Source organism: Flavobacterium pasteuri (assembly GCF_048286615.1).
Taxonomy (GTDB): Bacteria; Bacteroidota; Bacteroidia; order Flavobacteriales; family Flavobacteriaceae; genus Flavobacterium.
This window is the reverse complement of record NZ_JBLVPN010000003.1, coordinates 1-57,671: the sequence shown is the minus strand read 5'-3', so window position 1 is coordinate 57,671 and position 57,671 is coordinate 1. Positions and strand designations below refer to the sequence as shown.

The following is a 57,671-nucleotide window of genomic DNA, read 5'->3' as shown; positions in this document are numbered from 1 at the left end:
TTTTGCTCTACTCCTCCAGTTACAAACTGATTTGCCTGAACATCAAAATAAGCTAGATTTGATATAATTACAGGTTCTAACTTTATATCATTTACTTGATTGTAATCTAAATCACTTGCGCATGAAGACGAAAATAAAATTAGAATTAGTACACTTAAGATTCTATGGATAGTTCGTTGTTGCATCATATTAGTCTATTAAAAGTAAATTGGGGAACTGTATAACTAACGTATCATTCATAAACTTATTATTTTCAAGATTAGAGTTCAAGTACAATTATCATTTTTCAATTTTAATGAAACTCCCCAAATAGCTTAGAGGCCTCATTGTAAGCACTTTCAAAACTCATAGGACTCATGTCTGTTTTTTCTTTTTGCGAAGTAAAATAAGATAATAACTTCTCAGTAGGCATATTACCCGTTAAATCATCTGTTGCCATTGGGCATCCGCCAAAACCTTGAATAGCACCATCAAAACGACGGCAACCCGCTTTATAAGCCGCATCAATTTTCTCAAACCACTTATCAGGTGTGGTATGAAGATGCGCACCAAATTCTATTTTGGGATATTTTGGGATTAGATTCGAAAACAAATACGAAATCACATCTGGTGTTGAACTTCCTACCGTATCCGAAAGGGATAAGATTTTAACTCCCATTAATGCTAATTTCTCTGTCCATTCGCCCACAATTTCAACACTCCAAGGATCGCCGTAAGGATTACCAAATCCCATAGAAAGATAGGCCACAACTTCCTTATTAGTCCTATCGGCAATTTCAAGGATTTCTTGTAATGTAATTAACGATTCAGCAATCGTTTTATGGGTATTCCGCATTTGAAAATTTTCAGAAATCGAAAAAGGGAATCCTAAATACTGTATTTCAGGATGATTTGAGGCTAAAGTTGCTCCTTGGGTATTTGCAATAATTGCCAATAATTTGCTTTTAGTTTGAGATAAATCAAGTTGCGCCAGAACGGCAGCGGTATCCTGCATTTGCGGAATCGCTTTTGGCGAAACAAAGCTTCCAAAATCTATAGTATCAAAACCTACACGTAACAAAGACTGGATATAAGTCACTTTTCTTGCCGTAGGAATAAATGGCTTTATACCTTGCATGGCATCGCGTGGACATTCTATAATTTTTATTGGCTCCATAGAGTCAAAGATAGAAAAACAATTAAGAATTTTAAATTATGATTTTTAAATTTTATAAAATTGACATTATTACCTATTTTGGTAATAAATTAAAATATTACGTAATTTGGTAATAACAAATATTATTACGTAATTTGGTAATAATTTGGTTTCAAAATTAAACTTGATTTTTTAATTATATTTGAATTATGATAAGTATAATCACAGGAGACATTATTAACTCGAGAAAACTACCTTCTACAATATGGATTGACGGTTTGAAAGAACTATTGAATACCAAAGGTAAAAACCCGAGTAAATGGGAAATTTATCGAGGAGACGAATTTCAGATGGAAATTATAAATCCCGAAGAAGCCCTGCTCACAGCTTTGCAAATTAAGGCTTATCTAAAAACATTAAAACTCGACGCAAGAATGAGTATTGGTTTTGGAGATAAAACCTATTCTGCAGCAACAATTTCTGAAAGTAATGGAACTGCGTTCGTTCGTTCGGGAGAGCTTTTTGAAACTTTAAAAAAACTAAAAATGACCTTAGCTATTAATTCCGGTAATAGCGATTTAGATACTGAAATGAATCTAATCCTTCGTTTAGGGCTGACCATTATGGATAATTGGCTAGTACAATCGGCTGAATTTGTTTTGGTATCAATAGCAAACAAATCGCTTTCTCAAGAAGAAATAGGTGTGAAACTTGGTATAAATCAAGCCGCAGTAAGTCGCAGACGAAAACGAGCGCAATTTGATTTGGTATTGGAATTAGATAATCATTTCAGAAAAAAAATTAAAACTCTCATTGTATGATTATTTTTGTAAAACTATTATTGGCACATTTACTTGGTGATTTTTTGTTACAGCCTACATCTTGGGTTTTAGACAAAGAAAACAAGAAACACAAAAGCATTTATCTTTATATACATACACTTCTTCATTTTATTCTAGCTTGGATTTTAGTTGGCGGAACCGATTTTATTTGGTTTGCAGTTGTGCTGGCGGTAACGCATGGAGGAATTGATTTTTTTAAATTACATTTTCAAAAAAATAAAACAAAACGCAACTGGTTTGTAATTGACCAACTATTGCATCTTATTGTAATCATGGGAATTACACTGTTTTACAATAACGAAAGCATTAATTTTAAAGCATTAGACAACCCATTTTGGATCTTTGCAACTGGAATACTTTTATTGACAAAACCTACATCGATACTTATAAAGAATATCATTTCGATTTGGACTCCTGAAAACAAAAAAAGTGACGATTCCTTATCGAATGCTGGAAATTACATTGGAATATTAGAACGTTTATTTGTTTTTTATTTTGTCGTAAGTGTCAATTTTGAAGCCATTGGTTTTTTATTGGCTGCAAAATCTATTTTCCGATTTGGAGATTTAAAAGAAGCCAAAGACCGAAAACTTACTGAATATGTTCTTATTGGAACCTTATTGAGCTTTGGCATGGCTTTATTGACAGGGATTTTAGTGAAATATGGAGTATTACAATCTTTTTAAAATCTTTTTGTTTATGGCTTTCACCAAAGCTGGACCTTCATAAATAAAACCAGTGTACAACTGAACTAAACTTGCTCCTGCATCTAATTTCTCTATAGCATCTTCTGCAGAATGAATTCCTCCTACTCCAATAATTGGAAAGGCTTTATTACTTTTTTCAGATAAAAATCGAATCACTTCAGTAGAACGATGCGTTAATGGTTTACCAGACAAACCGCCCATTTCAGTTTTATTCTCGGATTGTAATCCTTCACGAGAAATCGTGGTGTTAGTAGCGATAACACCCGCAATTTTAGTTTCCTTGATAATTTCAATAATATCAAGTAACTGTTCATCCGTCAAATCTGGAGCGATTTTTAAGAGAATTGGTTTTTGCTTTGGCTTAGCCAAATTTTTATTTTGTAAGGTTTGCAGTAATTGTGTCAATGGTTCCTTGTCTTGTAACGCTCGAAGATTTGGCGTGTTTGGGGAACTTACATTCACCACAAAATAGTCAACATAATCATATAAAGCATCAAAACAGATTTCATAATCCAAAGTGGCTTCTTCGTTTGGTGTCAACTTATTTTTACCAATATTCCCACCTATTAAAACGCCTTTATTTTGTTTCAAACGTTCTACAGCTTCTTGAACACCGCCGTTATTAAACCCCATTCTATTAATGATTGCGCTATCTTCTTTCAGACGAAACAATCTTTTTTTAGGATTTCCTTCCTGTCCTTTTGGAGTTAGTGTTCCTATTTCTATAAAACCAAAACCAAAATTGGACAATTCTTTATACAGCTTGGCATCTTTATCAAACCCAGCAGCTAGTCCAACTGGATTTCTAAATTTTAAACCAAAAACTTCAGTCTCTAATCTTGAATCTTTTACTTCGTAAAGCAATCTAAAAAGGCTAGTAAAACCTGGGATTTTAGACAAAAATCGAATCAATGAAAAAGTAAAATAATGAACTTTTTCCGGATCAAACAAAAATAGAAATGGACGAATGAGTAATTTATACATGGTTGTAGTGTTGTTGGTGCAAAAATAGAACTATCTAATCGATAATTAAATATTTCGAAAAAAAATTATACAGCACATTTGATTTGGCTCAAGCCAAAGAATAAATAGTATAAATAAACAGTAGTTAAATAAAGCACAAAAAATTTACACCAATAAAAAACAAACAACTGACTACTAGTGATTTAAAATTAAAAAATATTGACTCAACATCCTCAACAAAAAACAAAGAATGATTTTTTCAAAGATTTTTCTTATCTTGTAATATAAATTAATGTTGAATATCAATTTTAATCAACATAAAACACACAGCCATGAAAATAAAATTATTTTTTATTGTAGTATTTCTTTCTAGTTTTCAACTTTTCTTTGCTCAAGAAACTAAATCAGACACGATAAAATTAGCCACAAAAACTACAATTACTACCGTTACTACAATTAAAGACACCATAAAAGTTGCTCCAGAAGTAGCAGCAAAATTAGCAACCACTGCCGAAAAAGAAGCATTAAAAAAAGAAGCAAAAGTACTCAAGGACAAAATGAAATTGGAGAAAAAAGCGCTAAGGGAGGCTAAAAAAATTGAAAAAGAACAGAAAGATTTTGAAAAAAAACAAAAAGCTTTTAAAAAACAACAAGACAAAATTTTTTCGAGTGAAAAATCGATTAGTAAGATAAAAACAAAAATTTCAAATGAGGAGAGAAATTTAATCAAACTCAAAGAAAAATTTGAACAGAGAAAATCAAAAGGAAAGCTTAGTTCTACTGAAATTGAAAAAGAAAATATCAAAATCAGTAAGCGACAAATAAAAATAAATAAGCTGGAAGGCGATCTAGATAAAGCAGAAGAAAAACTTCATAAAATGAGAGATTAATTTGAACCACCTTCGGGTGGTTTTTTTATGTAAAAAAGTTTATTTTGACCCAAAAAAAGTATTTTTTATTGAGGTTCAAACAATGCAATTATTATTTTTAATTAGCAAGGTTTAGTTGCTGCTTAACTTCAAAAATGCTCCTAAAAAAATGTTTATATTTGCATTAAAAAAAATTTAAAATGCAACATATAATTGACCGTTTCATCAGTTACGTAACTATTGATACTGAATCTGACCACAAATCAGAAAGTACACCAAGTACAGCAAAACAATGGGATTTAGCCAATAAACTGGCTGAAGAACTTAAAGCAATTGGATTGCAGGACGTGACAATTGATGAGAAAGCATACATCATGGCTACATTGCCAAGTAATGTAACACATGAAGTACCAGTAATTGGATTTATTTCTCACTTTGACACTTCCCCTGATTTTACCGGAGCCAACGTAAAACCTCAAATTATATCCAACTATGATGGTAAAGACATTGTCTTAAATGCAGATAAAAATATTGTGTTATCACCCAGTTATTTCAAAGATTTATTGCTTTACAAAGGACAAACTTTAATAACTACTGACGGAACAACACTGCTAGGTGCCGATGACAAAGCCGGAATCACTGAGATTGTGACTGCAATGGAATTCCTTATCAACAATCCTGAAATCAAACACGGAAAAATCAGAATTGGTTTTACACCAGACGAAGAAATTGGTCGTGGTGCACACCATTTTGATGTAGAGAAATTTGGAGCGGATTGGGCGTATACAATGGATGGCAGTCAAATAGGCGAATTAGAATATGAAAATTTTAATGCGGCTGGCGCCAAAATCACTTTCAAAGGAAAAAGCGTACATCCTGGCTATGCCAAAGGAAAAATGATCAATTCTATGTTGATTGCCAATGCTTTTATTAATGAACTTCCAGCAGGAGAAACTCCTGAGGAAACGAAAGGATATGAAGGTTTCTTTCACGTACATCATCTGAATGGAAGTATTGAAGAAACCGTATTGGAATTAATCATTCGCGACCACAACAAGAAAAAGTTCGAAAAACGCAAAGAATTAATCGAGAAAATCGCTCGAAAAATCAATAAGAAATTTGCAAAACAATTTGGTGAAGACATCGTTATCACGGAGATAAAAGATCAATATTACAATATGAAAGAAAAGGTTTTACCTGTGAAACATATTGTGGATATTGCTGAAAAAGCAATGAAAGAAATAGGAATTAAACCGCTTATAAAACCCATTCGTGGTGGAACTGACGGTTCTCAATTATCCTATAAAGGATTGCCTTGCCCCAATATTTTTGCCGGCGGACACAATTTTCATGGAAAATACGAATATGTTCCAGTAGAAAGCATGCAAAAAGCAGTTGAAGTAATTGTAAAAATTGCTGAATTGACAGCTACAGAAGATTCTTCTAAAAAATAATCTATTTGGAACCTTCAAAAACGACTCATATCTGGGATATAAACAACAGCTGGTCAGAAGAATTAGAACTTCTAAAATCAGTTATTGTCAAAACAGAACTTGTGGAAACAACCAAATGGGGCGGTATTGTTTATGTGTTGAATGGTAAAAACGTACTCGGAATTGGAGGATTCAAAAATTACTTTGCGATTTGGTTTTTCAATGGTGTTTTATTGCATGATAAAAAAAAGGCGTTAGTCAATGCACAGGAAGGCGTTACCAAATCATTGCGACAATGGCGTTTTTCGTCAAAAGAAGAAGTCAATGAAGCTGCAGTTTTAGAGTATATCAATGAAGCGATTGCCAATGAGAAACAAGGAAAGAATAGTAAGCCACAGAAAAAAGAACCTATCGTTTCTGAACTTTTTCAAAAGGAATTAGATACAGATGCCAATTTAGCAGAAGCTTTTCTAAAATTCTCTCCTTACAAACAATATGAATTCTTAGAGTATATTGAAACTGCTAAACGGATAGAAACCAAACTTTCCCGGATTGAAAAAATTAAACCAATGATTATAGAAAGTATTGGTTTAAATGATAAATACCGATAAAATGAAGTTCCAATTCTGAAACTCAGAGTTGAAACTTTTTTTTGTTGAAAATCATATTAGAATATCTCATTATTCTTTCATAATCTTTATATAATGTCTTTCATTAAAAAATACTACTTTACGTAGTCTTTGTTATAAATCAGATTATATTACCTAAATCGTTCTGAAAAACTTAACATTGACCAATCTAATAAATCACTATATTTACTTACAACCACGTAACAATTTAGTAACATCAGAATAACTATACCTTTAATTGCATAAAAACTAATACAATAAATTATGATACCAAAGAAAGAAGCGGAAACTGATCCAGTATCTCCGGCAAAACCTGAAATCGATAAGCCAGTTAGAGCCCGAAAAACAAAAGTTGTGGAACCAGAAGTGGAACCCGCTGAAATTATAGCTCCTGTAATTGAAGAAATCATAACAGAAACTATAGAAATTTCGAGTATTGATCTAGAAGACAATGATGATAGTGACGTTTCAAATCAGAAAAAAAGTAAAAACAAGATTAAAACCAAAGTAAAAATGAAAGATAAAGACAAGAAAAAGGCTAAAAAAGCTGACGCAAAAGAGAAAGCGAAGCAAAAAGCGAAAGCAAAAGCCAAAAAGGCAAAAAAAGCCAAAAAGGATAAAGCTAAGAAAGCAAAAGTCAAATCAAAGATAAAAGCAAAAAAAGCTAAAGCGAAATCAAAAAAAGCAAAGAAAAATAAAAAGAATAAAAAATAAGTATACTTTATCCAAAAAAAAGTCCCAATCCGAATAATCGGTTGGGACTTTTTTAATTCATTAAAATGAGAATTATTTTTTGTTCAATACTGCACTCATTTCCATAGAAATAGCAGAACGCTCCATTTTCAATTTTCCTGACATCGTTTCAACAACAACAGTTGTATCCGCTAACTCAGAAACTTTTCCGTGAAGACCACTTTTTGTGATGATTTTATCACCTACTTTCAAGCTGCTTTCAAATTCTTTTTCATTTTTCGCTCTTTTCTGTTGTGGTCTGATCATGAAGAAATAGATTACCACAAACATTAATAAAAACGGTGCAAATTGAGTTAATTGTTCCATAATTTAAATTCTTTTTTTTATTGATTACTATTACATTAAACCACGACCAGCTTTAATAATTCTTTTGCTGGACTCCAGTTCTTTTACTAAATTGTCTAAAATACCGTTGATAAAAATACTACTTTTTGGTGTAGAATATTCTTTGGCAACTTCTAAATATTCGTTAAGAGTTACTTTTACAGGAATCGATGGGAATTTCAAAAATTCACAGATTGCCATTTTAAGAATAATGGTGTCAATTTCGGCAATTCTTTCCGTGTCCCAGTTTGGTGTTTTATCAAGATATTCTTTGGCTAATTCCGTTTCGTTTAAGACCGTTTTTCTGAACAAATCTTTAACAAAATCCTTATCCTCATTGTCTTTATACAATTTTGGAACTCTGAAATTATCATCTTCACCAGACTTAATGGCTTTCAATTGCTTGATAATATGCGTATTCACTAATGGAATATCATCAACCCAAGTTAACTTATCATCCTCTAAATATTCGTATAATTTTTCATTTGGAACAATTACATCCATGAATAAATCAACGATAAATTGTCTGTCTTCTTCAAATGTACTCACTGAATTACTCATGTAATCCGCATACAATTTACTTGCTTTTACGTCATTCAAAAGCAGTAAAATATAATCATCGTTTAAAGACCAATTATTGATTTTACGGTTTTCCAGCGCAATACTTAATGAATTGTTTTCGGCAAGGATTTGAAAGATTCTGTTTTTGATGAACTTTTCGTTGGGTTTACGTTCCTCAGGAGTTGCAAGATGTTTCAAACTAGATTTATGTAAAAAGACAGTCTCTGTTTTACAAATTTCAATCAGGGAAGAAAGCATTATAAGGTATAAATCTTGAATATTGTCGATACTGTAAAAAAGGAATTTTTCTTCTTTTTCCAGATTATCTGAACCGCTTTGATGCATCGCATAAATGGATTGCATTACTTTAACGCGAATGTGTCTTCTATTTACCACCTTGTAAGAACTTTTATTAATTAGTCTGCAAAAATAAGTATTTCATTTTTTAAAATAAAATATATAATCGCTTATTTTAAAGTTTTCAATCAGCAGCATTCAGTGAACGGCAATAAATTGCTCACTAAATACTGATAACTGAGTACTATTTTTTACTTTTTACTTTTTACTGTTTTCTATTTTTCTTTGATTGATGCGATTTTGAGCAATAGTCAAAGCTGCATGATGCGTTGTCATCTTGTTAGCAATGGCAAAATCAAATATTTCTAATGTAGTGTTATAGATATTTTCTGTTTTACGCATAATCTCCGCTTTGTCATAATGCGCTAATTCAGCATACACATTGATGATTCCACCTGCATTAATCAAGAAATCAGGAGCATAAAGAATGCCTCTTTCCTGTAGAATTGCACCATGAACATTCTCATCAGCCAATTGATTATTAGCAGCACCAGCAATTACTTTTGCTTTGATTTTATAAACTGTATTGTCATTTAATGTTGCTCCCATCGCACAAGGCGCATAAATATCAACATCAGCACTGTACAAATCTTCTCCTCTGAAAATTTCTGCATTGTACTTCGCTCCCACTTCATACAATCTATCTTCGTTGATATCCGAAATGGTTACTATCGCTCCCTCTTTTGTCAAATAATCAACTAAAGTTTCGCCAACGTGACCAATCCCTTGAACCAAAACTTTCTTGCCACTCAAAACATCAGAACCAAATTGTTGTTTTGCAGCCGCTTTCATTCCTAAATACACTCCGTAAGCCGTAACAGGTGATGGATTTCCAGCACCACCTCTTGACTCAGAAATTCCGGTAACATAAGGCGTTACATCTCTAACGATATCCATATCTGCGGTTTCCATTCCTACATCTTCAGCAGTTATGTATCTTCCGCTTAAAGAATGTACAAATTCACCAAACTTACGCATCAACTCAGGCGTTTTTTGCGTTTTAGCATCTCCAATAATAACTGCTTTTCCTCCTCCAATATTCAATCCTGTGATAGCAGCTTTATAAGTCATACCGCGAGAAAGGCGCAATACATCGTTTAATGCTTCCCATTCGTTTGCATAATTAAACATTCGAGTACCACCCAAAGCAGGGCCCATAACCGAATTATGAATACCAATAATTGCTTTTAAACCTGTATCTTTGTCGTTGCAAAATACAATTTGTTCGTGATCATCAAATGATAATTGACCAAAAACGGGATCCATTTTTTGAAGTTCCTTTCCAGTTGTGAAAGCTGCATTCATAGTGTAAGTTTTTATAGTGATAAATTACGAATTCGTCAAAAAGACAATCCAAATTTAAACAAAAAACAAATATGTATTAATTTTTTGTTTTAAAATTATCAAATCAATAATTTAGCTCGGTAAACAACTTATTCCTAAAATTATTAAAAAGTAAAATTATTTTAAAAAATAAAATCATTTCAACATAGAATATCATAAAAAAATGAAAGAATTACGTTATTTAAATAAATATTTCGTCAAATACAAATACAGTTTCTTGCTAGGAATTATTTTTACCATCATTGCACAAATATTCATGCTTTTCACTCCTAAGTTGATTAGCAAATCATTCAAGGTCATTGAGGCTTTCGCCAAAGATAAAACCGTAGCCAAATCAGTTATTCACGAAGAATTAATTTCGAATATCTTATTGATTATTGCCACTACAATTATTGCCGGGTTTCTTACTTTCTTGATGAGACAAACCTTAATTGTGATGTCGCGCCACATAGAATTTGATTTGAAAAACGAAGTGTTCCGTCAATATGAGAATCTTTCACAAAACTTCTACAAGCAAAATCGTACTGGAGATTTAATGAACCGAATCAGTGAGGACGTTTCAAAAGTAAGAATGTATGTGGGACCAGCGGTGATGTATACCATAAACACCGTCATTCGTTTTGCTATAGTAATTGTCTATATGTATAATGTATCGCCAATCCTAACTTTATACACATTGCTTCCTTTACCAATTTTATCATACGCTATTTTTAAGCTCAGTTCCGAAATCAATGTAAGAAGTACTATTTTTCAACAATATTTATCTAAAGTATCCAGTTTTTCGCAAGAAATATTTTCGGGAATCCGAGTGATAAAAGCCTATTCATTAGAAAACCAACATCAAAATAATATGGTGAATTTAGCTAACGAAAGCAAAAGTAAAAGCTTGAATTTGGCCAAAGTGCAATCCTTATTTGGGCCGTTAATGTTAGCGCTGATAGGAATTAGTAACTTAGTTGTAATTTATTTTGGTGGTTTAATGTACATCAACGGATCCATAAAGAGCATTGGAACAATTGCTGAATTTATCATGTATGTGAATATGCTGACTTGGCCTGTAGCATCTTTAGGTTGGGTTTCTTCTATGGTTCAAGAGGCCGAAGCTTCTCAAAAAAGGTTGAATGAATTCCTTAAAATCGAACCGGAGATAAAAAATAAAAATCTGAATAAATCAGTGATTGAAGGTTTTATTTCTTTCGAAAACGTTAGTTATACTTACGAAGACACTAATATCAAAGCGTTACAAAATATTTCGTTCACGGTAAAAAAAGGAGAAACATTAGCTATACTAGGGAAAACTGGATCAGGAAAATCTACCATTTTATCCTTAATCTCCAGAATGTATGATGTAACCGATGGAAAAATAACCATTGATGGAAGCGAAATAAGTAACGTCAATCTTTTTGATTTGCGAAACAGCATTGGTATCGTTCCGCAAGATGCGTTCTTATTTTCAGACAGCATAAAGAATAACATCATGTTTGGCAAAGAGAATGCGACCATGCAAGAAGTGGAAGCTGCGGCTAAAAGCGCAGTTGTCCATGACAATATTATGGGCTTTAACAAGCAATACGAAACCATTCTTGGCGAAAGAGGAATTACACTTTCCGGAGGTCAAAAACAAAGGGTATCTATAGCAAGAGCAATTATTAAGAATCCTCCTATTTTACTTTTTGACGATTGTTTATCTGCAGTAGATACCGAAACCGAAGAAACTATATTAAACAACTTATATGAAATTTGCAAAGACAAAACAACTATAATTGTAAGCCATCGTGTCTCATCTGCTAAAAATGCAGATAGAATTATAATCATAGAAAAGGGGGAAATCATACAACAAGGCTCTCATAATCAATTGATAAATCAAGAAGGCTATTACGCCGCTTTGTACATGAAACAACTTTCAGAAAAAGAAATGCTATAATTGTTGGATAATACATATATTTTTTAGATTTTTGGATACTACTTAACAACCATAAATTGATAGAAAGGATTATGAGAGAACATGACATGTTAGAAAAAGAAGAGATATTTTCTAAAGTTTTAAGAGCTGGAAGAAGAACTTATTTCTTTGATGTGAGAGCGACAAAAGCAGATGATTATTACATTACCATTACCGAAAGCAAAAAATTTACTGAAGAAGATGGATCATTTCATTTCAAAAAACATAAAATTTATTTATACAAAGAAGATTTTGCTGCTTTTGCAGAGATTCTTGGCGAAATGACTTCTTATGTTTTGAATCACAAAGGTGAGGAAGTAATCTCAGAAAGACACCAAAAAGATTTCAAAAAAGAATATACATCTGATAAATCAGATGACGAAATTATACCTCAAACATCAACTTTTACTGATATAGAATTTGATGATATTTAATTTTTAATTCCCTACTTACCAAAGTAAAAAGTCCAAAATTCATCTGATTTTTGGACTTTTTTTGTACATTTAAAAAAAATTATTGCCAAATGAAAAACATTTTTATTCTCGTATTGCTATTTTTTTTTGGCGCTACAATTTCAGCACAAAAATTAGAATATGCAACACAAACCAATCTTCCCTACTACACAGAAGTCATCATTAAATCCGATTCATACATAAAAGAAAGGTGTGTATTAGATGTATATTACCCAAAAAATAGTTCTGGATTTGCAACCGTCATTTGGTTTCATGGTGGTGGATTAACTGGCGGAAACAAAGAACTTCCTGAAGCACTAAAAAACCAAGGAGTTGCAGTTATTTCAGTTAATTATCGTTTGGGTCCAAAAGTCATTTCTCCAAAATATATTGAGGATGCAGCAGCCGCTGTAGCTTGGGTTTTTAAAAACATCCCTGCATTTGGTGGAGATGAATCTTTGATTTTTGTGTCCGGTCATTCCGCAGGCGGATACCTGGCAAGTATGGTGGGTTTAGATAAGAAATGGCTCAACACTCAAGGAATCGATGCCAATAAAATAGCAGGTCTTATTCCTTTTAGCGGACAGGCGATTACCCATTTTTTAGTTCGAAAAGAACGTGGCATCCCAGATACGCAGCCTGTAATAGATGAGTTAGCACCACTTTTTCACGTTCGTGCAGATGCTCCTCCTTTATTACTAATAACAGGAGATCGTGAATTAGAAATGTTAGGACGTTATGAAGAAAATGCTTATTTGATGCGCATGATGAAAATTGCTGGACACAAAAACACTAAACTATATGAATTAGACGGATTTGGTCACAACATGACAGCACCTGCTTTTCCTTTATTGCTCAATGAAGTTCGCAGAATTATTAAGGAAAAGAAACACTAAAACAATGACTGAACCAATAGTAAGTGTCGCATGGCTTCGAGCAAATCTTAAAGATCCAAGCTTAATAATCCTCGATGCCAGTTTAAAAGAGAATCAATCCAATTTAAAGGCGGATTTAGAAAATATCCAAATTAAAGGTGCTCGATATTTTGATATAAAGCACACCTTCAGCGATACTGTTAATCCTCTACCTAACACACTTCCGAGTCCCAAACAATTCGAAATCGAAGCTAGAAAACTAGGGATTAACAAGAACAGTACAATTGTAGTTTATGACAACTTGGGTATTTATTCGAGTCCAAGAGCTTGGTGGCTATTTAAAATAATGGGACATCAAAATGTTGCTGTTTTAGATGGCGGGTTACCCGAATGGGTAAAAGAAGGCTATGCTATTGAAGAAATACCGAAAAATCCAATCTATGCCCTTGGAGATTTTGAAGCCAAATTTATCCCAGAATTAGTAAAAAGTAAAGAACAAATTCTAGAAAACATACAAACCAAAGATGCTATCTTGATTGATGCCCGTGCAGAAAATCGATTCAATGGAATTGGCGATGAGCCTAGACCCGGATTACGAAGCGGTCATATTCCTGGTTCTATAAATATTCCGTACACACAACTTCTGCAAAACGGAAAAATTTTACCAAAAGAAGAATTAGCCACTATCTTAAAAATCACCGACAAACCTCTAATATTCACCTGCGGTTCTGGAGTTACAGCCTGTATTGATTTAATCGCTTATGAATTGATAGGTAAAAATCCTAAATCAGTCTACGATGGCTCATGGACAGAATGGGGAGAACTGGAAAATCTACCAATAGAAAAATAGTCTATTTTTTTTACAATATGGAAGCAAAATTATTAATCCTAACAGGACTTGGAGATTCAGGAGAAAAACATTGGCAAAGTTATTGGTTGCGAAAATTTGAAAATTCAACTAAACTTATTCAAGACAATTGGGAAAAACCTCAACTTAAAAATTGGCTTACAAATCTCAATGAAACAATCCAAAAATTAGACACTCCAACTGTTTTAGTAGCGCATAGTTTAGCGGTTTCAATGGTTATGCATTGGGCTTCCGCCAATAGTAATCAGAATATCATAGGCGCTTTACTCGTTGCTCCTGCCGATGTTGACTCAACTGAACATACGCCCGAAGTAACTTGGAACTTTGGCCCTTTACCAAAATTAAAACTTAATTTCCCTTCGATAGTCATCAGCAGCGAAAACGACCCGTATATCTCAATTGAAAGAGCCGAATATCTTGCTAAAAAATGGGGAAGTGATTTTATCAACATAGGTCAAAAAGGACATATCAATTCGGAATCTAATTTAGAATATTGGGAAGAAGGACAGTTGATTTTACAACAATTACTAAATAAAAGGAATTCCTAGTTTACCCAATTCGCAATCCATTTTCTATTTTAAAATCAGGAGTCAGTAAAATCACATCGCCTTCCTCTCCTACTGCTCCCAATACCAAGCACTCGCTCATGAATTTTCCGATTTGTTTTTTAGGAAAATTGACTACGGCAACCATTTGTCGGTTGAGTAAATCTTCTTTTTGGTAACGTTTCGTTATTTGTGCTGATGTTTTTCGAATTCCAATTTCAGAACCAAAATCAATCGTCAATTGATAAGCTGGTTTTCTAGCTTCAGGGAAATCATTGACTTCCAGAATAGTTCCTACACGCATTTCCACTCTTTCAAATTCAGTCCAGGTAAGGTTTTCCATAATTAGTTTTATTAAATAAAGTATTGAATAACAAACCTATAAATTTTACAAGTATTTACACTAATTCTGTAATATTATTTTCAGTTCATGCACCTAATTTTACAAAAGAGGAATATTAAATTCATCTTTTAAATAGTAACTATTATGGAAATGAATCAGAAAAACAGCAGCGAATCGAGAAAGGGAAATAATGCTGGATTAGACATGTTTATTGAAACTGCACCAAATGTCAAATTATATGTTAAAGATTATGGCGAAGGAAAACCTGTAATTCTTATTCATGGATGGCCACTATCTAACGAAATGTGGGAGTACCAAATTGATACTTTAGTTCAAAATAATTATAGAGTAATTGCTTATGACCGTCGTGGTTTTGGTAAATCGTCACAACCTTGGGATGGCTATGATTATGACACTTTAGCAGATGACTTAAAGGCTATTATTGAGCAATTAGATTTAAAAGAAGCCACGCTTGTTGGATTTTCAATGGGTGGCGGAGAAGTGGTTCGTTATTTCAGTCGTCATGGTGGAAAAGGAATTTCAAAAGCGGTTCTTATCGCTTCAATTACACCATTTCAACTGCAAACGGACTCAAATCCAAATGGTGTTCCCCAAGAAAAGTATGATGGTATGGCAACGCTAATCAAAGAAGACCGAATTGGTTTTCTGGATAATTTTGGAAAAACATTTTTTGGAGTGAGCTTTATCAGCAAACCTATTAGTACTCCTTTACTGGACTATTACAGAATGCTGTGTTCTTTTGCATCACCACGTGCCACTTTAGAATGTGCTAAATCATTTTCTACAACCGATTTTCGTCATGAAATGGCTTCCGTAAATGTTCCTACATTAATTATTCATGGAGATGAAGATAAAACGGTTCCTATGCAAATCACTTCAGAAATAGCAGCAAAATTAATACCGGACAATAAATTTATTGTTTATGAGGGAGCTCCTCACGGATTATTTTACATTGAAAAAGATAAATTAAATAAAGATTTGATTGAATTTCTAAATTCATAAATTCGAATCTAACAAACTTTATAAGTCGCAATTTATATATTGCAAAAAAAATCCCAAAACTTTCGTTTTGGGATTTTTAAATTTTATAAATTATAAAAATAGTTCTAGACTATTTAACATCCATTAATTCTACGTCAAAAATCAAAGTAGCATTTGGTGGAATTGCTCCTCCAGCACCACGAGATCCGTAACCTAAATGAGATGGAATCACGAAACGTGCTTTGTCTCCTGCACGCAACAAGGCAATACCTTCGTCCCAACCTTCAATTACATTTCCTCTTCCTAATGGAAATTCAATTGGTTTTTTACGAGGATATGAACTGTCAAAAACTTTTCCGTCAGGAAGTTGTCCTGTATAATGTACAGAAACTGTTTTTCCGTTCTCTGCTTTTTTACCTTCACCTCTTTGGATGAATTGGTAACGCAAACCGCTTTCTGTTTTTTCGAAACCAGCGGCTAATTTTTCCATAGCGGCTTCAGCATCTGCTTTTAAAGCTGCATCACGCTTGTTACGAGAACCTTTGAAAGTGATAAAAGCTTCAATTGCATTCCAATTTTTAGCTTCTTCTCCTACTCTAACAATCTCTAAAGATTCTAAAACATCACCTTGCTCAACAGCATCAACAATATCTTGTCCTTCAATCACATGACCAAAAACGGTATGTTTGTTATCCAACCAATCCGTAGGGATATGGGTAATATAAAATTGAGAACCATTTGTTCCAGGTCCTGAATTAGCCATTGCCAAAACTCCCGGACGATCGTGTTTCAAACTTGGATGAAATTCATCATCAAATTTATACCCTGGATCTCCAGTTCCTGTTCCTTGTGGACAACCACCTTGAATCATGAAATCAGGAATTACTCTGTGGAATTTTAATCCGTCATAAAATTTAACCCCTTGTGGTTTTACTTTATTCTCTAAATTTCCTTCTGCCAATCCTACGAAATTCCCCACTGTACCAGGAGTCAAATCGTGTGTTAGTTTTACTAAAATAGCACCTTTAGTGGTGTTGAATTTAGCATATATTCCGTTTTCCATTTTTTTTGATTTTTATTGAAAGGCAAATTTACGAAATTAATTTTAAAAAGGGAATTGAGAGATTGGTTGATTTGGTTATTTGATAGTTTGTAAGTTATCTAGATTTTTTCATATAATTATAATCTTTTCCGCCACGCAAATTCGGCTCTTTAATCTCATAATTCCACTACATCCTAGCCCAGATTGAAACAACATCCTTTTCTTGCTTTCTTTAAGCAAGGAAAGATAGCGTGTAAAGCTGGAAATAGCTCCTAAAAAAAATGACATCCTTACGAATGTCATTTTAATTATTTATACCAAAATTTTATTATTTCATTAATAAACCCGCATTTCTCAAATACGGTTCTATTTGCATGTCATGCCCAATAAAATCTTTGAAAGCTTTGTTTAAATCGACACTATTACCCACTGATAAAATGTACTTTCTAAAACGTTCACAATTGGCTCTTGTCATACCACCATTGGCCTGCATCCAATCGAAAGCATTATAATCTAATGTTTTTGACCACGTATAGGCATAGTATCCTGCTGAATACCCTCCGCCCCAAATGTGGGCAAAATAAGGCGTGTGGTACCTCGTTGGAACTTCATTTACCAACAAGCCGTATTTTTGCAACGCTTCTTTTTCGAAAACTAAAGTAGGTTTGAAATCGGATTCCTTTTCGACACTATGCCAAGCCATATCCAGTGTTGCCGCTGCTAAAAGTTCCGTAACAACATATCCTTTATTGAAGGTATCCGCTTTTTTGATTTTATCAATTAACTCCTGAGGAATAGCTTGTTTGGTTTGATAATGTATCGCATAATTTTTTAAAACTAAAGGATCCAATGCCGCATGCTCATTGATTTGGGAAGGAAACTCTACATAATCACGCGGTACAGATGTCCCTGAAAGCGTTACATACTGCTGGTTTGCAAACAATCCGTGCAAAGTATGTCCAAACTCATGAAAAAGCGTGGTTACATCATCAAAACTAATCAAGGATGGATTTCCTCCGGCTGGTTTTGAGAAATTATAGACATTGACAATAACTGGTTTTTGCTTTAAATAATGCGACTGATTCACAAAATTACTCATCCAAGCACCACCGTTTTTATTGTCTCTTGTGTAGAAATCTAAATAATATATTGCAATTGATTTTCCGTCATTATCATATACTTCATACACTTCTACATCCGGATGATAGACCGGTAAATCATTCCTTTCTTTAAACGTGATGCCATACATTTGTTGTGCTGCGAAAAATACTCCTTTTTCTAAAACAGTACCAATTTCGAAATACGGTTTTATTTGGCTTTCATCTAAATCATATTTTGCTTTACGCACTTGCTCTGAATAAAAGTTCCAATCCCAAGGCTCTAATTTAAATCCTCCGTTTTGTGAATCAATCAAATCTTGAATTTCTTTGGCTTCAACTTTTGCTTTTACAACTGCCGGACCTGCAATCTTTGCTAATAAATCCATCGCTGGTGCCGGTGATTGCGCCATTTGATCTTGTAATTTCCATTCTGCAAAACTTTTCTTACCCATTAAATTTGCTTTTTGCAAACGTAATCTTGCCATTCGCTCTATTACTTCACGAGTATCACCATCATCATTTTTTTCGGCACGATTCCATGATGCTTTAAATATCTTTTCTCTCGTGGCCCTGTTAGTAAGACTTTGCAATAATGGTTGCTGAGTAGTGTTTAACAGTCCTATTAAATACTTTCCGTCTTGACCGGCTTCTACAGCTTTTGCCTTTGCAGCAGCGATTTCATCAGCACTTAAACCTGCTAAATTATTTACGTTATCAAATAAAACCGCTCCATTTTTTCTGGCTATTAGAAGCTTATTATTAAATGAAGTGCTCAGACTCGCCAACTCTTCATTGATTTTTTTCATTTTATCTTTATCGGCAGCTGACAAATTTGCTCCGGCTAATTCAAATTGTTGCAAATAATACTGTATTAACTTTTTATCTTCTCCTTTTAAAGCAGCAATATTCAATGCCTTGAAGCGATTGTACAGCTTGCTGTTCAAATAAATTTTATCATTATGAGCCGAAAAAATTGGAGCGTATTCCTCATCAATCGCTTGCAATACTGGGTTAGTATTAGCCCCCGATAAATTATAAAAAATACCCATTGCTCTTCCTAAGTCTACGCCACTGGTTTCTAATGCCAATACCGTATTTTGAAAAGTAGGTTTAGCTGGGTTGTTTACAATCTTTTCAATTTCCTGACCGTGAATTTTCAAACCATATGCAAAAGCAGGTTTAAAATGTTCATCTTTGATTAAATCAAAAGTCGGTGCTTGATACTGCAACATACTTTTTTGTAAAAGAGGATTAGTCATCTTAACAGATTTGTTTTGTGCATAGAGCGTTTCAGTTTGGAAAGAAGTAACTAAAAACAAGGAACTAGCAACGATTATTTTCGAAAAAATTCGCATAAATAAGTGATTTATTTTTAAGATATAAAAGTAGTTGAAAAAAGTATAGTATTAAATATTGCTTTGAAGAATTAATTCTTGTTAAAAGCATCATTCGCTCAGCAAAAAGCTAAAATAGTGTCTAAAAAAGTTTAATCATTGATTTGGTTATTTGAAAACCTCTGCAACTTTGTACCTTTGCACCTTTCAAACTAAGATTCAAAATTATGCGCATCGATATTGTTACCGTTCTCCCTGAATTATTGCGAAGTCCGTTTGAGGCCTCAATTATGAAACGTGCTATTGACAAAGGTTTAGTAGAGGTTCATTTTCATAACTTACGGGATTATACCACAAACAGACAAAAAAGTGTAGATGATTATCCGTATGGCGGTGGTGCTGGAATGGTCATGACGGTGCAGCCTATTGATACCTGTATTACCCATTTGAAAAGCGAAAGAACCTACGATGAAATCATTTATATGTCGCCGGACGGGGAAACCCTGAACCAAAAAATGGCGAACACGATGTCAATGTACGAAAATATTATTATCCTTTGCGGACATTATAAAGGTGTAGACCAGCGAGTACGCGATCATTTTATTACCAAAGAAATCTCTATTGGTGATTATGTTTTGTCTGGTGGAGAATTAGGTGCTTTGGTACTATCCGATGCATTAATCCGATTAATTCCGGGAGTTTTAAGTGATGAAACCTCAGCTTTGACGGATAGTTTTCAGGATGGATTATTGTCAGGACCTATTTATACTCGCCCTGCGGATTACAACGGATGGAAAGTTCCGGAGGTTTTGACCAGCGGAAATTTTGCCAAAATTGATAAATGGCGCGAAGATATGGCGTACGAACACACTAAGAACAGACGACCGGATTTATTGGAGGAGTAGTTTTAAGTATTATAAATACCAAATCAATGAGTGATTTCAATAAAAAACGAATTTACAATACTCGAAATTACATTGAGACCCATTATAACCAAACAATCTCAGTTGATTTTCTAGAAACCATCTCTTGTTATTCGTACAGAAACTTACAGCGTATTTTTTATTCTCTTTTTAATGAAACAATTGGTGCCTATCAAACGCGTTTGAAAGTTGAAAATGGGTATAAAAAACTTTTGTATTCTAATCAACAAATTTCTGACATTGCTCTTGAAATAGGTTTTTCCGATGTGCAATCTTTCTCGAAAACATTCAAAAAACATTTTAATTACTCCCCTTCATTTGCGAGAAACCAAAAAGAACTTTTATTGAATGATGCTTATCCTGTACAAACTATTACTTGTGTATTAAAACCTGAAATAATTTTCATCCCCGAAAAAATTGTTTATTACTCGAGTTGTAAAACCTCATATATCAACCCCGAAATAGAAATTCTTTGGGCTGCAGTATTAGAAAATGATTTTTTAGCTAGTAATACTGAATACTATGGTGTTATTGCCGATGATATTGTAATTACCGAAAAATCCAAATGCACTTACGATGCGTGTATTGCCACTAGCTCCTTAATCAAAAACTTACCTACAAAATCTATATTTGGAGGCAACTATGCTCGGTTTTTTCATCAAGGAAGTTACAACTTACTAGAAGAAAGCTATCAACAAATATATGGAGGTTGGTTTCTGGACAATGATTTTGAATGCTCTCATTCTCCCGTTATTGAACATTATTTAAAAAATGATGTAAACTGCGATAATGAAGCCGACTATCTCACGGCTATTTTTATTCCGCTTTTATGATTTGTCCATTTTGGACAACATATTGATTTCAGTTTAGTAATACATTTGCTCATGTCATACTACTAGTAATAAACGACAATCACTGTTTTAATTTAATATCAAACTAAGATGAACAAATTATTTTTCATATCCTTATTATTTCCATTATTTACATCTTGCCAAGAAGATACTGAAGCAACTATTCCTGATCAATCAATCAATTCCGAAATTATGTACACTATGCCCGAAGAATCCGCACCTCACGAAGGCACATGGTTACAGTGGCCTCATCAATATCAATATGGAATTGACTATAGAAACGACCTGGATGCCACTTGGGTTGCAATGACTCAATCATTAACAGGAAGTGAAAAAGTCCACATCGTCGCCTATGATGTTACCGAAAAAGCAAGAATCATTTCCTTATTAGAAACCGCAGGAGTTTCATTATCCAATATTGAATTTAGAATCTACAAAACAGATGATGTTTGGGTTAGAGACAATGGACCTATATATGTAAGGGACAAAAATAGCCAATTGGTAATTCAAGATTGGGGGTTTAATGGTTGGGGGAAAAAAGCATCATTTTCAAATTGCAATAGCATTCCAACTCAAATTGCATCCGATCAAAAAACTACAGTTATAGATTTAAACTCCGTTATGATCAATGAAGGTGGAGCTATAGAAACAGATGGAAATGGAACATTACTGGCAACCAAAAGTGCTATTTTGAATTCCAATCGCAACCCAGGAATGACCCAAGCACAAGCCGAAGCTATTTTCAAGAAAAACCTTGGCACAACAAACTTTATTTGGTTGGCTGGGAAAGCAGGAAGAGAAATAACAGACATGCACATTGATGGATTTGCACGTTTTGGAAATACCTCTACGATTGTTACTATGAATGAAAGCGATTTATTGTATTGGGAAGTACCACAAACAGACATCAACATCTTATACAATTCAAAAGACAAAAACGGCAAAAGTTATACTTTTCTAAAACTCCCATTATCTCAAAATGATGTTGTAACAACCTATGGTAAAAAATTAGGGTACAAAGGGTCTTATGTAAACTATTATATAGCAAACACTGTTGTTTTAGTCCCCAATTATAATGATTCAAATGATGCAGTTGCCAATAAATTAATTCAGAGTTTGTATCCTACTCGAAGAGTGATTGGTATTGATGTTCGTAATTTGTATGCCAATGGAGGAATGATTCATTGTGTTACTCAACAACAGCCTAAATAAAAAAACAGATTAAGTTGCAGTATTTAGATACCCGGTTACTGAGTAGGAACAGGTAAAATTACTATAAATACTACATTTTATATTCTAAATAGCTCAGTGTAAGGAATCAAATAATTCATGATTTATAATTTATAATTCAAAATAATTCTATACTTTTGTGCCCACATTAGTTCAACCTCTGGCGAGATCCGTGAATGTTGATTTAATACGAACCATAATTAAAAAATTATCATGGCAGATTTAATGAAATTCGTTCAAGACGAATTCGTGACAAGAAAAGAATTCCCAGTTTTTGCAGCTGGAGACACTATTACCGTTTACTACGAAATTAGAGAGGGTGAAAAAACAAGAACTCAGTTTTTCAAAGGAGTTGTAATCCAAAGAAGAGGTTCAGCTAACACCGAAACTTTTACAATTCGTAAAATGTCTGGAGCTATTGGAGTTGAGCGTATCTTCCCAGTAAATCTTCCTGCTTTACAAAAAATCGAAATCAATAAGAAAGGTGCTGTACGTAGAGCTAGAATTTTCTACTTCAGAGAACTTACTGGTAAAAAAGCTAAAATTAAAGATAAAAGAAGATAGTCTACTGTCTCTTTATTATAAAAGTCCCAACACTGTTGGGACTTTTTTTGTTTACTATTTTCCCCATAAATTCCTAATTTAGGATTAATGAACCCCTAAAACTAACAATATAAGAATAACAAGTTAGTAATCTTAAAATTCGTATTTTTCTACATAAAATCCACCTTCTATTACATCTGATTTTCATATATTTGTCCGCCTTATTTTAAGTGAAATACCTTATGTAAGCTACATTTAACCGTGATTCGATTATAAAAATAAAAAAATGACACAGAAATCAAAAATTTTTTACACACTTACTGATGAAGCGCCTTTATTGGCAACGTATTCATTTTTACCTATTGTACAAGCATTTACATCAACTTCTGACATTGAAATTGAAACTAGAGACATTTCTTTAGCCGGAAGAATTTTAGCAAATTTCCCGGAGTTTTTGGCAGAAAATCAAAAAACAGGAGATTCTTTACTAGAGCTTGGACAATTAGCAACAACCCCAGAAGCTAATATTATAAAATTACCAAATGTTTCGGCATCTGTTCCTCAATTAAAAGCAGCTATTACTGAATTACAATCTCATGGGTATAATTTACCAAACTTCCCTGAAGAACCGCAAAATGAAGCTGAGGCAACCATCAAAGCCAAATACTCTAAAATATTAGGTTCAGCGGTTAATCCTGTTTTACGCGAAGGAAACTCTGATCGTAGAGCACCAAAAGCAGTAAAAAACTACGCTAAAGCAAACCCACATTCTATGGGAGCTTGGTCTGCTGACTCAAAAACACACGTAGCCACTATGGAAAGCGGTGATTTTTACGGAAGTGAAAAATCAATTACTCTTGCTGATGCTACTGATGTAAAAATCGAATTCGTTGCTAAAGATGGTTCTACTACTATTTTGAAAGCAAGTACTCCATTAAAAGCAGGTGAAATAATCGACAGTTCAGTAATGAACTTGAACGCTTTAAAAACATTTGTTGCCAAAACAATTGCTGAAGCAAAAAAATTAAACGTACTACTTTCAGTTCACCTGAAAGCGACTATGATGAAAGTGTCTGATCCCATTATTTTTGGTGCGATTGTAGAAGTATATTTTGCTGCTGTTTTCGAAAAATACGCTGCCTTATTTAATGAATTGAACATTGATACCAGAAATGGTTTGGGTGATGTATATGCAAAAATCGCAGGACATCCGATGCAAGCTGAAGTAGAAGCGGCATTAAACCATGCAATTGAAAATGGTCCAGGATTGGCCATGGTAAATTCTGAAAAAGGAATTACAAATCTTCATGTTCCTTCGGATGTGATTGTAGATGCCTCTATGCCAGCTATGATTCGTACTTCAGGACAGATGTACAATAAAGATGGTAAACAACAAGATACCGTAGCCATGATACCGGATAGATGTTATGCAGGTGTTTATACAGCAACAATTGATTTTTGTAAAAAACATGGTGCTTTTGACCCAACTACAATGGGAAGTGTTCCAAACGTAGGTTTGATGGCACAAAAAGCAGAAGAATACGGCTCACATGACAAAACATTCCAAATGACTGAGAACGGAGTGGTACGTGTTTTAGATACAAACGGAAACGTTTTGATGGAACAAGCCGTTGAAGCCAAAGATATTTTCAGAATGTGTCAGGCAAAAGATGCCCCAATTCAAGACTGGGTTAAATTAGCTGTAAACAGAGCACGTTTATCTAATACTCCTGCTATTTTCTGGTTAGATAATAATAGAGCACACGATAGAGAACTTATTGAAAAAGTTACTAAATATTTAAAAGATCACGATACAACCGGTTTAGATATCCAAATCTTGAATCCTATTGAAGCTACAAACTTCACATTAGACAGAATTGTAAAAGGATTGGATACTATTTCTGTAACAGGAAACGTACTACGTGATTATTTAACTGACTTATTCCCAATTTTAGAAGTAGGAACATCAGCAAAAATGCTTTCTATTGTTCCATTAATGAATGGCGGTGGTTTGTTTGAAACTGGTGCAGGTGGTTCAGCTCCAAAACACGTAGAGCAATTTACGGCTGAAGGATATTTACGTTGGGATTCTCTTGGTGAGTTCTTGGCTTTGGGTGCTTCATTAGAACATTTAGGGCAAACTTTAAACAATTCAAAAGCAATTGTTTTAGCAGAAACTCTTGATGTTGCAACAGAAAAATTCTTAGCAACTGATAAATCTCCAGCACGTAAACTAGGAGGAATTGACAACCGTGGTTCTCACTTTTACTTAGCAATGTATTGGGCGGAAGCTTTGGCAACACAAGATAAAGAGCCTGCTTTAAAAGCCATCTTTACTCCTATTGCAGCAGAATTTGCAGCAAACGAAGCGAAAATTAACGCCGAATTAATTGCAGCTCAAGGAAAACCTCAGGAAATTGGCGGTCATTATCAACCAAATCCTGAAGCAACTAGCAAGGCAATGCGCCCAAGCGAAACTTTCAATACTATATTGGCAAAAATTGCTTAATAAAGTCATTAATTATATTTAAAAGACAACTGGAAACGGTTGTCTTTTTTTTTATATTAGCAATAACTTAACAGTTGTTATATGACAATTGCTATTCAATTTAGTGTACTTTGCGTTTTTTCATTTTGACAAAATTTAAACAATGACTCCAAAGAAAATTATTACGTTTTTAGCTGTATTACTGTTTGCACTCTCCTCTTTCGGACAAGAAAAATTTACATTAAGCGGAACTATTATTGACGCCAACAGCAATGAAACTTTAATAGGTGTAAACGTCGTGATTCCAGAGTTAAAAACTGGTGTAACTACCAATGAATATGGGTTTTACTCCATTACAATACCAAAAGGAAATTATAATATTCAAATAAGTTATTTGGGTTATCTGACTATTTCCGAATCAATATCTCTCAACCAAAATATAAAAAACAATTTTAATTTATACAGCAATGAAACCGCTTTGCAAGAAGTTATCATTACGGATAATAAAACAAAAATTGATATCAAAAAACCAGAAATGAGCGTTAATAAACTCTCCATTTCGGCCATCAAAAAAATGCCCGTTGTGCTGGGTGAAGTCGATGTTTTAAAATCTATTTTGTTACTTCCCGGAGTTACTAATGCTGGCGAAGGCGCTTCCGGTTTTAATGTTCGTGGTGGTGGAGCCGACCAGAATCTGATTTTACTGGACGAAGCAACCATCTTTAATTCATCACATGTTTTTGGATTTTTCTCCGTTTTTAATCCGGATGCAATCAAAGATTTAAAATTATACAAAGGCGGAATTCCGGCTCGCTACGGCGGAAGAGCTTCTTCTGTTTTAGACATTTATCAAAAGGACGGTAACAGCAAAGGTTTCCATGTCAATGGAGGAATCGGATTGATTTCCAGTAGGATTTTGGCCGAAGGACCATTGGTAAAAGACAAAGGTTCGTTCCTTATAGGTGGTAGAAGTTCATACGCACATCTATTCCTGAAGCTCTCCGAAGAACAAAAAAACAACTCGGCTTATTTCTATGATTTGAATACTAAACTGAGTTATAAATTAGATTCTAACAACAGTCTTTATTTATCAGGGTATTTTGGTCGTGATGTTTTCAGCCTAAATAAAAGTTTTACCAATATCTATGGAAATGCAACTTTAAACTTGCGTTGGAATCACCTGTTTTCTGAAAAGCTATTTTCGAATTTATCACTTATTTACAGCGATTATTATTACGGTTTAGATTTGGATTTTGTAGGTTTCAAATGGGATTCCGGCATTAGAAACTACAATATCAAGTATGATTTTAAGAATTATATTTCGGATAAATTCAAATTGAATTACGGTGTAAACGGAATTTATTATGAGTTCAATCCAGGAACCATCAAACCATCTGATGAGAACTCCGGAATTAATTTTGACCAATTGGACAAAAAATATGCTTTTGAACCCGCAGTTTACATCAACGCTGATCAAGAAATCTCCGATAGAATATCGCTTTCTTACGGACTTCGCTACAGTATGTTTTACCGTTTAGGTCAATCCAACGTGAATATTTATGCTGACAATAATCCTGTAACATTCAATTCCGCGTTACAGATTTATGAAAAAGCAACTCCAATTGGCACTAAATTTTACGACAGAAATAAAGTCATGCAAAACTATAATTATTTGGAGCCCCGTTTTTCATTAGCCTACCAAATCAACGAAGAGCAATCCATAAAAGCGAGTTACAACAGAATGGTGCAGTATTTACAATTAATTTCGAATACCTCATCGCCTACTCCACTTGATGTCTGGACGCCAAGTGATAGTTTTATAAAACCACAAATTGCCGATCAGGTGGCTTTGGGTTACTTTAAAAACTTCAGTGACGACATGTATTCTCTTGAAGTAGAAACCTATTACAAAGAAGTTCATAACCGCTTGGATTATATTGATGGTGCTGATTTAATTGCCAATAAAGCCATCGAGCAAATAATCTTGAACGGGCAATTACGATCGTACGGTTTAGAAATCATGTTCCGAAAAAACGAAGGAAAATTTAACGGCTGGATTTCGTATACATTATCCAAATCTGAGCAACAAACCCCAGGAAGAACTTCAGCAGAAACCGGAATCAACAACGGTCAATGGTACAACTCCGTTTACGATAAATTGCATAATGTTGCTGTAACCACATCGTATAATTTGAATGAGAAATGGTCTTTCGGAGCTAATTTTGCACTACAAACGGGACAACCAGTAACCTATCCTGTTGGGCAATATGAATATTTAGGAATCAATGTGCCTAGTTATGGATTGAGAAATGAAAATCGTCTTCCTGCTTATCATCATCTTGATATTGCCGCTACTTTGACTCCATCAAAAAACAAAAATAGGGAATGGAAAGGCGAATGGGTTTTTAGTATCTACAATTTATATAATCGAAAAAATGCCGCTTCTATCAATTTCAGACAAAATACAGATACCGGAAGCAATGAAGCTGTAAAAACTTCGATTTTTGGTGTAGTTCCAGCAGTGAGTTATAACTTTAAATTTTAATAATAGCATTGATTAAGAGAATAAAAAATAAAATCATGAAAAAAATAACACTATATCTGGTACTTTTCATCGCTATATTTTCGACAAGTTGTGAAGATGTTATCGAAGTAGATTTAGACAATGCACCTCCAAAACTAGTTATTGAAGCAGCTATCAATTGGAAAAAAGGAACGACCGGAAATCAACAGAGAATAAAACTAACCACTACAACCGGATTTTACAGCACAGAAATTCCAAAAGTTTCTGGCGCAACTGTTTCCATAAAAAATAGCGCTAGTGTGGTTTTTACTTTTTTGGAAATTGCGAATACCGGCGAATATACTTGCGCTACTTTTATTCCTGTAATCAATGAAACCTATACACTTACAGTTATCAGTAAAGGCAATACTTATACCGCAACAGAAACATTGAAACCCGTTACGCCAATCACAAAAATTGTTCAAAACAATCAAGGTGGTTTCACTGGAACCGACATTGAAATTAAGACGTTCTATCAAGATCCGGCGGGAGAAAGCAATTATTACCTTTATAAATATGTGTATTCAAACCAGGTAAAATCCAACTTTTATGTAGACCAGGATGAGTTTTTTAATGGAAACGAATTCTTCAGCATCTCTCAAAATGACGAGTTAAAAAAAGACGATAAAATTGAGGTAACGCACTACGGAATTTCAAAAGCATACTACAATTACATGAGTGTTTTAGTAAGTATCGCAGGAAACAGTGGTGGCGGACCGTTTCAATCACCGCCAGCAACCGTAAGAGGAAACATCATCAATACCACTGATGCGGCAAATTATCCGTTAGGCTATTTCTCGCTTAGCGAAGTCGATGTTAGAAATTACACTATTGAATGATTAGGAGCTAATCCAGCTGTTCACTACAACTAAAACAGGTTCTAAACAGTTTTCCAGTCCGTATAAGGAGCTTCCTCTGGTCGCTCTTCTACTGCCGGAAAACTTAAGTTTACAACCTGTTTTGGTTTTCATTGCCATCCGGGCTAATACGTGAGGGATAAAACGAGAACTTTTATTTACTTTTACGTCACAATTTATAATTTATACTTCATTATGTCTTCACACCATATCGTCCGCGACGACCAAGAACCTGCTTTAATCATTGCCAATGGCGCTTCCTGCAATCCGGAACTATTGGGTCAATTATTGGAATGGTCGCCACTTGTTGTTGTATTAGATTCGGCTATGGTGCGTGTCATGGAATTAGACATCAAAGTCGACGTCCTTTTAGGAGATTTCGATAGAGGATTTGATCCTGAAATTTATAAAACGTCACAATATCCCATAGAAATCATTCATACGCCGGATCAAAACAAAACCGATTTAGAGAAGGCTTTTGACTATTTAATCGAAAGAAAAATTCCTGCCGTAAATGTCGTTTGGGCAACTGGACGCAGAGCCGATCATACGATTACGAATCTTACGAACATTACGAGATACAGAAATCTATTGAAAATTGTCATTTTGGACGATCACTCGAAAGTTTTTCTATTGCCTAAGAAATTCGAAAAATGGTACACGGCAAATACTCCTATTTCATTAATTCCTATCGGTCACGTTACTGGAATTCATTCGAATAATTTATTTTATCCGTTGAAAGATGACAGTTTAACCATTGGTTACAGAACCGGAAGCAGCAATCATGTCATCAAGGACGGCATCGTAACAATAGAACATAACGAAGGTGATTTATTAATGATGGAATGTCTGGATTAGCATTTATTGTATATTCAACAAAGCATTTCTCACAATATCATAATGGCTCCAAGGAATAAAATGATTCGCTTTTTTGATCGTTATCGTATCGATTGATTTAGCATTGACAAACTTTTTTTGCATAAAGGCAACATTACTGTACGGCACTAAAGCATCTTTTGTTCCATGAAGAATGGTAACATCACAAGTAATCTTTTTCAGTTCTGGTTCTAAGTCCACCAAATCTTGTTTGAGCCACCACAACTCATCATTAGACGGGCGTAATGCTCCCGGAATTAAATAACGCAAAGGCGAAACTTTGATAACCGTTCTCCATTTTTCTGGGTTTTCAGCTTTCGGGTCTAATGATCCAGCCAGAATTACTAATCGTTTGTACCAAGTTGGATTATCCACAGCTAATTTAGCCACAACTGGTCCACCAACGGAATGTCCCACCAAAATTAGTGGCTTTTTATTATCGATTTTTTTTATAAACTCCGAAATTCTTTTCGATTGCACACTTAAATTTTGAGCATCCCCAAAATCACTGAATCCAAAACCCGGTCGGTCAATAGCAATCATTCGGTATTTTCTGAGCAATAAAGTATCCTGAAGATATTCTTTGAAAGCATTCCAACTTCCAGGTGATCCATGAATAAAAAACAAAGTTGGGCTTTGCGCGTTACCCGTTTCAACATAATGAATTTTATAGCCGTCAAAACCTATTGTTTTATCCTGAAATTCTGTTTTAGAGACAGCGAAAAATTTTTTCGTTTCCTTATTTGAAAATCGCATCGTCATACAAGACTGACACATTACGATATACAAAAATAGTAAACTGTAAACTATGTATTTCTTTTTAAAATGAAATGAGGCAGGTATAAAAGTCATACTACTTGTATTTTTTATAAAAGTAACCGTTTTTATGGTTCTAAAAAACGGCAATATTCTAATTTTATGATTTATTTCCCATCTGTTTAATGGCTCTAAGTAACGTTAGTGCTTTTACAAAATAGTTATGACTATATTTGCATCGAAATAAAGAAAATGAAAGCGAAAACGATTACCGAAAAGACTAATTTACATCCCAGAAATCTAGATAGATTTGGATATAATTTTGAGCAATTAATAGAAAAATCCCCTGAACTGCAACATTTTGTTTCTATCAACGAGCATAATATTGAGACTATTGATTTTAGTAATCCTGATGCCGTAAAGTCACTCAACAAGGCGTTATTATTATTGCATTATGACATTCAAAACTGGGATATTCCTAAAAATTATCTTTGTCCGCCCATTCCCGGAAGAGCAGATTACATTCATTATATAGCAGATTTATTAGCCTCAGGTAATAACGGAATCATTCCTGAAGGAGAAACTGTTCAAGGTTTAGATATTGGTGTCGGTGCCAATTGTATTTATCCAATAATTGGTAATTCAGCTTACGGATGGAGTTTTGTAGGAACTGATATCGATTTACAAGCAATTAAAAATTGCAGCGCCATCATTGAAGAAAATCCAAAATTGATTGATGCCATCAGTTTACAGCAACAAACGGAATCGCGTTTTATTTTTAAAAATATAATCACTCCTGAAGACAAATTTACGTTTACTATTTGCAATCCTCCTTTTCATGCCTCACAAGATGAAGCCACAAAAAGTACGGTTCGAAAAATCAATAATTTAGAATCTCGAAGCGCCGCGAGCAAAGTAACTAAACCTGTTTTAAATTTTGGTGGTCATAATGCTGAACTGTGGTGTGAAGGAGGCGAATTAGGTTTTGTTACCCAAATGATTTACGAAAGTGCTAAATATCCTATGCAGTGTTTATGGTTCACAACTTTAGTGTCCAAAAAAGAGAATCTTTCCAGTCTTTACAAAACATTAAACAAAGTAAGTGCTGTCGAAATTAAAACGATTGATATGGCTCAAGGCCAAAAAACAAGCCGAATTGTAGCTTGGACTTTCCTGAGTGCAGCACAACAAAAAAACTGGAAGTTCGAATAAAAAATCCTTTTCCGTTTAAATATTCAATCCCTCCAATCATTGTTTATAGTTGGGAAATTAGTCTATACCTATAATTTTTCCTGTTATACATTTAAAATAAAGCCCTCAAAAACCTTCCATTATTAAATCAATAATTAAAGTTCCATAAATTTATTTTACCGAGAAAAACATACAACTATTTAGGAATAGTTGTATTTCTTCCTGTTTTTAAGAACAAAAATTAATTTTAACATAATTTTACGTAAATTTGGTAAATAAATCTTTAAAAAATTATAAAGAAATTTCTTTTTACGATGCGTTAAAAAGGCAACTTAAAATCGCATTATTTAAACCAAATTAACTATTCTTTTTTCAGATTATTTTTGGTGTTTAAAATAAGTGATTTAATTCAAACTAAATGGTAGAAAAGCAACTCCTACATACCGAAATACTTGATGATTCCAAACTTTGGAACAGTCTGAAAGAAGGGAATGAAAATGCTTTTTCAATACTTTTTAAAAGACATTATTCCCATTTAGTCCGTTATGGAAGCTCCTTTCTTCCTTTTCCGGAAAAAGTGCAAGATTGCGTGCAAGACGTTTTTACAGATATTTGGATTTACAGAGACAAATTAAGTGATAAAGTGGTTGTAAAAGCCTACCTATTAGCTTCTGTTCGTAAGAGAATTAACAGAACACAAGAACGGGATCGTATTTTTAGGCTGAGTAGCTCAATAGGTACGGTTGAATTTTTATTTGATTTTTCAATTGAACACGAACTTATCTCGGATGAAACCACAGCTAATAAAGTGTCACATCTCAATCATCTGATTAATGATTTGCCTTCTCGACAAAAAGAAGCTTTATACCTTCGCTACACCCAAGAACTTACCGTAGACCAAATCGCCGATACATTGGATATTAATTATCAATCAGCAAACAATCTTTTGCACCGCGCTTTGTTAAGCTTACGAAAAGATTGGAAAGGAAATATCAGTGGTATTTTAATGCTGTTTTTATTTGCATTTTAGTCTTTCAAAAATAAATTCAAAAAAATATACCATTTAGTGAGTATCAATTAAAAAAATTGTCCTCTATACAATTGTAACCCCTTTTTTTGATGCAACACCGTAATAATTATACTGAGATAGAACACTTTTTAGCTGATGAATCATTCCGATTATGGGTGTGTTTCAAAGACGACCAACAACATTGGGAAGAATGGACTTTAGAAAATTCTTTTCGTGCTAAATTGGTTGAAGAAGCTAGATTATGGTTGTTAGCAATAAAAGTCCCCGCTGATAATTTAGCTACAGAAGATGTTCAACGCGCTTTGGAAGCTACTTGGGAAAAAATTGAAAGAACAGAAGAAAATAAAAAAGATACCGAAAAACCAGTTCTTAAACTTTTAAGAAAAAAATGGTTTAACGGAGTTGCAGCTGTTTTGGTTTTAAGTCTTTTATCTGGATGGTTGTACAATCAAAGTACTAGTTCTGAAAACACCGCGTTAAGTTATAGTGAATTGATCAATGAAAATGAGGAAGGTCTGGTTGAGCAAACTAATAATTCAGACAAACCACAAATTATAACCCTATCCGATGGTAGTTCTGTTTTATTACAACCCAATAGTAAATTAAGTTATCCAAAAATATTTATTGGCAATGAAAGAAAAGTGTACCTCTCCGGTGAAGGCTTTTTCGAAATCAGTAAAGACCCTAAAAAACCGTTTTTTGTATTTGCAAATGAAATAGTTACTAAAGTAGTTGGAACCAGTTTTAAAATAAAAGCATACGCTAATCAACCAAATGTAGAAGTTGTTGTTCGAACTGGAAAAGTAAAAGTAAGATCTAATGAATTAATCTCAAATACAGAAGACGAATTGATTGTTTTATTACCCAATCAAGCTTTACGATTCGTTCGAAAAAACTTAAGTTTCAATAAAATTACTGATATCACACAGGATGAATCATTGAGTAGTTCCACCAGCAATATAGAGCAATTAGGATTTGAATTTACTGATATTCCTGTTGCACAAATTTTTAAAACTATTGAACAAGCGTATTTAGTAAAAATTGATTTTCCTCAAACAAAATTAAAAGATTGCTATCTCACTACGTCTTTAAGCGATCAGCCGTTACCAGAAAAATTAAAAATTATTTGCAAAAGCCTTGGAAACAATACAAGTTATGAAATGAATGGAAACCAAATTATAATTATATCAGATGGGTGCAACTAACCGTAACTCGCCTATGAATTAAATCATATAATAAAAAAGCGCCGAAAATGCTGTAACATTCCCGACGCCTTGAATAAAATCAATTCACTCTCTGTAAAGAGTAATTGCAGTGTTCTACAAATACCCTAACTAACGAATATTAATAAAAACAGACCAAAACTATGAAAAAAACCGTCCTTAAACAACGACTACTAATTCGAATTATGAAAATAACCTTATTTCAATTTGTTTTAGCCCTTGTCTTTTCAAGTGTGACATTAGCGAACAATATCAGAGGTCAAAAAAAGCTGGATACTAAGGTAACTATTACCGTGACCGATTTGAACTTAGATACTGCGTTGACGAAACTTGAGAAATTGGCACATGTCAAATTTTCGTATAATTCGAGAATGTCACAATTAAATCAAAAAGTGAGTGTATATGCTAATAATGAAGCATTATCAAGTGTATTGACTCGCATTTTAAAACCACTAAAAATTAATTACACTGAAGTAAGCAATCAAATTATTTTACAAAAAGAAGGAATTGCTAAAACAGGAATTAATGGAGAATTTTTCTCGACTTTAAACCAAAACGCAATGGCTGAAATCATTAAAGGCCGTGTAGTTGATGAAAAAGGGGAATCTTTACCCGGTGTAACAATTCTTGTAAAAGGAACTACAAAAGGAACAACAACAGATATCGATGGAAGTTATACCATCAGTGCCGAAATTGGAGATGTTTTACAGTTTTCTTATGTGGGACTTGAAACTAAATCGGTAACTGTAACAGGTACAATAGTAAATGTTACTTTAACAGGAAGTGGAGAAACACTACAAGATGTTGTCGTGATAGGCTCTCGTAATCCTACACGAACTGTAACAGAATCTGCAGTCCCTATTGATGTGATTTCTATGAAAGAGATTGCTTCACAAGGAGCTCAAGTAAACTTAAACCAAATCTTAAATATGGTTGCGCCGTCGTTTACATCAAACACTCAAACAGTTGCTGATGGAACGGATCACATCGACCCTGCACAATTAAGAGGTTTAGGACCAGATCAAGTATTGGTATTGGTTAACGGTAAAAGAAGACATACTTCTTCTTTAGTGAATATTAATGGTTCCCCGGGAAGAGGATCTGTAGGAACAGATTTAAATGCAATTCCTGCTTTTGCTATCGAAAAAATCGAAGTATTGAGAGACGGAGCTTCCGCGCAATATGGATCTGATGCCATTGCTGGTGTTATCAACATCAATGTTAAGAAAAATACAAACAAACTAGAAGTTAACCTTTTTGGAGGAGGAAATCTTTCTAAAGGAGCAAATGATCATGATGGCGGTTTTGATGGTGGTAACTACCAATTAGACTTAAACTACGGAACAAGTCTTGGTAAAGAAAAAAGTTTTATCAATGCAACTGGTAGTTTCCAACTTAGAGATGCTACAAGCAGAGCAAAAGATGCAACTGGAACTTTATTCAATGGTTATAATGCCGTTGAACAAAGAGCTGCAGAAGCTGGAACTAATATTAATGCTTTGTTTGGAAACATAACAAATACTCCAAATACAGCTCAAATCCTTACTACAATAAAACAGTATGCTCCCGGTGTGTCTTATTTCACAGGTATACAGCAAACTGCAATACTTGGTGCCACTACAATTTCTCAAATGCAAACAGCATTAAATTTTGATGCTACAGCAGGCGAATTAGCTTACAGAGGTCTTGAAAGAAAAAATTTCAACATGAGAGTGGGACAATCTTCTTTACAAAGTGCCCAATTCTTTTTAAATGCTGCTTATCCAATCAATGATAAATTAGAAGCCTATGCCTTTGGAGGAACAAGTTTCAGAGAAGGAGAAGCTGCTGGTTTTTATAGAAGACCAAATCAAGCTAGATCATACACCGGATTATATCCAAACGGATTTTTACCGGAGATACATTCTACAATCAACGATGTATCTGTGGCAGCTGGTTTAAGAGGTATGATATTTGAAAACTGGAATTTTGATTTAAGTAATACTTTTGGAAAAAATGCTTTTAATTATGGAGTTGAAAACACAGTCAATGCTTCTTTAAGAGAAAATTCTCCTACTGAATTTGACGCCGGTGGTTTGGCTTTCGCCCAAAACACAACAAACTTTGATATGAACAGAAAATTTGATGTTCTTAAAGGATTAAACGTGGCTTTCGGTGCAGAGTACCGTCATGAAAACTACCAAATAAATGCAGGCGAGCCTGATTCTTACAATCAATATGATATTAATGGAGGAGTTGTAACAGGAACTACAGCTGCAAATGTAAGGGTTACTGACTTTTTTGGAGCAGCTAGACCAGGAGGATCTCAAGTATTCCCGGGTTTCAGACCAGCAAATGCAATTGATAAAGACCGTAACAGTGTGGCTCTTTATACTGATTTAGAATTAGACGTTACTGATAAATGGTTAGTAAACGGAGCAGTCCGTTTTGAAAACTACTCTGATTTTGGAAACACAACTAATTTCAAGTTAGCAACTCGCTATAAACTAACAGAAAACATCAATTTACGTGGTGCAGTTTCAACTGGATTTAGAGCGCCATCATTACACCAAATCTATTTCAATTCAACCGCTACACAATTCGTAGGTGGTGTACCATTTGAGGTAGGAACTTTCAGTAATGATTCACAAGCGGCACAATTATTAGGAATTCCTAAATTAAAACAAGAAGAATCTCAAAGTGCCAGCATTGGTTTTACTGCTAAAATACCAGAAGCAAATTTAACCTTGACAGCTGATGCTTACGTTGTACAAATAGATGACAGAGTGGTTCTTACTGATCAGTTTTCTAGACCAGGTGGAAATCCTGCGGCAGGAACTCCAAATGCAATTTTGAATGGATTATTTGATACAGCTGGTGCAACTGCAGCGACATTCTTTGCAAATGCAATTAATACAGAATCAAAAGGAATTGATGTTGTGATTAGTCATAAAACAAATTTTGGAAATAACATTTCTTTAAAAACTGATTTATCAGGAACTTTTTCCAATACTTACCGAGTAGGAGAAATTAAAGCTTCTCCAGTATTAGAAGCTGCAGGTCAGATAAACAGATACTATTCTGAAGCAAGTAGAGTGTACTTACAAGAAGCAATTCCTAGAGTTAAAGCTAATTTAACCAATTCTATTACCTACAAAAAATTCGATTTCTTCTTGAGAAATGTTTATTTTGGTAAAGTTACTGATCCAAATACTGCTGACGTAAATGGAGATGGAAGAGTTGAAGGTGTTATCGTAAACGGTCAAGCAGTAGAAATTGAGCATCCAATTTGGGGAGCAAAAATCATATCTGATTTATCTGTTGGTTTCAAAATTACTAGTGCTGCCAAAATTGTTATTGGAGCTAATAATATTTTTGATATTTATCCAGATGCAAATCTTGGTACACAAACTGCAATCAGACCAAGATTAGTATCAGGAGCTATTGATTATAAAGCTGCTCCTGCAACAATTGACTTATCAAATGCAAATCAATTCACATATTCAAGAAACGTCTCCCAATTTGGTCAAAACGGTCGTTTTGTTTTTGCCAGATTAAACTTCAGTTTCTAGAAAAACATTTTTATGATAGGAAGGCCATCAACAAAAAAGTTGATGGCCTTTTTTTGGCTTAAACTTTAACAAAAAAGAATTCAAACTTTGTACCTTTACAGTTCTAAAACTTTGCCCCTTAATTAAATGAATTTCCAAGTAGTATCAGATTACCAGCCAAAAGGCGACCAACCGCAAGCGATTGACAAATTAGTCCAAGGGATTATTGATGGTGATAAATTCCAAACACTTTTAGGAGTTACCGGATCTGGAAAAACATTCACAGTGGCTAATGTGATTCAGGAAGTACAAAGACCAACATTAGTTTTGGCACACAATAAAACTTTGGCAGCTCAACTATATTCAGAATTCAAACAATTTTTTCCAAATAATGCTGTGGAATATTTCGTTTCATACTACGATTATTACCAGCCTGAAGCGTTTATGCCCGTAACAGGTGTTTTCATTGAAAAGGATTTATCTATCAATGAAGAATTGGAAAAAATGCGTATGTCAACCACTGCTTCATTGCTTTCTGGACGAAGAGATATTTTGGTTGTCGCATCAGTTTCCTGTTTGTACGGTATTGGAAATCCGATAGAATTTCAGAAAAACTTGATTCCGATTGAAAAAGGGCAAATCATTTCCCGAACCAAATTATTGCATCAACTGGTCCAAAGTTTATATTCCAGAACTGAAGCCGATTTTAACCCCGGAAGTTTCAGAATAAAAGGTGATACAGTAGATGTTTATCCTAGTTATGCAGATGAAGCGTATAGAGTTCATTTCTTTGGTGATGAAATCGAGGAAATAGAAAGTTTCGACACAAAGAATTCTCAGGTCATCGAAAAATTTGACAGATTAACGATTTATCCTGCTAATATGTTTGTGACTTCTCCGGATGTTTTGCAAAATGCCATTTGGGAAATACAACAGGATTTAGTGAAACAAGTCGATTATTTCAAAGAAATTGGAAAACATTTAGAAGCAAAACGATTAGAAGAACGAACCAATTTTGATTTAGAAATGATTCGTGAACTTGGTTATTGCTCCGGTATTGAAAATTATTCCCGTTATCTAGATGGGCGTTTAGCTGGAACAAGGCCTTTCTGCTTGCTCGATTATTTCCCGAAAGATTACTTAATGGTAGTCGATGAAAGTCACGTGACACTTTCCCAAGTTAGCGCTATGTATGGCGGAGACAGAAGCCGAAAAGAAAATTTAGTGGAATATGGTTTTAGACTTCCAGCAGCAATGGACAATCGCCCTTTGAAGTTTGAAGAGTTTGAAGCCATGCAAAATCAAGTTATTTATGTTTCAGCAACACCCGCTGATTATGAATTACAAAAAACCGAAGGAGTTGTTGTGGAACAAGTGATTCGCCCGACAGGATTATTGGATCCAATCATTGAAATTCGACCAAGCTTAAATCAAATTGATGATTTAATTGAAGAAATTCAGGTTCGAGCCGAAATTGACGAACGTGTTTTGGTGACAACTTTAACCAAAAGAATGGCAGAAGAACTGGCCAAGTATTTAACCAAAGTCAATATTCGATGTCGTTATATTCACTCCGAAGTAGATACTTTGGAACGAATAGAAATCATGCAAGATTTACGAAAAGGAATTTTTGATGTGTTAATTGGTGTGAATTTACTTCGTGAAGGTTTAGATTTACCCGAAGTTTCTTTAGTAGCAATTTTAGATGCAGACAAGGAAGGTTTTTTACGAAGCCACCGTTCGCTTACGCAAACAATCGGTCGTGCAGCGAGAAACCTTAACGGTAAAGCAATTATGTATGCGGATAAAATTACGGCAAGTATGCAAAAAACTATTGACGAAACCAATTATCGTAGAACCAAACAAATTAACTACAATACTACGCACAATTTGGTTCCCCAAGCTTTGAATAAAAAAATCGAAAGCGCCTTTACCAAAAATCCTTTAGTAGATTATGAATTAGGGAATACGCTATCAACTGCAGCCGAACCTGTTACTGAATATTTATCAAAACCCGATATTGAGAAACGCATTCGAGAAAAACGAAAAAATATGGAAAAAGCGGCAAAAGAATTAGATTTTATGCAAGCTGCAAAATTACGAGATGAAATAAAAGCTTTGCAAGGGCAATTATCTTAATTGTGTTGTTCCTGAAAAACATTCAATAAAATCTTGCCATCAATGATAGCATTGGGCGCTTCATTCATCAACTTAAGAATTCGTTTTGTAGCTAAAGGATTTAGTCCCATATCAATCGCAATTTGCTGAATCGTTGTCATTTCTTTTTCATGTAAAATCCCATCACAATACATCAACAAAGCCAATCTGTAAAATTGTTGAATGCGTAAAAACTCGCTTTTAATAGGTAATTGTGGTAATTCTTGATGAAATAAATCTTTAAAAACAGCTGTTTCAAAACTCAATTCCTTAGCAATAATGGCTAAAAAATCATATTCTCTCTTATGCAAATGTCCATCAACAGTGGAAAAAGCAATCATCTCTAAAAGTAAACTCCTCTTTTCTTCGAATGTATTCATCAAATTATTATTTTTAGCTAAAATATTGTTTTTAAATCAAAACACAAAAACTAATAATGAATCGACTAAAGTTCCTGCTCCTACTCTTCTTTTTTGCAATAGCAAAGATTGCTGCTCAGGACTCTAAACAGTCAAATCAAAATACTGCGTCAAAACAAGTTTCCACTTTTAATATTGAAGCAATACAACTGCAAACAGTAAAGAAAATTTGGGTGTATCTACCCGATAATTATTTAACTTCAAAAAAGAAATTCTCCGTAATTTACATGCATGATGCGCAAAATTTGTTCGACGCTAAAACTTCCTATTCAGGAGAATGGAATGTGGATGAAAAACTGGACAGCCTAAAAGCGCCTGTTATTGTAGTAGGAATCGAACATGGAAATGATAAACGAATCGATGAATTAACGCCTTTCAAAAATGAGAAATATGGTGGTGGAAAAGCAGACAGTTATTTAGAATTTATCGTAAAAACATTAAAACCACAAATCGACAAAACGTATCGAACAAAAGCTAAAAAGAAAAACACTATAATCATGGGAAGTTCCCTCGGTGGACTTACTTCTTATTATGCCATTTTAAAATACCCTGAAATATTTGGAAAAGCGGGTGTGTTTTCTCCTTCGTTTTGGTACAGTAAAGACATTTATGATTTGACTGAAAAATCCAAAAAGATAAAATCTAAAATCTATTTCCTATGTGGAGATCATGAAAGTGATGACATGGTTTCGGATTTGAATAAAATGGAATATTTATTAAATTCAAATCGATGTTATTGTCTTAATTTGAATGAAAAAAAAATTGTAAAAGGCGGACAACACAATGAAAAACTCTGGCGTGATAATTTTGTAAAAGCAGTGTTATGGCTTGGTTATTAAATTTCCCGTTTAAAGAAACGTATTAATTTTAAGTGCAAAATCAGATTCAAATGAAACTAATATTAAGAGAATACAACCTCAAATTAAAACATACATTCACAATTTCGAGAGAATCGATCGACTTTCAACCTTCTTTGATTGTAGAGTTGCAGCTTGATGGCTTTTCAGGTTTTGGCGAAGCAACTTCTAATCCGTATTACAAAACAACAGTTCCAGTGATGATACAGGATTTAGAAAAAATTAGAAGCATAATCGAAAACACTACAGATGAAACACCTTCAGCATTTTGGGCAAAAATCCATCCTTATTTAAAAGATGATATGTTTGCATTGTGCGCTTTGGATATGGCATACAATGATTTATACGCACGCAAAAAAGGAAAGAAATTGTACGAATTGTGGAATTATACTATCGATAAAAATCCATTGACTGATTATACAATTGGAATTGCATCCATTGAAAAAATGGTTGCAAAAATGAAGGAACTTCCTTGGCCGATTTATAAAATAAAATTGGGAACCAAAGAAGATATTGCCATTGTTACTGAACTTCGGAAACATACGAATGCCATTTTTCGAATTGATGCCAATTGTGGTTGGGGCGTAGAAGAAACCATAAATAATGCCGTTGAACTAAAAAAACTAGGAGTAGAATTTTTGGAACAACCCATGAAAGCAGATAATTGGGAAGGACACAAGGAAGTTTTCAAACATTCTGTTTTACCAATAATAGCAGACGAAAGTTGTATCATTGAAGGAGATGTCGCCAAATGTCACAACCATTTTCATGGTGTGAATGTCAAACTAGTAAAATGTGGCGGATTAACTCCCGGAAGACGAATGATTCAGGAAGCCAAGAAATTAGGTCTAAAAACGATGGTGGGTTGCATGACCGAATCAACTGTAGGGATTTCTGCGATTGCACATTTATTGCCGCAACTGGATTATGTAGATATGGACGGCGCATTACTTTTGGCAGAAGACATTGCAACTGGTATAACCATAGATTTTGGAAAAATAAACTATTCTGACTTAAATGGAACCGGTGTAACTTTAATGTAGTTTTAAATGAAAGTCAGCCAATTTCCAGATCGAATAATTGAAATAGACAACGAAGAATACCTCTATTTTGGAGGAACAGCCTATTTGGGTTTACCAACGCATCCCGAATTTCAAAAACTGCTCATCAAAAACATTTTACAATGGGGAACGGCTTATGGAAGTTCGAGAAGTGCCAATATTCAGCTAACCGCCTACGAAAAAGGTGAACAATTTTTAGCTAATTACATCAAAGCAGATGCTACACTTACCCTTTCTTCCGGTATGCTGGCGGGGAAATTAGTTATTGAAGCATTAACACCTGAAACCGATTACTTTTATCATTTTCCGGATACGCATACTGCCATCAAAGCACAAAACAGTCTTCCTTTTTTTATTGGAGAAAAATTAAATCCTCGTTTGCTGGATAACGCCACTAAAAAAATTACGATTCTAACGGATTCGGTTCCTTCATTTCATATAAAACCAATCGATCTTACAATTCTAAATTCGATTCCGTCCAATAAAGAAATTACTTTGGTTATTGATGAATCACATTCCCTTGGGATTTTAGGAATAAATGGTTGCGGAATTTTTTCGACTATCAATCTTCCCAATATTAAAAGGAAAATCATGGTGTCTTCATTAGGAAAAGCTTTTGGATTGACAGGAGGTGTAATTGCCAGTGATTCTGAGTTTATTAATCAAATGGCAAGTCACGACACTTTTGTTTCCAGTGCCGGAATGAATGCTGCATTTGTACAGACAATGGCTGATGCGGACAATATTTATTTGCAACAGCATCAAAAACTAAAAGACAATCTTCAATATATAGATGTAAATTTGATTAAAAACAAAGCGATTCATTTTGATTCAAATTATCCACTAATTTATCCGGAAATCGTAGGTATAAATGATATTTTCACTGCGAATAAAATTATAGTAACTAATTTTAAATACCCAACAGACACTAAAGATTTAAACAGAATTGTAATTACTGCCAATCATAAAAAAGAAGATTTGGATACCATAATTCACCTTCTGAATCAAAACCAATTCTGAATCTAAAATTGTGGTCCAATTGCTTTTAAACCGTACCTTTGTAAAAAATTAGAATATGATGACAAACAACGATATCTTTAAAAAACTTCGTGTAGCCTTAATGTTACGTGACGATCAAATAGTTGAAATATTAGAATTAGTGGATTTTAGAATCACTAAATCAGAATTAGGTGCTTTTTTTCGTGATGAAAAACATGAAAATTATATGGAATGTGGTGACCAAGTTTTACGTAACTTCCTAAACGGATTAGTAATTCACTTGCGTGGAACGAAAGAAAATCCAAAAAATCCAAATGATGTTTTAGCTAAACACAAAGCTCAAATTCCTGTAAAAGAAGGCGCTTCAGAAAGAACAGAATTTAAAGCAAAACCAAGAGACGAAGAAAGATCAAGAGGTGATGAAAGTCCTTCAAAATCGAAACCTGCTGCTAAGAAACCGTTCAAAAAACAATTCTCAAAAGGAACTCCAAAAATTCAAGTAGTGGAGAAAGTGAAATTTAATTTCGGTAAGAATAAAAAATCATAACTGTGAAAACGGCAGTGATTATTGGTAGCACCGGTTTAATAGGCTCCGAATTATTGAATTTACTTTTGGAAAGTTCACATTACGCTAAAGTAATCACTTTCGTCAAGAGAGATACTGGAATAAAGCATCCAAAATTGACACAATACATCGTTGATTTTGACAAGCTGGAAACCTATAAAGAATTAGTCGTTGGTGATGATTTCTTTTGTACTATAGGCACTACAATCAAAAAAGCGGGAAGTCAAAAAGCGTTTAGAAAAGTAGATTTTGAATATCCTCGACAGTTTGCTGCTTTTGCATTGCAAAATAGAGTCAAACAATTTTTAATTATATCCTCGCTTGGAGCTGATGTAAATTCTGGAAATTTCTATTTGAAAACAAAAGGAGAAATTCAAGATTTTCTTAAAGATTGTAATTTTGAAAGTGTTGCTGTATTACAACCTTCACTTCTTTTGGGAAACCGAACTGAATTCAGATTTGGAGAAAAAGTTGGTGCGTTTTTTATGAGAACACTTTCCTTCTTGTTCCTTGGAAACTTGAAAAAGTACAAACCCATTGAAGGTAAAACAGTAGCTAAAGCACTTTTGAAGATTGCTCAAATAAATAATACAGGTTTCAAAATATATGAATCGGATGTGATTCAAGAAATTGGAAACTAATACAATATCAAAATCCTGAATGAGAATTCAGGATTTTTTGTATAATACTTTATCATAAAAACATTAAGAACTACAGCTCAACATAGAACATCCAACTTTATCTCTGGCCCAATCTGGTCTTTTGGCAAACCATTTTTGAAAATTTGGTTGCTCATCATACGGGTTTTTAAGCATTTCAAATAATTCGTTCAGCAACGAATAATCTCCCTTGTCCGCGTCATCAATACACAACTGCGCCATGTAATTTCGCAATACATATTTTGGATTCACGGTATTCATTTGCTCTTTTCTTTCAGAATCAGAAAGTGTTTCTTCATTGATTCGAATGGTGTACTTCTCAAACCAATCGTGCCAATCTTTCAATATTGTTTCATTCAAATCCTTTTCATTATAAAAAGCATCTTTTATGATACTGAAAGCGTTTATTACAGCATTAGTTTTGGTTACATTACTTAAATTTCTAAAGAAAATAGTCATGTCCGTTTCTACTCGTTCCAGTAATTGAGTCAAGCTCTGAATTAAAATTGCGTCTTGTTCTTTTTTGATTTGGAAACCAAGTTTATTTTGCATCATATTTAAATACTCCTTTTCGTAATCCGTACTAAAAGCATCTAAAATAGTTTCCAGCGGTTTAGCCTCTTGAATCAAAGGATACAAAGCATTGGCTAATTGATATAAATTCCAAAGCGCAATTTCAGGTTGATTGCCAAAACGGTATCTTTTATGTTGATTATCGGTTGTATTTGGCGTCCAGCCGGAATTATAATCTTCCAGCCAACCATAAGGTCCGTAATCAATAGTGATACCGTGAATGGACATATTATCGGTATTCATAACGCCATGAACAAAACCAACACGTTGCCAATGCACAATCATTTTGAGCGTAGTTTGAGTAACTTCTTGAAAAAAGGCCAGATATTTTTCGGCACCTTCTTTTTTAATATGAGTAAAATGATGTTTGATCGTAAAATCCGTTAATAATTTGAGATTAACATGATCTTCTCGGGAAGCAAACATTTCGAAACTTCCAAAACGGATAAAGGAAGGAGCCACTCTACAAACAATAGCACCTTTCTCGTACGCAGGATTTCCATTATACAAAACATCACGCAACACTTGATCGCCGGAAAGCATTAGTGAAAGCGAACGTGTCGTAGGAACTCCCAAATAATGCATCGCTTCGGCACATAAATGTTCTCGAATGGAAGAACGCAATACGGCAAAACCATCTGCAGTTCTAGAATATGGTGTTGGTCCTGCTCCTTTTAGCTGTAAAGTATATGTCTTATTTTCATGAAGTACTTCAGTAAGATTGATGGCGCGACCATCTCCTAATTGCCCCGCCCAATTCCCAAATTGATGACCAGCATAACACAAGGCAAAAGGTTTTGTCTCCGGATAAACGATATTCCCTGAAAAAGTATTTAAAAAATCAGTTGAAAGTATATCTTCCTGAGAAAGACCAATAGCATTAGCCACTTCAATTGAAGCGTGAATTAGCGAAGGACTTGAAGGTTTTTTTGGCAAAACAAACGAATAACAAGCTTGTTGCACTTGCCTTGGCATATTGATATCACTCGTATCAGCAGGTAACTCGGCTATAAAATTATTTTGCAAATGAAGTTTCATAATATTTAAAAAAGGTTTTTTATACAATAGTAAAGGTAACGGTTGTAAGTCAGTATTATTTATACTTTTATTTATTTTATGACTTTTAGGTCCTAAAAATTCTAGTCATAAAAAAACACGTTCCTTAAAAATAGATTTCAAAAAACAAATAATCTACTAGTAAAACAAAAAAATCCTGAGCTTTCACTCAGGATTTTTTAAAATATATAACAATTTTTCTAATTAAGAAAGTGCTGCTTTTACTTGATCAGCAGCTTCTTGAAATTCAACAGCTGATAAAATTGGCATTCCTGAATTATCAATTAATTCTTTTGCAATAGCTGCATTTGTACCTTGTAAACGAACAATGATTGGTACTTTAATTGCATCACCCATATTTTTATAAGCGTCAACAACTCCTTGCGCCACACGGTCACAACGAACGATTCCACCAAAAATATTAATCAAAATTGCTTTTACGTTTTGATCTTTTAAGATAATACGGAAAGCCGTTTCAACACGTTTTGCATCAGCAGTTCCACCTACGTCAAGGAAGTTAGCAGGCTCAAAACCAGCATACTTGATTAAATCCATGGTTGCCATCGCTAAACCAGCTCCGTTCACCATACATCCTACAGTACCGTCAAGATCTACATAGTTTAAACCTACTTCTTTTGCTTCAACTTCGATAGGGTTTTCCTCACGAACGTCACGCATGTCAGCATATTTCTTTTGTCTGTATAAAGCATTATCATCGATATTTACTTTAGCATCTACAGCCATAATTTTATTGTCAGATGTTTTTAAAACCGGGTTGATTTCAAACATCGAAGCATCTGATCCTATATAAGCATTGTATAAAGAATCGATGAATTTTACCATTTCTTTGAAAGCATTTCCAGAAAGACCTAAGTTAAAAGCAATTCTTCTTGCTTGAAAACCTTGTAATCCAACAGAAGGATCAACTTCTTCAGTAAAAATTAAATGTGGAGTGTGTTCTGCAACTTCTTCAATATCCATTCCACCTTCAGTAGAATACATAATCATGTTACGACCTGTAGCTCTATTCAATAAAACAGAAACATAAAACTCAGAAGTTTCACTTTCACCAGGATAATAAACATCTTCAGCAATTAAAACTTTGTGTACTTTTTTACCTTCAGCGGAAGTTTGAGGTGTAATCAATTGCATTCCGATGATTTGCTCTGAAATCTCTTCTACTTGTTGTAAATTTTTGGCAAGTTTAACTCCACCACCTTTTCCACGTCCACCTGCATGAACTTGGGCTTTTACAACGTACCAACTTGTACCAGTTTCGGTAGTTAATTGTTTGGCAGCTGCAATCGCTTCTACTGGGCTATTAGCAACGATTCCGCGTTGAATGCGAACTCCGTAGCTAGCTAAAATCTCTTTTCCTTGATATTCGTGTATGTTCATAATATAGAATTTGTCTGGATTCTGAATTTATTTCAGAATAAAAGTGGCACAAAAATAGCAAAATTAAACTTAACTGTTATTTTTTTTTTAATTTAAATGGTGTCTAAATTTAGATATTTTAAACTCAATAATATCTGGGATGAAATTATAAAAAATATAAAAATTAATTACTAATTTGTTATAAATTTCAAACAAAAATCATCAGTAAAACATTTCTATCAAAATTACTGGATTTACCGCTCAAATTTCATTTTGTTTTTATCGAAAAATCAAATCAGATGTCCTTAAATCTTATTATTATGATTTATTTAACCTTTTTCTATTAGAACTGTAAAAACAAGGTGTTTTTAACTTTAAAGCCCATTATATGTTACTAAATCTTTAATTTTGTAAAAAAATATTAAGCATGAAAGTTAAAGAACAAGGCCTTTATTTGCCCGAATTTGAACACGACAATTGCGGAGCAGGATTCATTTGTAATTTGAATGGAATTAAATCAAATGATATTATACACAAAGCACTAGACATTCTAATCAAATTAGAACACCGTGGTGCTGTGAGTTCAGATGGCAGAACAGGAGATGGTGCTGGAATATTATTTGATATCCCTCATGATTTTTTTAAGAAAGTATGTGATTTTGAAATTCCAGAAGCTAGACAATATGCTGTAGGAATGGTTTTCATGCCAAAAAGCCCAAACCAAGTAGCTTTTTGTAAAACAACTTTTGAAACATCAGTACGTGATCAAAATTTAGAAATTCTAGGATGGAGAGATGTTCCTGTGGATGTTTCTAATTTGGGACAAATCGCTGCCGAAAAGGAACCTACCGTAAAACAAGTATTTGTTGGTAAAAATGGATTAGATCTTACCGAACAACAATTTAACGCCAAAATGTTTGCGGCAAGAAAAATTGCTGAGCATACAATCAGAAATTCACGAATTTCAGAAAGTTACAGATTTTATTTTTCAAGTTTCTCCACTACAACCATTATATACAAAGGTTTGTTAATGCCGGAAGACATAAGTAGATACTATACTGATTTGCTAGATGATGACTTGGTAACCAGATTAGCTTTGGTTCACCAACGTTTTTCTACCAATACATTCCCATCTTGGGAATTAGCACAACCTTTCCGTTATATGTGTCACAACGGCGAAATCAATACACTTCGCGGTAATATTAGCCGTATGCGTGCTCGTGAAGAACTGATGAAAAGTGATGTTTTTGGTGACGATATCAAAAAATTATTCCCTATTATTTTAGAAGGAAAATCAGATTCGGCTTCTATGGATATGGTAATTGAACTGTTATTGATGACAGGTCGTTCTCTACCGGAAGCAATGATGATGGTTGTTCCTGAAGCTTGGGAAAAACACCAAACCATGTCGGAAGACAAAAAAGCGTTTTACGAATACAATGCATGCATCATGGAACCATGGGACGGACCAGCTTCTATTCCTTTTACAGATGGTAACGTTATTGGTGCTTTATTGGATAGAAATGGATTACGTCCATCTCGTTATACATTGACTAAAAGTGGTTTTGTAATTATGTCTTCAGAGATTGGTGTTCTTGACATCAAACCCGAAGATGTGATTCAACACGGTCGTTTAGAACCAGGAAAAATGTTTTTGGTTGACATGAATGAAGGCCGTATCATTGAAGACGATGAGATTAAAAATGCGATTGTTACCAAACGTCCTTACAAACAATGGTTGGATGAAAATTTACTACAATTAGCACAAATACCTTATACTGACAATCCAATTCCTACGGAAAATATTGATTTCGAAACGAGACAACGTTTGTTTGGCTACACAATAGAGGATTTAAAAACAATCATAAACCCAATGGGAGCTGAAGGTGCAGAAGCATTAAGTTCTATGGGTAATGATACACCGCTAGCTGTTTTATCAGATCAACCACAACTTTTATACAACTATTTCAAACAATTATTTGCTCAGGTTACTAATCCACCATTGGATGGTATTCGTGAAGAAATCATTACTGATATCAGTTTAGCGATTGGTGGAGATTTTAATATTTTTGATATTGAGCCTAAGCATTGTAAAAAATTAAAAATACAGAATCCTGTAATTTCAAACGAGGATTTAGATAAAATAAGAAATATTAACCATGCTGATTTCAAATCAGTCACTATTTCTACATTATACGATATCAAAAAAGGAGTAAATGGACTAGAACGTGCTTTGGAAAAAGCAGTTAAAGCGACTTTTAAAGCAGTTTCAGAAGGATGTAATATCGTGATCATATCTGACAGAGGTGTAAGCGAAAAAATGGCTCCAATACCAATGTTACTAGCTTGTTCTTACATACATCATTCGCTTAATATTCTACAAGTTCGCTCTAAATTTGGAATCATAATTGAATCTGCTGAGCCACGCGAACCACATCATTTCGCCCTATTATTTGGTTACGGAGCAAGCGCAATAAATCCTTACATGGTAAATGAAATCATTCATAACCAAGTTAACCAAGGTTTTATCACTGGTATAAAAGCAGATTATGCTATTAAAAATTATAACAAAGCTATCGCAAAAGGGATTCTGAAAATCATGAACAAAATTGGTATCTCTACTTTACATTCGTATAGAGCGGCACAGATTTTTGAAATTTTAGGATTAAACAAAACATTCACTTCTAAATATTTCCCATATACTCCTTCAAGAATTGAAGGAATTGGACTAATGGAGGTCGAAAAAGAAATCAAGAAAAGATACCAAAAAGCATTTCCAAATTCAAAAGTCAGCAATTTATTGCCTTTAGAAATTGGGGGTATTTACAGATGGAGAAGATCTGGAGAAAAACATATGTTTAATCCAACGACCATTTCTAAATTACAACAAGCTGTACGTCTAAACAGCCCTGAGAGTTATAAAGAATACTCTAAAATGGTCAATGATCAAAGTGAAAATTTGATGACCATCAGAGGTTTATTTGAATTCAATAACTTAGATCCTATTTCAATAGACGAAGTAGAACCTTGGACAGAAATTGTAAAAAAATTCAAAACTGGAGCCATGTCTTATGGATCTATCAGCCAAGAAGCTCATGAAAATCTAGCCATTGCAATGAACAGAATTGGTGGAAAAAGTAATTCTGGAGAAGGTGGAGAAGATTCTAAACGTTTCCAAAAAGACTTAAATGGAGATTCTAGAAATAGTGCCATTAAACAAGTTGCTTCTGGAAGATTTGGAGTGTCAATCAACTACTTGACAAATGCCAAAGAGATTCAAATAAAAATGGCCCAGGGTGCAAAACCTGGAGAAGGTGGACAATTACCTGGAGAAAAAGTAGTGCCTTGGATTGCTGAAGTTAGAAATTCAACACCTTATGTTGGATTAATTTCACCACCACCACACCATGACATTTATTCTATTGAGGATTTATCACAATTAATTTTTGATTTAAAAAATGCCAATCGTGAAGCACGTATTAACGTTAAGTTAGTTTCTGAAGTTGGTGTTGGAACAATCGCAGCCGGTGTTGCTAAAGCAAAAGCCGACGTGATTTTGATTTCAGGATACGACGGAGGAACTGGAGCTGCACCATTAACATCACTGCAACATACAGGTATTCCTTGGGAACTTGGATTAGCAGAAGCACAACAAACATTAATTCTAAATGATTTAAGAAGTCGTGTAGTTTTAGAATGTGACGGACAATTGAAAACAGGGCGTGATGTTGCTATCGCTGCATTACTTGGAGCTGAAGAATTTGGTTTTGCAACCGCTCCATTAGTAGCATCTGGTTGTATTATGATGAGAGCGTGTCACTTGAATACGTGTCCTGTAGGTATTGCAACTCAAGATCCAGAATTGAGAAAAAATTTCAAAGGAACACCGGAACACATCATCAACTTTATGTATTTTATTGCTGAGGAGTTGAGAGAAATCATGGCACAACTTGGATTTAGAACATTAAAAGAAATGGTGGGACAATCTCAAAAATTGAATGTCAATAAAGCCATCAAGCATTATAAAGCAAGTGGATTAGATTTATCTACTATTTTATATAAACCAGAAAAAGCTAAAGAAGTTCCAAACCACAATACGACTACACAAGACCATGCATTAGACCATGTACTTGATTTTGAAATTATAAAAGCGGCTATTCCTTCTATTTATAGAAAAGAAAAAACAAGAGTTACTTTTGATATCAAAAACACTGATCGTTCTGTTGGAGCTATATTGAGTAATGAGATTTCAAAAATATATGGTGCACAAGGTTTACCTGAGGACACAATATTAGTTGATTTTACAGGTTCTGCCGGACAAAGTTTTGGTGCTTTTGCAACAAATGGTCTATCTTTTAAAATTCATGGAAACTGTAATGATTATTTAGGAAAAGGGCTTTCTGGAGGTAAATTAATTATAAAAGTCCCTCCTACTGCTACTTTCAAACCAGAAGAAAATATCATTATTGGCAACGTGGCACTTTACGGAGCAATAACTGGTGAAGCCTATATTAATGGTATGGCTGGAGAACGTTTTTGTGTGAGAAATTCTGGAGCAACAGCTGTTGTAGAAGGGATTGGAGATCATGGATGCGAATACATGACTGGAGGAACTGTTGTGGTTTTAGGAAAAACAGGAAGAAATTTTGCTGCAGGAATGAGCGGTGGTATTGCTTATGTTTTTGATCCAAATAAAAAATTCAATGCCACATTATGTAATATGGAAATGGTCGCTTTTGAAACATTGGAAGATGATGACTTTACTAAACTGAGACGTTTGATAAAAAATCATTCTATGTATACCAATAGTCCTTTGGCAAAAAGGATTTTAGAAGATTGGGAAAACCAACGCAACCATTTCATCAAAGTAATGCCTACTGATTACAAAAAAGCATTACAGAGATTGGCAGAAGAAAAAAAAATTGAAGAACTAATAGCACTATAGTCATGGGAAAGATAGGAGGATTTAAAGAATATACTAGAACCGACGAAAGTAATGTTGCTGTTCTAGAAAGAGTATCGAATTATGATGAATTTACAATTCCGTTAACCAAAGATAAAATCAAAGAACAAGGATCCAGATGTATGGATTGTGGTATTCCATTTTGCCACAGTGCCTGTCCATTAGGAAATTTGATACCAGATTTTAATGATATGGTACATGAGGAAGAATGGGAAAGTGCATTGAAAATATTACAATCAACCAATAACTTTCCAGAATTCACAGGCCGTTTATGCCCTGCTCCATGTGAAAAATCATGTGTATTAGGAATTATAAGCGAGCCAGTAGCTATCGAGAATATTGAAAAAAACATTATCGAAAGAGGTTTCGCTGAAGGTTGGATTAAACCACAACCACCAGAAGTTAGAACAGGAAAAACAGTAGCTGTAATAGGCTCTGGCCCTGCTGGTTTAGCGGCTGCACAACAATTAAATCGTGCAGGACACACTGTTACGGTTTTTGAAAGAGACAATGCCATTGGTGGATTACTACGTTATGGGATTCCAAATTTCAAATTAGAAAAAGGAATTATCGACAGACGTGTTGCTGTTTTAGAAGCTGAAGGAATTACTTTTAAAACTAATGTAAATGTTGGCGTAAACTATAGTGTTGAAGAATTAAATTCATTTGATTCTATCGTATTATGTGGTGGTGCAACCGAAAGACGAAGCTTGCCAACCAAAGGAATAGAAAGTAAAGGAGTTGTTCAGGCTATGGACTTTTTAACGCAACAAACTAAAGTATTGTACGGAGAATCCATTCCAAATCAAATTAAAGCAACTGGTAAAGATGTTATCGTTATTGGTGGTGGAGATACAGGTTCAGATTGTATTGGAACTTCAAACAGACACGGTGCAAAATCAGTTACTAATTTTGAGATTTTACCAAAACCACCAGTTGGAAGAAGTGAAACTACTCCTTGGCCATTTTGGCCACTGCAATTAAAAACATCTTCTTCACATGAAGAAGGTTGTAATAGAAACTGGCTAATCAATACCAAAGAATTTATTTCTAATGAAAAAGGAGAACTTGTTGGTTTAAAAACCGTTGAAGTGGCATGGAAAATGACACCTGGACAAAGACCTGAACTGATAGAAAAAGAAGGATCTGAAAAAATTTGGCCTTGTGATTTAGCTTTATTGGCACTTGGATTTACAGGTCCGGAGAAAACTTTAAGCGATCAATTAGGATTAGAAATTGATATGAGAAGCAATTTTAAAGCGACTAATTATCAAACTAATGTTCCTCATATATTTACTGCTGGTGACATGCGAAGAGGACAATCTTTAATTGTATGGGCAATATCTGAAGGTCGTGAAGCTGCCAGAGAAGTTGATAAATACTTGATGGGTTATACCAATTTACCTACCAAAGGAAATGGCGATTTACCCAACTTATAGGTTTAAATAACATTTTATAACCCTTGATAGAAAAATTTGTCAAGGGTTATTTTTTTATAAAATTTCAAATAAATGTTTGATTTATAACTTTTTGTTAGAATTTGTTAGAATTCATCTATTAGCTTGTGGAACTAAATAAAGAATAATAAATTTGCTCAAAATTAATAATTATGCAATCAAGAGACTTAGTACAATTAGCAGAACAATTTGGCAGTCCATTATACGTTTATGATGCCGAAAAAATACAATCTCAATACAACAGATTAACGAAAGCTTTTTCAAAGGTAGATAAGTTGCGCATCAATTATGCAATGAAGGCTTTGTCAAATGTTGCTATACTTCAATTATTGAAAGAAATGGGGTCAGGATTAGATACTGTTTCCATTCAAGAAGTATTATTAGGACTTCATGCCGGCTACGACCCAGACAAAATATTTTATACACCAAATGGTGTTTCTCTTGAAGAAATTGAAGAAGTATCGGCGATGGGAGTTCAAATAAATATTGACAACTTATCCATATTAGAGCAATTTGGTACAAAATACCCAAATGTTCCTGTATGTATCAGAATAAATCCGCACGTAATGGCCGGAGGAAATGCAAATATATCTGTTGGTCATATTGATAGTAAATTTGGCATTTCTGTTCACCAATTACCTCATTTAGTTCGTATTGTTGAAAATACTAAAATGAACATTGTGGGAATTCATATGCATACCGGTTCTGATATTTTAGATATCGAAGTATTTTTATATGCTGCCGAAATATTATTTGATGCCGCTAAAAACTTTAAAAACCTTGAATTCTTAGACTTTGGAAGTGGATTTAAAGTACCTTATAAAAAAGATGATATCGAAACTGACATTGAAGAATTAGGTAAAAAATTATCAAAAAGATTCAATGCCTTTTGTACTGAATACGGGAAAGAATTAACATTAATATTTGAACCTGGGAAATTTTTAGTAAGTGAAGCAGGTTTCTTTTTGGCTAAAGTAAATGTAGTTAAACAAACTACTTCAACTGTTTTTGCAGGGATAGATAGTGGTTTTAACCATTTGATTAGACCAATGCTTTATGGCTCACAACATCATATCGAAAACATATCACATCCAAAAGGGAAAGAACGTTTCTACTCTGTGGTAGGATATATTTGCGAAACCGATACTTTTGCTAATAACAGAAAAATTGCTGAAATAAAAGAAGGTGATATTTTATCTTTTAGAAATGCAGGAGCTTATTGTTTCTCTATGGCATCCAACTATAACTCTAGATACAAACCGGCCGAAGTATTATGGATGAATGGTGAAGGGCATTTAATAAGAGCGCATGAAACCTTTGAAGATTTATTAAAAAATCAAATTCCGCTGCCAGTTCCAGCAACAACAGCATAAATAAAAAATCCCATTCGCCTCTGCGAATGGGATTTTTTAATAATAGGCAATACTATTATTTCTTATCTAACAGCGTATCTAAAACTTCAGATTCAGTTCCATTAGGAAACGGAATTTTCAACATTTGTGAAAGGGTTGGTGCTATTTGAGTAATGAATTTTTTAATGTGCAATTCTCCTTTTGGAACTTGCCATCCATAAAAAAGCAAAGGCACGTGTGTATCATAACTATTTGGTGAACCATGAGTAGTTCCTGTGGCTTGATATTGCATATAGCCTGTTTTATCAAGTATAACAATATCACCATTTTGTTTAGGATCATAGCCTTTAGAAATAAAACTTAAAAAATAGTCATCTCCTGACGAAGCTAAAATTTCTTCTTCAGTATACACTCTTTTAACTTGTTCTTGCGTCATCAAAAAATCCTTAAAACTTTGCTTTACATTTGCTAATTCTAAACCTTTTTGTTTAATAATTTCTTTATTGAAAAAAAGATTAAAGTTAGAATAATCTAATATTAAATCAGCGCCGAAAGTTTCGTTAGAATATTTTTTTAATGCCTCTACAATGTCTTTCGAAGGAATATTCTTCACATTATATTTATTATCTTTTAGATAATTTGGATTTTCAGCACCAGCGTGATCAGCAGTTAGAAAAAGCAAGTAATTATCCTTTCCAACCGTTTTATCTAAATAGTTTAAAAACTGAGCCATCGTCTGATCTAAACGCAAATAAGTATCCTGTAACTCCATTGAACGTGGTCCAAAAGTATGTCCAACATAATCCGTTGAAGAAAAACTAACCGTCAAAAAATCCGTAATTTCATCTTTACCTAACTCTTCTTTTTCTATAGCTTTCATGGCTAATTCTGCCAAAATATCATTCCCAAAAGGGGTAGTTCTCAAAATATCGGCTCCTTTTTCTTTATACATTTTACTTAAATCGTATGGAAAAACTGGTGCATTAGCTTTATCTAACTTTCCTTCATAAGGATTATCATCTGGAAGACTTTCATTATAAGTAGCTATAGGATTCAATAAATTCCATCCTTTATTGATGTAATTCATGTATCGTTTTTCTTGGTTAAATTCCGTAACCCAATTCGGTAATGCTGAACCATAAAAAGTGCTTGAGATAAAAGCTCCAGTTTTACTGTACCAAAATGCCCAATTAGCAAAATGACCCGCAGGTAAAATTGCTCCACGGTCTTTTATACTCATCCCAATTACTTTTCCTTTAAAATTTGTTGCCATTCGCAACTCATCGGTAATGGTTGTGGTTAACAAATTTTTTGGAGACATGGCTCCTTCTTTCTCTGTTCCATCGCCAATTATTTTAACTGAAGCATCATCAGTACAATACATATCTTTTCCGGTAGCTTTATTAAACCAATCATTTCCTACAATACCATGATTAGATGGAGTAGTTCCAGTATAAACACTCGCGTGTCCCGGTGCAGTATAAGTAGGTACATAATTATAATGCATATTGTGAAAAGTATAGCCATTATCCATCAATCTTTTAAAACCATTCGCAGAAAAATCATCTGAAAAACGATATAGATATTCCATTTTCATTTGGTCTACCACTATACCTACCACTAATTTTGGTCGTTGTTGAGCTTGTAAGTTTAAAGACATAATAAATGTCATAAACAAAATAATTCTTTTCATATTATATTTTTATATAGTTTACCAAAAATACAATTTAATGTTTAAAAATTGAACGGAACAAAACTTAAAACCTATAAATTAATCTTCTCTTAACTCGGTTAATGTCAAATCTAAAAAAATATAAGCGCTTAAAAATATAGGAACCACTAATTACATTATGAAAGATTACATTTAAAATTTAAATCAATAAAAATAAAGTAATCATTGAAAAATATTACAATGAAAAATACTATACACAAATCATTTGATAATAATTATTTATCTGAAGAGTTATTACAACTACAAAAGGATAATCTCATAGAAAAGATTAAACCAATTATCAAAATATACCTTAAAAAGAAAATCATATAATTATTTTAGAAAAAGGAATTAGAAATGAGAGAATAGCAAAACATTTATATGCAATATCAGAAATGTAGAACATGATTGAATTGTATTATGTTACTTAGCTATAACGAAACATGTGTTACTTTATCCCGTAATACAACAAAAGAATCAAATATTGAAAACAAAGTACGAATGCTTCGGCGGAATCCTTCACTGCTAAAATAAAAGCTTTTAGATCTCAATTCAGAGGACTGAAAAATATAGAATTCTTTCTCTTTAGACTAACTAATATTTATGCTTAATTTTTATCGCACCCAAGTTTTTGGATTGGTCCCTAAAACAGGATAAATAATTCAATTAAGTAAACGCAAAAAATCCTCATCAAATAAATGATGAGGATTCTTCAAAGAAAGGCGACGACATACTCTCCCACATAACTGCAGTACCATCTGCGCAGGCGGGCTTAACTACTCTGTTCGGGATGGGAAGAGGTGAGCCCCGCCGCAATAACCACCTTAAGAGGTTATAATTGCTTTGGGCAATTATTGTAACAATTAGCAATTTAGCATTGATAATTAATCACATAATATCTTAACATACTGAGATAAAGAACATAAAAAGCCTTGACTTGCCCTGAGCGAAGTCGAAGGGAGAAAGTTTCTTCTCCCGTCCCGA

48 protein-coding genes and 1 rRNA gene (1 of these 49 running past the window's edge) are annotated in these 57,671 nt (G+C 33.9%); 33 read left to right on the top strand and 16 right to left on the bottom strand.

Features of this window, described 5'->3' with window-relative positions; translation table 11 throughout:
* Both ACNQF6_RS05230 and ACNQF6_RS05225 read right to left on the bottom strand, forming a co-directional pair.
* Window positions 1–188, bottom strand: partial view of a hypothetical protein gene (locus ACNQF6_RS05230; RefSeq protein WP_417963898.1) — the 5' portion only. The gene continues 367 nt to the left of window position 1, outside the view; 188 of the gene's 555 nt are visible here — the first part of the coding sequence; it begins with the start codon at window positions 186–188; its stop codon lies beyond the left edge, outside the window.
* 104 nt (window positions 189–292) lie between these two features.
* Window positions 293–1,156, bottom strand: coding sequence for a hydroxymethylglutaryl-CoA lyase (locus tag ACNQF6_RS05225; protein ID WP_417963896.1), 864 nt, complete (start codon window positions 1,154–1,156; stop codon window positions 293–295).
* A gap of 188 nt (window positions 1,157–1,344) precedes the next feature.
* Here ACNQF6_RS05225 and ACNQF6_RS05220 point away from each other — a divergent pair, with 188 nt between their 5' ends.
* Entirely contained in the window at window positions 1,345–1,956 is a 612-nt protein-coding gene (locus tag ACNQF6_RS05220; protein WP_417963894.1) for a hypothetical protein, read from the top strand.
* Window positions 1,953–2,663 (top strand): DUF3307 domain-containing protein, encoded by a 711-nt coding sequence (locus ACNQF6_RS05215; protein WP_417963892.1) that lies wholly within the window; start codon window positions 1,953–1,955, stop codon window positions 2,661–2,663. The genes ACNQF6_RS05220 and ACNQF6_RS05215 overlap by 4 nt, the downstream gene beginning before the upstream one ends.
* On the opposite strand, the gene ACNQF6_RS05210 is transcribed toward ACNQF6_RS05215, so the two are convergent.
* Window positions 2,649–3,668 (bottom strand): quinone-dependent dihydroorotate dehydrogenase, encoded by a 1,020-nt coding sequence (locus ACNQF6_RS05210; RefSeq protein WP_417963890.1) that lies wholly within the window; start codon window positions 3,666–3,668, stop codon window positions 2,649–2,651. The two genes, ACNQF6_RS05215 and ACNQF6_RS05210, sit on opposite strands and share 15 nt — an antisense overlap.
* Window positions 3,669–3,979: 311 nt before the next feature.
* Here ACNQF6_RS05210 and ACNQF6_RS05205 point away from each other — a divergent pair, with 311 nt between their 5' ends.
* The 4 genes from ACNQF6_RS05205 to ACNQF6_RS05190 all read left to right on the top strand — a co-directional run bounded on the left by ACNQF6_RS05205 (window position 3,980) and on the right by ACNQF6_RS05190 (window position 7,292).
* Complete coding sequence (locus ACNQF6_RS05205) at window positions 3,980–4,537, top strand: hypothetical protein (protein ID WP_417963888.1); 558 nt, start codon at window positions 3,980–3,982, stop codon at window positions 4,535–4,537.
* 179 nt (window positions 4,538–4,716) lie between these two features.
* Window positions 4,717–5,970 carry a peptidase T gene (gene pepT, locus ACNQF6_RS05200; RefSeq protein ID WP_417963886.1) on the top strand — a complete coding sequence of 418 codons (1,254 nt, stop codon included), beginning with the start codon at window positions 4,717–4,719 and terminating at the stop codon, window positions 5,968–5,970.
* 5 nt (window positions 5,971–5,975) lie between these two features.
* A complete protein-coding gene (locus ACNQF6_RS05195) occupies window positions 5,976–6,560 on the top strand; it encodes a YdeI/OmpD-associated family protein (RefSeq protein ID WP_417963884.1) in 585 nt (194 codons plus the stop codon).
* Between the two features lie 282 nt (window positions 6,561–6,842).
* Window positions 6,843–7,292 (top strand): hypothetical protein, encoded by a 450-nt coding sequence (locus ACNQF6_RS05190; RefSeq protein ID WP_417963882.1) that lies wholly within the window; start codon window positions 6,843–6,845, stop codon window positions 7,290–7,292.
* Window positions 7,293–7,364: 72 nt separating this feature from the next.
* Here ACNQF6_RS05190 and yajC read toward each other — a convergent pair whose 3' ends face one another.
* The 3 genes from yajC to ACNQF6_RS05175 form a co-directional block, all read right to left on the bottom strand.
* The gene (gene yajC / locus ACNQF6_RS05185) at window positions 7,365–7,637 is read right to left on the bottom strand and encodes a preprotein translocase subunit YajC (protein ID WP_099715973.1); all 273 of its coding nucleotides are present in this window, start codon (window positions 7,635–7,637) and stop codon (window positions 7,365–7,367) included.
* Window positions 7,638–7,667: 30 nt separating this feature from the next.
* Window positions 7,668–8,579, bottom strand: coding sequence for a transcription antitermination factor NusB (nusB, locus tag ACNQF6_RS05180; protein WP_282712302.1), 912 nt, complete (start codon window positions 8,577–8,579; stop codon window positions 7,668–7,670).
* 192 nt (window positions 8,580–8,771) lie between these two features.
* Window positions 8,772–9,878, bottom strand: a complete 1,107-nt coding sequence (locus ACNQF6_RS05175; RefSeq protein WP_417963880.1) for a Glu/Leu/Phe/Val family dehydrogenase — start codon at window positions 9,876–9,878, stop codon at window positions 8,772–8,774.
* A gap of 202 nt (window positions 9,879–10,080) precedes the next feature.
* On the opposite strand from ACNQF6_RS05175, the gene ACNQF6_RS05170 reads away from it, so the two are divergent.
* The 5 genes from ACNQF6_RS05170 to ACNQF6_RS05150 all read left to right on the top strand — a co-directional run bounded on the left by ACNQF6_RS05170 (window position 10,081) and on the right by ACNQF6_RS05150 (window position 14,602).
* A complete protein-coding gene (locus tag ACNQF6_RS05170; RefSeq protein ID WP_417963878.1) occupies window positions 10,081–11,841 on the top strand; it encodes an ABC transporter ATP-binding protein in 1,761 nt (586 codons plus the stop codon).
* 71 nt (window positions 11,842–11,912) lie between these two features.
* Window positions 11,913–12,293, top strand: a complete 381-nt coding sequence (locus ACNQF6_RS05165; protein ID WP_417964483.1) for a PUR family DNA/RNA-binding protein — start codon at window positions 11,913–11,915, stop codon at window positions 12,291–12,293.
* A gap of 89 nt (window positions 12,294–12,382) precedes the next feature.
* The gene (locus ACNQF6_RS05160; RefSeq protein ID WP_417963876.1) at window positions 12,383–13,207 is read left to right on the top strand and encodes an alpha/beta hydrolase; all 825 of its coding nucleotides are present in this window, start codon (window positions 12,383–12,385) and stop codon (window positions 13,205–13,207) included.
* Window positions 13,208–13,211: 4 nt separating this feature from the next.
* Window positions 13,212–14,036 carry a sulfurtransferase gene (locus ACNQF6_RS05155; RefSeq protein ID WP_417963874.1) on the top strand — a complete coding sequence of 275 codons (825 nt, stop codon included), beginning with the start codon at window positions 13,212–13,214 and terminating at the stop codon, window positions 14,034–14,036.
* Between the two features lie 17 nt (window positions 14,037–14,053).
* The gene (locus ACNQF6_RS05150) at window positions 14,054–14,602 is read left to right on the top strand and encodes an RBBP9/YdeN family alpha/beta hydrolase (RefSeq protein ID WP_417963872.1); all 549 of its coding nucleotides are present in this window, start codon (window positions 14,054–14,056) and stop codon (window positions 14,600–14,602) included.
* A 1-nt stretch (window position 14,603) separates the two neighbouring features.
* Here ACNQF6_RS05150 and ACNQF6_RS05145 read toward each other — a convergent pair whose 3' ends face one another.
* The gene (locus ACNQF6_RS05145) at window positions 14,604–14,942 is read right to left on the bottom strand and encodes a tRNA-binding protein (RefSeq protein ID WP_417963870.1); all 339 of its coding nucleotides are present in this window, start codon (window positions 14,940–14,942) and stop codon (window positions 14,604–14,606) included.
* A gap of 144 nt (window positions 14,943–15,086) precedes the next feature.
* On the opposite strand from ACNQF6_RS05145, the gene ACNQF6_RS05140 reads away from it, so the two are divergent.
* Window positions 15,087–15,965 carry an alpha/beta fold hydrolase gene (locus ACNQF6_RS05140; protein WP_417963868.1) on the top strand — a complete coding sequence of 293 codons (879 nt, stop codon included), beginning with the start codon at window positions 15,087–15,089 and terminating at the stop codon, window positions 15,963–15,965.
* A 109-nt stretch (window positions 15,966–16,074) separates the two neighbouring features.
* Here ACNQF6_RS05140 and ACNQF6_RS05135 read toward each other — a convergent pair whose 3' ends face one another.
* Both ACNQF6_RS05135 and ACNQF6_RS05130 read right to left on the bottom strand, forming a co-directional pair.
* Complete coding sequence (locus ACNQF6_RS05135) at window positions 16,075–17,007, bottom strand: peptidylprolyl isomerase (RefSeq protein WP_417963866.1); 933 nt, start codon at window positions 17,005–17,007, stop codon at window positions 16,075–16,077.
* A 307-nt stretch (window positions 17,008–17,314) separates the two neighbouring features.
* Window positions 17,315–19,441 carry a M3 family metallopeptidase gene (locus tag ACNQF6_RS05130; RefSeq protein WP_417963864.1) on the bottom strand — a complete coding sequence of 709 codons (2,127 nt, stop codon included), beginning with the start codon at window positions 19,439–19,441 and terminating at the stop codon, window positions 17,315–17,317.
* 206 nt (window positions 19,442–19,647) lie between these two features.
* On the opposite strand from ACNQF6_RS05130, the gene trmD reads away from it, so the two are divergent.
* The 7 genes from trmD to ACNQF6_RS05095 all read left to right on the top strand — a co-directional run bounded on the left by trmD (window position 19,648) and on the right by ACNQF6_RS05095 (window position 28,857).
* Complete coding sequence (gene trmD / locus ACNQF6_RS05125; RefSeq protein ID WP_417963862.1) at window positions 19,648–20,325, top strand: tRNA (guanosine(37)-N1)-methyltransferase TrmD; 678 nt, start codon at window positions 19,648–19,650, stop codon at window positions 20,323–20,325.
* Between the two features lie 26 nt (window positions 20,326–20,351).
* Entirely contained in the window at window positions 20,352–21,176 is an 825-nt protein-coding gene (locus ACNQF6_RS05120; RefSeq protein WP_417963860.1) for an AraC family transcriptional regulator, read from the top strand.
* A 108-nt stretch (window positions 21,177–21,284) separates the two neighbouring features.
* Window positions 21,285–22,406 carry an agmatine deiminase family protein gene (locus ACNQF6_RS05115; protein ID WP_417963858.1) on the top strand — a complete coding sequence of 374 codons (1,122 nt, stop codon included), beginning with the start codon at window positions 21,285–21,287 and terminating at the stop codon, window positions 22,404–22,406.
* Between the two features lie 231 nt (window positions 22,407–22,637).
* Window positions 22,638–22,988, top strand: coding sequence for a 50S ribosomal protein L19 (rplS, locus tag ACNQF6_RS05110; protein ID WP_073354306.1), 351 nt, complete (start codon window positions 22,638–22,640; stop codon window positions 22,986–22,988).
* Between the two features lie 265 nt (window positions 22,989–23,253).
* Window positions 23,254–25,476, top strand: a complete 2,223-nt coding sequence (locus ACNQF6_RS05105; protein WP_417963856.1) for an NADP-dependent isocitrate dehydrogenase — start codon at window positions 23,254–23,256, stop codon at window positions 25,474–25,476.
* Between the two features lie 142 nt (window positions 25,477–25,618).
* Complete coding sequence (locus ACNQF6_RS05100; protein ID WP_417963854.1) at window positions 25,619–28,000, top strand: TonB-dependent receptor; 2,382 nt, start codon at window positions 25,619–25,621, stop codon at window positions 27,998–28,000.
* A 35-nt stretch (window positions 28,001–28,035) separates the two neighbouring features.
* A complete protein-coding gene (locus tag ACNQF6_RS05095) occupies window positions 28,036–28,857 on the top strand; it encodes a DUF4249 domain-containing protein (protein WP_417963852.1) in 822 nt (273 codons plus the stop codon).
* Here ACNQF6_RS05095 and ACNQF6_RS05090 read toward each other — a convergent pair whose 3' ends face one another.
* Window positions 28,858–28,989 (bottom strand): hypothetical protein, encoded by a 132-nt coding sequence (locus ACNQF6_RS05090; RefSeq protein WP_417963850.1) that lies wholly within the window; start codon window positions 28,987–28,989, stop codon window positions 28,858–28,860.
* Window positions 28,990–29,070: 81 nt separating this feature from the next.
* Between ACNQF6_RS05090 and ACNQF6_RS05085 the strand changes: the two genes are divergently transcribed.
* Window positions 29,071–29,733 (top strand): thiamine diphosphokinase, encoded by a 663-nt coding sequence (locus ACNQF6_RS05085; RefSeq protein WP_315210120.1) that lies wholly within the window; start codon window positions 29,071–29,073, stop codon window positions 29,731–29,733.
* 3 nt (window positions 29,734–29,736) lie between these two features.
* Here the strand turns inward: ACNQF6_RS05085 and ACNQF6_RS05080 are convergent, their stop codons facing one another.
* A complete protein-coding gene (locus tag ACNQF6_RS05080; protein WP_417963848.1) occupies window positions 29,737–30,603 on the bottom strand; it encodes an alpha/beta fold hydrolase in 867 nt (288 codons plus the stop codon).
* A 156-nt stretch (window positions 30,604–30,759) separates the two neighbouring features.
* On the opposite strand from ACNQF6_RS05080, the gene rlmF reads away from it, so the two are divergent.
* From rlmF to uvrB, 5 genes are all read left to right on the top strand, one after another.
* Complete coding sequence (rlmF, locus tag ACNQF6_RS05075) at window positions 30,760–31,719, top strand: 23S rRNA (adenine(1618)-N(6))-methyltransferase RlmF (RefSeq protein WP_417963846.1); 960 nt, start codon at window positions 30,760–30,762, stop codon at window positions 31,717–31,719.
* Between the two features lie 397 nt (window positions 31,720–32,116).
* Entirely contained in the window at window positions 32,117–32,728 is a 612-nt protein-coding gene (locus ACNQF6_RS05070) for an RNA polymerase sigma factor (RefSeq protein ID WP_417963844.1), read from the top strand.
* Window positions 32,729–32,817: 89 nt separating this feature from the next.
* Complete coding sequence (locus ACNQF6_RS05065; RefSeq protein WP_417963842.1) at window positions 32,818–33,933, top strand: FecR family protein; 1,116 nt, start codon at window positions 32,818–32,820, stop codon at window positions 33,931–33,933.
* 578 nt (window positions 33,934–34,511) lie between these two features.
* Window positions 34,512–37,502 carry a TonB-dependent receptor gene (locus ACNQF6_RS05060; RefSeq protein ID WP_417964481.1) on the top strand — a complete coding sequence of 997 codons (2,991 nt, stop codon included), beginning with the start codon at window positions 34,512–34,514 and terminating at the stop codon, window positions 37,500–37,502.
* 126 nt (window positions 37,503–37,628) lie between these two features.
* A complete protein-coding gene (uvrB, locus tag ACNQF6_RS05055; RefSeq protein ID WP_417963840.1) occupies window positions 37,629–39,620 on the top strand; it encodes an excinuclease ABC subunit UvrB in 1,992 nt (663 codons plus the stop codon).
* On the opposite strand, the gene ACNQF6_RS05050 is transcribed toward uvrB, so the two are convergent.
* Window positions 39,617–40,018, bottom strand: coding sequence for an excinuclease ABC subunit B (locus ACNQF6_RS05050; protein ID WP_417963838.1), 402 nt, complete (start codon window positions 40,016–40,018; stop codon window positions 39,617–39,619). The two genes, uvrB and ACNQF6_RS05050, sit on opposite strands and share 4 nt — an antisense overlap.
* Before the next feature lie 56 nt (window positions 40,019–40,074).
* On the opposite strand from ACNQF6_RS05050, the gene ACNQF6_RS05045 reads away from it, so the two are divergent.
* The 5 genes from ACNQF6_RS05045 to ACNQF6_RS05025 are packed head-to-tail and all read left to right on the top strand — an operon-like array spanning window position 40,075 to window position 44,180.
* Window positions 40,075–40,896, top strand: a complete 822-nt coding sequence (locus ACNQF6_RS05045; protein WP_417963836.1) for an alpha/beta hydrolase — start codon at window positions 40,075–40,077, stop codon at window positions 40,894–40,896.
* Window positions 40,897–40,946: 50 nt separating this feature from the next.
* Window positions 40,947–41,957: a dipeptide epimerase gene (locus ACNQF6_RS05040; protein ID WP_417963834.1), complete on the top strand. Its 1,011-nt coding sequence runs from the start codon at window positions 40,947–40,949 to the stop codon at window positions 41,955–41,957.
* A 6-nt stretch (window positions 41,958–41,963) separates the two neighbouring features.
* Window positions 41,964–42,995, top strand: coding sequence for an aminotransferase class I/II-fold pyridoxal phosphate-dependent enzyme (locus ACNQF6_RS05035; RefSeq protein ID WP_417963832.1), 1,032 nt, complete (start codon window positions 41,964–41,966; stop codon window positions 42,993–42,995).
* A gap of 58 nt (window positions 42,996–43,053) precedes the next feature.
* Window positions 43,054–43,521 (top strand): DUF1456 family protein, encoded by a 468-nt coding sequence (locus ACNQF6_RS05030; protein WP_417964479.1) that lies wholly within the window; start codon window positions 43,054–43,056, stop codon window positions 43,519–43,521.
* Window positions 43,522–43,523: 2 nt separating this feature from the next.
* A complete protein-coding gene (locus ACNQF6_RS05025; RefSeq protein ID WP_417963830.1) occupies window positions 43,524–44,180 on the top strand; it encodes an NAD(P)H-binding protein in 657 nt (218 codons plus the stop codon).
* Between the two features lie 63 nt (window positions 44,181–44,243).
* Here ACNQF6_RS05025 and ACNQF6_RS05020 read toward each other — a convergent pair whose 3' ends face one another.
* Both ACNQF6_RS05020 and sucC read right to left on the bottom strand, forming a co-directional pair.
* Window positions 44,244–45,812, bottom strand: a complete 1,569-nt coding sequence (locus ACNQF6_RS05020; protein WP_417964477.1) for a protein adenylyltransferase SelO — start codon at window positions 45,810–45,812, stop codon at window positions 44,244–44,246.
* Window positions 45,813–46,031: 219 nt separating this feature from the next.
* The gene (sucC, locus tag ACNQF6_RS05015) at window positions 46,032–47,225 is read right to left on the bottom strand and encodes an ADP-forming succinate--CoA ligase subunit beta (protein WP_417963828.1); all 1,194 of its coding nucleotides are present in this window, start codon (window positions 47,223–47,225) and stop codon (window positions 46,032–46,034) included.
* Window positions 47,226–47,631: 406 nt separating this feature from the next.
* Between sucC and gltB the strand changes: the two genes are divergently transcribed.
* The 3 genes from gltB to lysA all read left to right on the top strand — a co-directional run bounded on the left by gltB (window position 47,632) and on the right by lysA (window position 54,997).
* Window positions 47,632–52,149, top strand: a complete 4,518-nt coding sequence (gene gltB / locus ACNQF6_RS05010; protein WP_417963826.1) for a glutamate synthase large subunit — start codon at window positions 47,632–47,634, stop codon at window positions 52,147–52,149.
* 2 nt (window positions 52,150–52,151) lie between these two features.
* The gene (locus ACNQF6_RS05005) at window positions 52,152–53,606 is read left to right on the top strand and encodes a glutamate synthase subunit beta (RefSeq protein ID WP_417963824.1); all 1,455 of its coding nucleotides are present in this window, start codon (window positions 52,152–52,154) and stop codon (window positions 53,604–53,606) included.
* A gap of 170 nt (window positions 53,607–53,776) precedes the next feature.
* The gene (gene lysA, locus ACNQF6_RS05000; RefSeq protein WP_417963822.1) at window positions 53,777–54,997 is read left to right on the top strand and encodes a diaminopimelate decarboxylase; all 1,221 of its coding nucleotides are present in this window, start codon (window positions 53,777–53,779) and stop codon (window positions 54,995–54,997) included.
* 55 nt (window positions 54,998–55,052) lie between these two features.
* On the opposite strand, the gene pafA is transcribed toward lysA, so the two are convergent.
* Together pafA and rrf are read right to left on the bottom strand one after the other, a co-directional pair.
* Window positions 55,053–56,669 (bottom strand): alkaline phosphatase PafA, encoded by a 1,617-nt coding sequence (pafA, locus tag ACNQF6_RS04995; protein WP_417963820.1) that lies wholly within the window; start codon window positions 56,667–56,669, stop codon window positions 55,053–55,055.
* A 735-nt stretch (window positions 56,670–57,404) separates the two neighbouring features.
* Window positions 57,405–57,514: ribosomal RNA gene (rrf, locus tag ACNQF6_RS04985) — 5S ribosomal RNA — on the bottom strand.
* Window positions 57,515–57,671 lie beyond the last annotated feature (157 nt).

Excerpts from the sequence above, each read along its gene's own strand:
- ACNQF6_RS05225 (WP_417963896.1), bottom strand. The coding sequence starts at position 1,156 with ATGGAGCCAATAAAAATTATAGAATGTCCACGCGATGCCATGCAAGGT.
- ACNQF6_RS05220 (WP_417963894.1), top strand. The coding sequence starts at position 1,345 with ATGATAAGTATAATCACAGGAGACATTATTAACTCGAGAAAACTACCT.
- ACNQF6_RS05215 (WP_417963892.1), top strand. The coding sequence starts at position 1,953 with ATGATTATTTTTGTAAAACTATTATTGGCACATTTACTTGGTGATTTT.
- ACNQF6_RS05210 (WP_417963890.1), bottom strand. The coding sequence starts at position 3,668 with ATGTATAAATTACTCATTCGTCCATTTCTATTTTTGTTTGATCCGGAA.
- ACNQF6_RS05205 (WP_417963888.1), top strand. The coding sequence starts at position 3,980 with ATGAAAATAAAATTATTTTTTATTGTAGTATTTCTTTCTAGTTTTCAA.
- pepT (WP_417963886.1), top strand. The coding sequence starts at position 4,717 with ATGCAACATATAATTGACCGTTTCATCAGTTACGTAACTATTGATACT.
- ACNQF6_RS05190 (WP_417963882.1), top strand. The coding sequence starts at position 6,843 with ATGATACCAAAGAAAGAAGCGGAAACTGATCCAGTATCTCCGGCAAAA.
- yajC (WP_099715973.1), bottom strand. The coding sequence starts at position 7,637 with ATGGAACAATTAACTCAATTTGCACCGTTTTTATTAATGTTTGTGGTA.
- nusB (WP_282712302.1), bottom strand. The coding sequence starts at position 8,579 with ATGCAATCCATTTATGCGATGCATCAAAGCGGTTCAGATAATCTGGAA.
- ACNQF6_RS05175 (WP_417963880.1), bottom strand. The coding sequence starts at position 9,878 with ATGAATGCAGCTTTCACAACTGGAAAGGAACTTCAAAAAATGGATCCC.
- ACNQF6_RS05170 (WP_417963878.1), top strand. The coding sequence starts at position 10,081 with ATGAAAGAATTACGTTATTTAAATAAATATTTCGTCAAATACAAATAC.
- ACNQF6_RS05165 (WP_417964483.1), top strand. The coding sequence starts at position 11,913 with ATGAGAGAACATGACATGTTAGAAAAAGAAGAGATATTTTCTAAAGTT.
- ACNQF6_RS05160 (WP_417963876.1), top strand. The coding sequence starts at position 12,383 with ATGAAAAACATTTTTATTCTCGTATTGCTATTTTTTTTTGGCGCTACA.
- ACNQF6_RS05155 (WP_417963874.1), top strand. The coding sequence starts at position 13,212 with ATGACTGAACCAATAGTAAGTGTCGCATGGCTTCGAGCAAATCTTAAA.
- ACNQF6_RS05150 (WP_417963872.1), top strand. The coding sequence starts at position 14,054 with ATGGAAGCAAAATTATTAATCCTAACAGGACTTGGAGATTCAGGAGAA.
- ACNQF6_RS05145 (WP_417963870.1), bottom strand. The coding sequence starts at position 14,942 with ATGGAAAACCTTACCTGGACTGAATTTGAAAGAGTGGAAATGCGTGTA.
- ACNQF6_RS05140 (WP_417963868.1), top strand. The coding sequence starts at position 15,087 with ATGGAAATGAATCAGAAAAACAGCAGCGAATCGAGAAAGGGAAATAAT.
- ACNQF6_RS05135 (WP_417963866.1), bottom strand. The coding sequence starts at position 17,007 with ATGGAAAACGGAATATATGCTAAATTCAACACCACTAAAGGTGCTATT.
- ACNQF6_RS05130 (WP_417963864.1), bottom strand. The coding sequence starts at position 19,441 with ATGCGAATTTTTTCGAAAATAATCGTTGCTAGTTCCTTGTTTTTAGTT.
- trmD (WP_417963862.1), top strand. The coding sequence starts at position 19,648 with ATGCGCATCGATATTGTTACCGTTCTCCCTGAATTATTGCGAAGTCCG.
- ACNQF6_RS05120 (WP_417963860.1), top strand. The coding sequence starts at position 20,352 with ATGAGTGATTTCAATAAAAAACGAATTTACAATACTCGAAATTACATT.
- ACNQF6_RS05115 (WP_417963858.1), top strand. The coding sequence starts at position 21,285 with ATGAACAAATTATTTTTCATATCCTTATTATTTCCATTATTTACATCT.
- rplS (WP_073354306.1), top strand. The coding sequence starts at position 22,638 with ATGGCAGATTTAATGAAATTCGTTCAAGACGAATTCGTGACAAGAAAA.
- ACNQF6_RS05105 (WP_417963856.1), top strand. The coding sequence starts at position 23,254 with ATGACACAGAAATCAAAAATTTTTTACACACTTACTGATGAAGCGCCT.
- ACNQF6_RS05100 (WP_417963854.1), top strand. The coding sequence starts at position 25,619 with ATGACTCCAAAGAAAATTATTACGTTTTTAGCTGTATTACTGTTTGCA.
- ACNQF6_RS05095 (WP_417963852.1), top strand. The coding sequence starts at position 28,036 with ATGAAAAAAATAACACTATATCTGGTACTTTTCATCGCTATATTTTCG.
- ACNQF6_RS05090 (WP_417963850.1), bottom strand. The coding sequence starts at position 28,989 with ATGAAAACCAAAACAGGTTGTAAACTTAAGTTTTCCGGCAGTAGAAGA.
- ACNQF6_RS05085 (WP_315210120.1), top strand. The coding sequence starts at position 29,071 with ATGTCTTCACACCATATCGTCCGCGACGACCAAGAACCTGCTTTAATC.
- ACNQF6_RS05080 (WP_417963848.1), bottom strand. The coding sequence starts at position 30,603 with ATGACTTTTATACCTGCCTCATTTCATTTTAAAAAGAAATACATAGTT.
- rlmF (WP_417963846.1), top strand. The coding sequence starts at position 30,760 with ATGAAAGCGAAAACGATTACCGAAAAGACTAATTTACATCCCAGAAAT.
- ACNQF6_RS05070 (WP_417963844.1), top strand. The coding sequence starts at position 32,117 with ATGGTAGAAAAGCAACTCCTACATACCGAAATACTTGATGATTCCAAA.
- ACNQF6_RS05065 (WP_417963842.1), top strand. The coding sequence starts at position 32,818 with ATGCAACACCGTAATAATTATACTGAGATAGAACACTTTTTAGCTGAT.
- ACNQF6_RS05060 (WP_417964481.1), top strand. The coding sequence starts at position 34,512 with ATGGCTGAAATCATTAAAGGCCGTGTAGTTGATGAAAAAGGGGAATCT.
- uvrB (WP_417963840.1), top strand. The coding sequence starts at position 37,629 with ATGAATTTCCAAGTAGTATCAGATTACCAGCCAAAAGGCGACCAACCG.
- ACNQF6_RS05050 (WP_417963838.1), bottom strand. The coding sequence starts at position 40,018 with ATGAATACATTCGAAGAAAAGAGGAGTTTACTTTTAGAGATGATTGCT.
- ACNQF6_RS05045 (WP_417963836.1), top strand. The coding sequence starts at position 40,075 with ATGAATCGACTAAAGTTCCTGCTCCTACTCTTCTTTTTTGCAATAGCA.
- ACNQF6_RS05040 (WP_417963834.1), top strand. The coding sequence starts at position 40,947 with ATGAAACTAATATTAAGAGAATACAACCTCAAATTAAAACATACATTC.
- ACNQF6_RS05035 (WP_417963832.1), top strand. The coding sequence starts at position 41,964 with ATGAAAGTCAGCCAATTTCCAGATCGAATAATTGAAATAGACAACGAA.
- ACNQF6_RS05030 (WP_417964479.1), top strand. The coding sequence starts at position 43,054 with ATGACAAACAACGATATCTTTAAAAAACTTCGTGTAGCCTTAATGTTA.
- sucC (WP_417963828.1), bottom strand. The coding sequence starts at position 47,225 with ATGAACATACACGAATATCAAGGAAAAGAGATTTTAGCTAGCTACGGA.
- gltB (WP_417963826.1), top strand. The coding sequence starts at position 47,632 with ATGAAAGTTAAAGAACAAGGCCTTTATTTGCCCGAATTTGAACACGAC.
- ACNQF6_RS05005 (WP_417963824.1), top strand. The coding sequence starts at position 52,152 with ATGGGAAAGATAGGAGGATTTAAAGAATATACTAGAACCGACGAAAGT.
- lysA (WP_417963822.1), top strand. The coding sequence starts at position 53,777 with ATGCAATCAAGAGACTTAGTACAATTAGCAGAACAATTTGGCAGTCCA.
- pafA (WP_417963820.1), bottom strand. The coding sequence starts at position 56,669 with ATGAAAAGAATTATTTTGTTTATGACATTTATTATGTCTTTAAACTTA.